Below are 55,325 nucleotides of genomic sequence, written 5' to 3'. Positions count from 1 at the left end.
CAGCGGATTCCATCAGGGCCAGCAGGGCTTATCGGCCTGCACCATAGGCCGGATATAAGACTGCTCCTACCTACACGCCAACATGATTACCGATTGAGCTCCGGGAGGCGTCCATATAAGGATTTCCCTAACGTCGGTGGCGCGCCCTACCCAAGCTTGCCTGCAAGCCTTTACCGACTGGCACCGCGGCCCCATATGCTCGGCCAGGCCTCGAACCGTTGGGTTTCGCTTCGCTCTACGCCCACCTACAGTTGTCGGCACAGTCGGAGGCGCATCCCAACAAAAAGCCCCCGCCGGATCACTCCGGCGGGGGCTTTTTCATTCACTGCGCGAGGGTCAGACCTTGCTGCGCTCGTAGCGCTTGCGGTCGTTCTCGTTGAGCAGCTTCTTGCGCAGGCGGATGGACTTCGGCGTCACTTCCACCAGCTCGTCTTCGTCGATGAATTCCAGGGCCTGTTCCAGGGTGAACTTCAGCGCCGGAGTCAGCTGGATGGTTTCGTCCTTGCCGGAGGCGCGCATGTTGTCGAGCTTCTTGGCCTTGGTGGGGTTGATCACCAGGTCGTTGTCGCGGCTGTGGATACCGGCCAGCTGGCCTTCGTAGACTTCGTCGCCCGGGGACAGGAACAGCTTGCCGCGGTCCTGCAGGGTTTCCAGGGAGTAGGTCAGCGCGGTGCCGGTGGCCATGGAGACCAGCACGCCGTTCTGGCGGTGGGCGACGTCGCCGGCCTTCACCGGACCGTAGTGGTCGAAGGTGGAGGTCAGGATGCCGGTGCCCGAGGTCATGGTCAGGAAGGCGTTACGGAAGCCGATCAGGCCGCGCGCCGGGATGATGTATTCCAGGCGGATACGGCCCTTGCCGTCGGGGATCATGTTGGTCATGTCGCCCTTGCGCAGACCCATCTGCTCCATCACCGGACCCTGGTGCTGTTCCTCGATGTCGATGGTGACGTTCTCGTAGGGCTCCTGCTTGACGCCGTCCTTCTCGATGATCACCACTTCCGGGCGGCCCACGGCCAGCTCGAAGCCTTCGCGGCGCATGGTTTCGATCAGTACCGACAGGTGCAGTTCACCACGGCCGGAGACCTTGAACTTCTCGGCGGAGTCGCCGGCTTCAACGCGCAGGGCCACGTTGTGCAGCAGTTCCTTGTCCAGGCGGTCCTTGATGTTGCGGCTGGTGACGAACTTGCCTTCGCGGCCGGCGAACGGCGAGTCGTTGACCTGGAAGGTCATGCTCACGGTCGGCTGGTCGACGGTCAGCGGCGGACGGGCTTCGACGTTCTGCGGGTCGCACAGGGTGTCGGAGATGAACAGCTCTTCCATACCGGATACGCAGACGATGTCGCCGGCCTCGGCCTCGGCCACCTCGACGCGCTGCAGGCCCGAGTGGCCCATGATCTTGAGGATGCGGCCGTTGCGGCGGGTGCCGTCGTCGCTGATGGCGACCACCGGGGTGTTGGACTTGACGCGGCCACGGGCGATACGGCCAATGCCGATCACGCCGAGGAAGCTGTTGTAGTCCAGCTGGGAGATCTGCATCTGGAACGGACCGTCGACGTCTACGTCCGGGGCCGGGACGTGGTCGATGATGGCCTGGAACAGGGCATCCATGTTGTCGTCCATCTTCTCGTGGTCGAGACCAGCGATGCCGTTCAGGGCGCTGGCGTAGACGATCGGGAAGTCCAGCTGCTCGTCGGTGGCGCCGAGGTTGTCGAACAGGTCGAAGATCTGGTCGATGACCCAGTCAGGACGCGCGCCCGGACGGTCGATCTTGTTCACCACCACGATCGGACGCAGGCCGGCCTTGAAGGCCTTCTGGGTCACGAAGCGGGTCTGCGGCATGGGGCCATCCTGGGCGTCCACCACCAGCAGTACGGAGTCCACCATGGACATCACGCGCTCTACCTCACCGCCGAAGTCGGCGTGGCCGGGGGTGTCCACGATGTTGATGTTGTAGCCGTTCCACTTGATGGCGGTGTTCTTCGCCAGGATGGTGATGCCGCGCTCTCTTTCCTGGTCGTTGGAGTCCATCACGCGCTCGTTTTCCGCTTCTTTGCGGTCGAGGGTGCCGGACAGCTTCAGGAGCTTGTCCACCAGGGTGGTCTTGCCATGGTCGACGTGGGCGATGATGGCGATATTGCGGAGTTTTTCGATCACGTTTGTATGTCTCGATAAAGAAAGCTTCAGGCTGCAGGCTTCAAGCTGCAGGCAATTTGTGCGATTCCGGTTACAACGTCGGGAGGCCGCAGTTGCTGCGGCTCCACCACATTGCGGGTAGAACGGGCTCCGATCATGGCCTGCCGCCCGTGGGGCGATAAACGCGCACATTGGCATGCCCCTCGCTGAGCAGGTGGTGGGCATGCAGGCGGCTCATCACGCCCTTGTCGCAATACAGGAGGTACTGGCGGTTGGCGTCCAGTTCCTTGAAACGGTTGTTGACCGCGTAGAACGGCAGGGCCTGCACCTCGATGCCCGGCAACTCCAAGGGGTCGTCTTCCTGGGCGTCGGGATGGCGAATGTCGAGAATGATCTGGCCCGGCAGGGCTTCGTTCACTTCTTCCACCTTGAGGTCCTGGCCCAGTTCGTCGATCACGCGGTCGATCGGCACCAGACGCGCACGTTCCAGGGCGCGTTCAAGGATGGCCATGTCGAACTGCTCTTCTTCGTGCTCGATACGGCCGATCCTGGCCTTGGTGGTCGGGTTCACCGAAATCACGCCGCAATACTCGGGCATGTGCTTGGCGAACTCGGCGGTGCCGATGCGGGTGGCGGTGTCGATGATGTCCTGCTTGTGGCTGGCGATCAGCGGGCGCAGCACCAGCATGTCGGTGGCCGAATCGATCACCGAGAGGTTAGGCAGGGTCTGGCTGGACACCTGGGAAATGGCTTCGCCGGTAACCAGCGCATCCAGGTTCAGGCGGCGTGCCATGTGGGTGGAAGCACGCAGCATCATGCGCTTGAGCACCACGCCCATCTGGCTGTTGTCCACCTTGCTGAGGATTTCGCCGACCACTTCCTCGAAGGGCACGCTGATGAACAGCACGCGCTGGGAACGACCGAATTTCTCCCACAGGTAGTGGGCCACTTCCATCACGCCCAGTTCGTGGGCACGGCCGCCGAGGTTGAAGAAGCAGAAGTGGGTCATCAGGCCGCGGCGCATCATCTGGTAGGCGGCGACGGTGGAGTCGAAGCCACCGGACATCAGCACCAGGGTCTGCTCCAGGGAGCCCAGCGGGTAACCGCCGATGCCGTCGTGCTGGTGGTGGATGACGAACAGGCGCTGGTCGCGCACTTCCATCCGCACTTCCACTTCCGGGTTCTTCAGGGAAATGCCGGCGGCGTTGCACTCCTGGCGCAGGCGGCTGCCGACGTGGCGCTCCAGCTCCATGGAGGTGAATGGATGCTTGCCGGCGCGCTTGCAGCGCACGGCGAAAATCTTGCCGGGAATCTGGTCGGCGTAGTGCAGCTTGCACTTTTCCAGCACGTCGTCGAAATCGCCCAGCGGGTACTCGTGCACTTCGAGGAAGTGGGCGATACCAGGGACGCAGGTCAGCCGCTCGATCATTTCGCGCAGAAGCTTCGGCTCGGTCTGGCGCGTCTGAACCTCGAGGTTGTCCCAGACGCCGGTCACCTCGAGTTCCGGGTCCAGGTCTTTCAGGACCGCGCGGATGTTCTTCGAGAGCTGGCGGATGAAATGCTTGCGCACCGGCCGGCTCTTGATGGTGATTTCCGGGAAGACTTTGACGATGAGTTTCATGAAAAACAGCGCGTGGGCGGCGGCCGAAAAAGAGGGGCGCGGATTATAGCGGAAATTGTTCAAGCTTTGACCAAATTCCTTCAGAAAAGCACAGATCGCACCAAAATGGATCACGCGCACCACGACAAGCACAAAAAGGGTGCGAAATTTTGTGCACAATCACGACCAAGCCCCCGCCAGGTGCGAGTTTTGAGGCTTCTGCCCAGAACGGGGCACTGGCACGCTAATTGCTCCCTTGTGAGGCAGGTCGCCCTGGCGGACTATCCCGCCCCGGCTTCACTACGAATTCTTTAAGGGGTTAACGGTTCCCGCCCCCTTTCCACCTGGAGGACAACATGTCGAAGTCGCTTCAACTGATTAAAGAACACGACGTGAAGTGGATTGATCTGCGCTTCACCGATACCAAAGGCAAGCAGCAGCACGTGACCATGCCGGCCCGTGACGCGGATGACGATTTCTTCGAACACGGCAAGATGTTCGACGGTTCCTCCATCGCCGGCTGGAAAGGCATCGAAGCCTCCGACATGATCCTGCTCCCGGACGACAGCACCGCCGTGCTGGACCCGTTCACCGAAGAGCCGACCCTGATCCTGGTCTGCGACATCATCGAGCCGAGCACCATGCAAGGCTACGACCGCGACCCGCGCGCCATTGCCCGTCGCGCCGAGGAATACCTCAAGAGCACCGGTATCGGTGACACCGTATTCGTAGGTCCGGAGCCGGAGTTCTTCATCTTCGACGAAGTGAAGTTCAAGTCCGACATCTCCGGCTCCATGTTCAAGATTTTCTCCGAGCAGGCTTCCTGGAACACCGACGCCGACATCGAAGGCGGCAACAAGGGCCACCGTCCGGGTGTGAAGGGCGGCTACTTCCCGGTACCGCCGGTCGACCACGACCACGAAATCCGTACCGCCATGTGCAACGCCCTGGAAGAAATGGGCCTGGTGGTAGAAGTTCACCACCACGAAGTGGCCACCGCCGGCCAGAACGAGATCGGTGTGAAGTTCAACACCCTCGTTGCCAAGGCTGACGAAGTCCAGACCCTGAAGTACTGCGTGCACAACGTTGCCGACGCCTACGGCAAGACCGTGACCTTCATGCCGAAGCCCCTGTACGGCGACAACGGCTCGGGCATGCACGTTCACATGTCCATCTCCAAGGATGGCAAGAACACCTTCGCTGGCGAAGGCTATGCCGGCCTGTCCGACACCGCCCTGTACTTCATCGGCGGCATCATCAAGCACGGCAAGGCGCTGAACGGCTTCACCAACCCGTCCACCAACTCCTACAAGCGTCTGGTTCCGGGCTTCGAAGCTCCGGTCATGCTGGCCTACTCCGCCCGCAACCGTTCCGCTTCCATCCGTATCCCGTACGTGAACAGCCCGAAAGCCCGCCGTATCGAAGCGCGCTTCCCGGACCCGGCTGCCAACCCCTACCTGGCCTTCGCCGCACTGCTGATGGCCGGTCTGGACGGCATCCAGAACAAGATCCACCCCGGCGATGCCGCCGACAAGAACCTGTATGACCTGCCGCCGGAAGAGGCCAAGGAAATCCCGCAGGTTTGCGGCAGCCTGAAAGAGGCTCTGGAAGAACTGGACAAGGGCCGCGCGTTCCTGACCAAGGGCGGCGTGTTCAGCGACGACTTCATCGATGCCTACATCGAGCTGAAGAGCGAAGAAGAAATCAAGGTGCGCACCTTCGTGCACCCGCTGGAATACGACCTGTACTACAGCGTCTGATCCACGAATACCTATAAATAGCGTCAACATTGAGGCCTCCTTCGGGAGGCTTTTTTATTGAATGGTTTTCCTGTGGGAGCGAAGTCATTCGCTATGGGCTGCGTAGCAGCCCCCCGCAATTTCAGGGCAGACCTGCGGTCTGCTTAGCGAATGAATTCGCCCCCACAACCAACGTTCATCGCCGTCTATATCCCCTCGTCCACCGCCATGCCCCGCCCTTCCGGCGATTTGGCCCTTGGCTGGCGCATCCGGCTGAGCTGCACGTTCAGGCGCGGCATCGCCAGTTCCAGGCCGCTCTGGTCGAGGCGCCTGCGCAGGCGCAGGTTGAACGCCCGCTGCACTTCCCACTGTTTGATCGGCGCGGTCTTGAAGCGGAAGCGCAGGATCGCCTGGCCGTTGTCGAAGCTTTCCACCCCCTGCATTTCCAGGGGCGACCACAGGCTGCGGCGCACGTCCGGATCGCTGCGCAGTTCCCTGGCCACCTCCTGCACCAAAGCCACCGCGTCGTCGATCGGCATGCTCGCCGGCACCGGCCAGCGGAACATGGCGTAGCCGAACTGCCGCGAGAAGTTCTTGATGCTCTTGATCTCGCTGAAGGGGATGGTGTGCACCACGCCATCCAGGTCGCGCAGGCGCACGGTGCGGATGGTCAGCCCCTCCACGGTACCCAGGTGGCCGCCGACATCCACGTAGTCGTCGATGGACAGCGAGTCCTCGATGATGATGAACAGTCCGGTGATCAGGTCCGCCACCAGGGACTGCGCACCAAAACCGATCGCCAGGCCGATCACCCCCGCGCCGGCCAGCAGCGGTGTGACGTTCATGCCCATGTTGGCCAGGGCGACGATCAGCGCGATCACCGCGATGGTCACGAACAGCACGTTGCGGATCAGCGGCAGCATGGTCAGCGCCCGGGTGTTCGCCCGGCTCTTGCCGCTGATGCCGAGGCTGTGCTGCACTGCCGTGTCGGTGAGGATCCAGACCAGCCAGGCCATCAGCAAGGTGGTGCCGAAGCTGACCACCTTCATGCTGATCTGCTCGCCATCGCCCTGGGCGTAGCGGATCAGCGACATGCCCCAGACCCGCAACCCCACTTCGACGAAGAACAGCACCACGAACAGGTGCACCAGGGTGAGGCCGAATTTTTGCAGCTGTTCGACGTAGGGTGCACTGCGCCGGTGCCCCTCACCGTCACGGCCGGAGCGGCGGTTAAGCAGGCCGATGACCGTCATCGCCACCACCGCCAGCACCGCGCAGAGCAAGGCACGGCGCAGGGCGACGCTGCTGTCGGCGGCGGACACGAAGGTGGCGAAGAGCGAGGTCCCCACCAGCAACAGCACCGGCACGAACCACAGGGAACCGACCAGTTCCACCAGTTCGTGCAGCGCGCGGCCCTTCAGGCGGCGCTCCAGCGGCTGGTTGCGGATCAGGTGGGCGATGGGGCGGCGGAAGCGCAGGACGAACAGCGCGGTGAACACCGCCGCAGTGGCATTGGCCAGGGTGCTCAGGCAGAGCGCCGTGTGCTCGCCCAGCCCTGCCACCAGGCGTGGGTCGTGGGCCGCCTCGCCGAGGGCGGCCAGGCTGCCGATCAGCCACAACGGACGGAACGCCTGGCGCCGCAGGATATTCAGTGCACGGATTCGGTGCGGACCGCTGAGCATCGACAGGCAGATCACGCAGAGCGCGGAAAACAGGGTGCCGCAGACCAGCACGTAGGCCATCACCATCGCCAGGGTCTTGCTCAGGGAGCTGGGCAATACGAACGAGAGGTAGAGGGTGATGAGGAAGGCGATCAGCCAGGGCCCCAGCTTGCTCAGGGCGAACAGCACCAGGTCGCGGGTCTTGGGATGCTGTGGCAGCTCCGCCGACAGGCCGAACCGTTCCCGCATGCGCCGCCCCAGCCAGAGCAGCGCGCTGGCCAGGCAGGCCCAGAGCAGGATGACCACGCCGAAGTTGAACACGATTCCCGGCCACTCGCGCCAGCCGGGCAGGCGCTCTTCCACTTCGGCGCGGGCCTGGAGGAACTGGTTGCTCCAGATCACCAGGGGGCTGTTCTCGCCCTGGAATTTCTTTTCCAGGCTGCCCAGGGTATCGCCGATCAGGCCGATCACCCCGCCTTCGCTTTCCTTCTCCTTGCCGGTGACGTCGCGCAACTGCTTCAGCTTCTTCAGCAGGTCAGCGCGCTGCTGGTCGTTTTCCAGGGTCCGGATCACCTGGTTGAGCGACTGTTCGAGCTGGGCATTGCTGACCGGTTCACCACCCGACGAGCCGGCCGCCAGCGGGTTGGGCAGCGCCGCCTGGCCCTGGTCGGGAACCAGCAGCCCGACGAACAGGCAGAACAGAAGCGGGAACAGGACGCGGATGAAGCGCAAGGATGGTATTGGCACGGGAAGAGCACCCACAAACGATTAAAGCGAAGCGCATCATACAAAAGCTGGCGCACCAGCCACTCGCGCGGATAGGCCGGCTTCGTACTCGGCAGCGGCAACAGTGACAGCGCGGGCTCCCAAGGGTTCGCCGCGACGAGATTCGAGCGGCCTCAGCCTGCACAAATGCGCCAACGTGTTGCACCGCACACCCACTGCACCAGCGCTGTCGCACAATACCTGACTTGCCAGCCCGCCATCCGGGTGCAAGGCTTGGCATGGGTTTCCGGAGACCGCCCTCATGCGACTCATCATCAGTTGCCTGCTGCTCGCCGCCGCCCTGCCGGCCGCCGCACAGATCTACAAGTACACCGACGCCAACGGCAACACGGTGTTCACCAACCAGCCCCCGGATGGCACCGCCAGCGAGAAGGTGGAGTTGCCGCCGACCAACGCGATCCAGGCGCAGCCGCCGGGCCAGCCTGCCGAGAAGGAGGCCAGTGCCGAGCAAGTGGCGTCCTACCAGGTGCTGGAGCTGACCGATATCCCCGACGAGGAAGCCCTGCGCGCCAACAACGGCACCTTCAGTGTCGGCGTCCACCTGGAACCGCGCCTGCGGCCCGGCCACAGCCTGCGCCTGCGCCTGGACGGCCAGCCCTATGGGCAACCGGCCAACGTACCGCGCCTGCAGGTGGTGAATGCCGACCGCGGTGAGCACAGCCTGGCGGTCGATGTCCTCGCCGGCACCACTGTGGTGCAGAGCAGCGCGCCCGTTACCTTCACCGTCCAGCGGGTCAACACCAGCAGCCCCGCGCTGCGCCCGCCAGCCCCCACGCCACGGCCCAACAACTGACTGATGACCCGTTTCCTGCTCCTCGCCCTGCTGCTCCTGGGCCAGCCCGCGCTGGCCGAGGTCTACACCTACATCGATGAAGAAGGTAACCGCGTCTTCACCGACCAGCCCAAGCCGGGCAACGCCAAGCGCCTGGAAATCGCCCCGGCGCCCAACACGATGAACGCGCCGAAGGATATCCAACCACCGCCGCTCTACCCCAAGCCCATTCCCCGTGAGCAGGGCTACCAGGTGCTGCGCATACTGGTGCCCGAGCCCGATGCCACCATCCGCGACGGCGAAGGCAACCTGATCGTCAGCGCGATGAGCGAACCCGGCCTGCGCGACAACCACAGCTATCGCTTGCTGCTGGACGGCCAGCCCGTGGGCGACCCTGGCCGCAGCCCGGTGTTCCCGCTGAAGAACCTGGATCGCGGCACCCATCAACTGGCGGTGGAAATCATCGACGAGCAGGGTCGCGTGGTGGAGCGCACCCCCGGCCAGCCAGTGCATATCGTGCGCATGTCGCTGTCGCAGAAGCGCCTGGCCCGCCCGTGCAAGAAGGACGACTACGGCGTGCGCCCCGAATGCCCACTGAAGGACAAGCCCAAGGACGAGGATGACGACGACATCGCCATCCTGCCGTTCATCTGACTCCCCCGGCTGCGGCGGACCGGGATGGCCTTCCCGATCCGCCCCCCGAACACCCGCCTAATACGCACCATTTCGGTGCACTCCTCTGCACCGCTTTCTATACTGTCCCCATTTTGGTTCATCCAGCGCCGAACTATCTGCTCTGAAAAGCCGCCTCGGCCAGCGAAAACCCTGTTTTTCCGCGCCTTTTCAGTGCTTTGGTTTGCTTCTTGCATTTCCACGTCATCGCCACGAGCACCAAAGCCATGACCATCAACGACGCCCTGCATCGACTGTTGCTCGACAACCTGACCACTGCGGTGATCCTGCTCAATGCCGATCTGCGGCTCGAGTACATGAACCCGGCGGCGGAAATGCTCCTGGCCGTCAGCGGCCAGCGCAGCCACGGCCAGTTCATCAGCGAGCTGTTCACCGAATCGCCCGAGGCCCTGACCTCCCTGCGCCAGGCGGTGGAGCAGGCGCACCCGTTCACCAAGCGCGAAGCCATGCTGACCTCGCTGTCCGGGCAGTCGCTGACCGTCGACTACGCAGTGACGCCCATCCCCAACCGCGGCGCAACCCTGCTGCTGCTGGAGGTGCATCCCCGCGACCGCCTGCTGCGAATCACCAAGGAAGAAGCGCAGCTGTCCAAGCAGGAAACCACCAAACTGCTGGTCCGCGGCCTGGCCCACGAGATCAAGAACCCCCTGGGCGGCATCCGTGGCGCCGCCCAGCTGCTTTCCCGCGAACTGCCGGACGAGTCCCTGAAGGACTACACCAACGTCATCATCGAAGAAGCCGACCGCCTGCGGAACCTGGTGGACCGCATGCTCGGCTCGAACAAGCTGCCGTCGCTGGCCATGACCAACATCCACGAAGTGCTGGAGCGTGTCTGCAGCCTGGTGGAAGCGGAAAGCCAGGGCGGCCTCAATCTGGTGCGCGACTACGACCCGAGCATTCCCGACCTGTTCATCGACAAGGAACAGATGATCCAGGCGGTGCTCAATATCGTGCGCAACGCCATGCAGGCCATCGCCGGGCAGAGCGACCTGCGCCTGGGCCGCATCACCCTGCGCACGCGCACCCTGCGCCAATTCACCATCGGCCATACGCGCCATCGCCTGGTGACCAAGGTGGAAATCATCGACAACGGCCCGGGCATCCCCGCCGAGCTCCAGGAAACCATCTTCTATCCCATGGTCAGCGGCCGCCCGGACGGTACCGGACTCGGGCTGGCCATTGCCCAGAACATCATCAGTCAGCACCAGGGCCTGATCGAGTGCGAGAGCCATCCCGGCCACACCGTCTTCTCTATCTTCCTGCCGCTGGAACAAGGAGCCTCTTCGTCATGAGCCGTACTGAAACCGTCTGGATTGTCGACGACGACCGGTCCATCCGCTGGGTCCTGGAAAAGGCCCTGCAACAGGAAGGCATGAACACGCAGAGTTTCGAGAGCGCCGACAGCCTGCTCGGTCGCCTCTCCCGGCAGCAGCCGGACGTGATCATCTCGGACATCCGCATGCCGGGCGTCAGTGGCCTCGACCTGCTGGCGCAGATCCGCGACCTGCACCCGCGCCTGCCGGTGATCATCATGACCGCCCACTCCGACCTGGACAGCGCGGTCGCTTCCTACCAGGGCGGCGCCTTCGAGTACCTGCCCAAGCCCTTCGACGTCGACGAGGCGGTTTCCCTGGTCAAGCGCGCCTACCAGCACGCCCAGGAACAGCAAGGCCTGGAAACCCCGGCGAGCCAGGCACGCACCCCGGAGATCATCGGCGAAGCGCCGGCCATGCAGGAGGTCTTCCGCGCCATCGGCCGCCTCAGCCACTCCAACATCACCGTGCTGATCAACGGCGAATCTGGTACCGGCAAGGAACTGGTCGCCCACGCCCTGCACCGCCACAGCCCGCGCGCGGCGTCCCCGTTCATCGCCCTGAACATGGCGGCGATCCCCAAGGACCTGATGGAGTCCGAGCTATTCGGCCATGAGAAAGGCGCCTTCACCGGCGCGGCCAACCAGCGTCGCGGCCGTTTCGAGCAGGCCGACGGCGGCACCCTGTTCCTCGACGAGATCGGCGACATGCCGGCGGACACCCAGACCCGCCTGCTGCGCGTACTGGCCGATGGCGAGTTCTACCGCGTCGGCGGCCACACGCCGGTGAAGGTGGACGTGCGCATCATCGCCGCCACCCACCAGAACCTGGAAAACCTGGTGCAGGCCGGCAAGTTCCGCGAAGACCTGTTCCACCGTCTCAACGTCATCCGCATCCACATCCCGCGCCTGGCCGACCGCCGCGAAGACATCCCGACACTGGCACGGCATTTCCTCACCCGCGCCGCCCAGGAGCTGGCAGTGGAGCCCAAGCTACTGAAAAGCGAGACCGAGGACTACCTCAAACACCTGCCCTGGCCGGGCAACGTGCGCCAGTTGGAAAACACCTGCCGCTGGATCACGGTGATGGCCTCGGGTCGCGAGGTGCATATCGACGACCTGCCGCCGGAGCTGCTCACCCAGCCCCAGGACACCGCCCCGGCGACCAACTGGGAACAGGCCCTGCGCCAGTGGGCCGACCAGTCGCTGACCCGTGGCCAGTCGGGGCTGCTCGACACCGCCGTGCCGGCCTTCGAGCGGATCATGATCGAAACCGCCCTCAAGCACACCGCCGGCCGCCGCCGGGATGCAGCGGTCCTGCTGGGCTGGGGCCGCAACACCCTGACCCGGAAGATCAAGGAACTGGGCATGAAGGTGGACGGCGGCGACGAAGACGACGGCGACGAAGCCTGACGCCGTCCGGCGGGGCGCAATGCCCCGCCCTCCCGCTTCCCAGCCCTCCACTCGCGATCAGCCCACCACTCCGGCGTCCGTGCGCCAAAGCTCCTCCCGTTCCCGCTGGCAAGTGCGGAACTGCAAGTCCAGCCAAACCTGCCGCCACTCCGAGCACCACCGAGCCCGTTCTTGCCTCCGCCCCGGCGAGGTCTTCCTGCATTCGCCAGGCAGCTGGATACGGCGACAAAAGGACCTTCGGTGGTGCCCGAACAACACTTGTGCATCAAAAAAGTGCTCCGCCACCAGGCACGCGCAAGACTGAAATCCTGCTGTCGGCGCCCAGCCCCTTTTCCCTCAAGGCCACTAGCCACGCGGCCTCCAGGCGAGCGAAGAGACTTGTACTGGTGTTCCGAAAAAACTGGCACGCCCCGTGCAATAGTCCAGATAACAGCGGTTTCGGGGGCCCTGGTACAGGCAGGCCAGGGAATCCCCGCTCTTATGACAGGCAGGCTGACCTCCAGCCGCCACGGCTCCAGAAGAGCCGCATGCAGGACGGCGTCGCCCACGGGCGACCAGGTTTCAGGGGGCCTTGGTACAGGCAGGCCGGGGAATCCCCTCTTTTATTCGGCGCGCAGGCTGACTTCCAGCCGCCAGCGCCCATCCGCCGCGGCGCCGTGCCATTCACCGTGCAAGGGTCGCGCCGCAACGAAGCGCAGCATCACGCCATGGGGCGAGCGCTGCACCTTCCAGCTCACCGGCGCCGTGCCGAGGGTCAGTTGCCCCCGGGCGGACTGCCCGTCCGCGCCGAGTATCAGCGCATAGGCGCCATCCAGCTCTTCAGCCCGCACCTCGGGCTCCTGATCGAACCAGAGCGCGAGGCCGTCCTGGCGCACCTCGATTTGCTCCAGATGCACGGGCTCGGGCGTCGTCAGGCGGCCGATCATCATGCCCACCAGCAGGCCGAACAGCGCAAGGGAGAACAAAAAGCGCGGCCACAGGCTCGGTCGGGGATCATCATCGGGAGTAGAATGCCGCCCGTCTTCGGGCTCGGGGCCACCCATGTTTCACGTCATCCTGTTTCAACCGGAAATTCCGCCGAATACCGGCAACATTATCAGGCTGTGCGCCAATTCTGGCTGCCACCTTCATCTCATCGACCCCCTTGGATTCGAACTGGACGACAAGCGCTTGCGCCGGGCCGGCCTGGACTACCACGAGTACGCCACCCTCAAGCGCTACAGCGACCTGGAAAGCTGCCTGGAGGCCCTGGGCCACCCCCGCGTTTTCGCCTTCACCACCAAGGGCAGCAAGCTGTTCCATGAAGCGGCCTTCGAGAAGGGCGATGCCTTCCTCTTCGGCCCGGAAAGCCGTGGCCTGCCCCAGGAAGTTCGCGACAGCCTGCCACCCGAGCAGCGCCTGCGCCTGCCGATGCGCCCCAACTGCCGCAGCCTGAACCTCTCCAACACCGTGGCCGTGGCGGTGTACGAGGCCTGGCGGCAGCATGATTTCAGCTTGGATTGAGCCGGGACAAGGCCGCTCCGGCACTTCTGTGGGGGCGAATTCATTCGCTAAGCAGCCCGCAGGGCTGCCCTCAACGCCACAGGGGCCGCTTCGCGGCCCTTAGCGAATGAATTCGCCCCACAAGGTTTCCCCACCCCATTTCCCGGACAAAGAAAAAGCGCCCCGAAAGGCGCTTTTTTCGTGGAGCCGGAAACTCAGGCCTGGGCTTCGCCGGCGGCCTGCAGACGCGCCAGTTCCTGGGCGTACAGGGCGTCGAAGTTGACCGGGGAGAGCATCAGCGCCGGGAAGGAACCACGGACAACCAGGCTGTCCAGGGTTTCACGGGCATAGGGGAACAGGATGTTCGGGCAGAAGGCGCCCAGGGTGTGGCTCATGGAAGCCGCGTCCAGGCCCTTGATCAGGAAGATACCGGCCTGCTGCACTTCAGCGATGAAGGCGGTTTCTTCGCCGTTCTTCACGGTCACGGACAGAGTCAGCACCACTTCGTGGAAGTCGCCGTCCAGTTGCTTCTGGCGGGTGTTCAGGTCCAGGGAAACGCTCGGGGTCCACTCCTGGCGGAAGATCTCCGGGCTCTTCGGGGCTTCGAAGGACAGGTCGCGCACGTAGATGCGCTGCAGGGAAAACTGGGGATTCTGGTTTTCGCCGTTGCTTGCTTGTTCGGTCATGGTTCTGCCTTGTTCTAGTGCGTTTCCGTTTGCGGGCTCACCTGGAGCAGCGCATCGAGCTTGCCGGCGCGTTCCAGGGCGTACAGGTCGTCACAGCCGCCCACGTGGGTCTGGCCGATCCAGATCTGCGGCACCGAGGTACGCCCGGCCTTGCGGGTCATCTCGGCGCGAATTGCGGGGTTGCCATCAACGCTGATTTCTTCATAGCGCACACCCTTGCTGTCCAGCAGGTGCTTGGCACGGATGCAGTAGGGGCACCAGGCGCTCGAATAGACGACGATTTCGGCCATCTCACTTCACCAGCGGCAGGTTGTCGCCACGCCAGGAGCCGATGCCACCGGACAGCTTGAGCGCGTTGAATCCGGCCTTCTTCAGGTCACGGCAGACAGTGCCGGCATGCTGGCCCATGGAATCGACCACGATGATGGCCTTGTCCTTGTGCTTCTCCAGTTCGGCGATGCGGCTGGCGAGCTTCTCGTAGGGAATGTTCAGGGCATCGACGATATGGCCGCCGGAGAAATCCTTGCTAGCGCGCACGTCGAGCACCACGGCCTGGCCGCCGTTGACCATGGTGGTCAGCTCGCGGGTGGAAATGGCGCGGCCGCTACGGCGCAGTTCATGGGCCAGCAGCAGGGCCAGCAGCACCACGAACGATCCACTCAGTACATAGTGGTTAGTGGCAAATTCAATCAGCTTAGCGAGCATCGTCGGCTTCCGGGACGGTAAAATGCCGGCCAGTATACACAGCCCCACAGGTCGGCCAAACCCCGTCCAGCGGTGACGCCGACGGAACCAGACCGTAGAATGCCGCGTCTTTTTTCCGGGGCCTTGCCCGCAACTTTCCTCCCATTGCCGCAGACGAGACGGACACTATGACAGCCACGCCCAAACCCCTGGTCCTGATCATCCTGGACGGTTTCGGTCACAGTGACAGCCCCGAATACAACGCCATCCACGCCGCCAGCACCCCGGTCTACGATCGCCTGCGCGCCACCCAGCCCCACGGCCTGATTTCGGGCAGCGGCATGGACGTCGGCCTGCCGGACGGCCAGATGGGCAACTCCGAAGTCGGCCACATGAACCTGGGTGCAGGTCGCGTGGTGTACCAGGACTTCACCCGCGTGACCAAGGCGATCCGCGACGGCGACTTCTTCAGCAACCCGGCAATCACCGCCGCCGTGGACAAGGCCGTGGCCGCCGGCAAGGCGGTGCACTTCATGGGCCTGCTTTCCGAAGGCGGCGTGCACAGCCACCAGGACCACCTGGTCGCCATGGCCGAACTGGCCGCCAGGCGCGGCGCGGAGCAGATCTACCTGCACGCCTTCCTCGACGGCCGCGACACCCCGCCGAAGAGCGCCGAGCCGTCCATCAAGCTGCTTGACGACACCTTCGCCCGCCTCGGCAAGGGCCGCATCGCCAGCCTGATCGGCCGCTACTTCGCCATGGACCGCGACAACCGCTGGGACCGCGTCGAAGCGGCCTACAACCTGATCACCGAAGGCCAGGCCGAATTCACCGCTGCCACCGCAGTCGAAGGCCTGGCTGCCGCCTACGAGCGCGGCGAGAGCGACGAATTCGTCAAGGCCACCCGTATCGGCGATCCGGTGAAGGTGGAAGACGGCGACGCCGTGATCTTCATGAACTTCCGCGCCGACCGCGCCCGCGAACTGTCGCGCGCCTTCGTCGAACCGGGCTTCAAGGAATTCCCCCGCCAGCGCGAGCTGAGCCTCGCCGGCTACGTGATGCTGACCCAGTACGCGGCCAGCATCCCCGCGCCCTGTGCCTTCAAGCCAGAGTCCCTGGACAACGTGCTGGGCGAATACCTGGCCAAGAACGGCAAGACCCAGCTGCGCATCGCCGAGACCGAGAAGTACGCCCACGTGACCTTCTTCTTCTCCGGCGGCCGCGAAGAGCCCTTCGAAGGCGAAGAGCGCATCCTGATCCCGTCGCCCAAGGTCGCCACCTATGACCTGCAGCCGGAAATGAGCGCCCCCGAGGTGACCGACAAGATCGTCGACGCCATCCTCAACCAGCGCTACGACGTGATCGTGGTCAACTACGCCAACGGCGACATGGTCGGCCACACCGGCGTGTTCGAAGCCGCGGTCAAGGCGGTCGAGTGCCTGGACAGCTGCGTCGGCCGCATCGTCGAAGCCCTGGACAAGGTGGGCGGTGAAGCGCTGATCACCGCCGACCACGGCAACGTCGAACAGATGGAAGACGAAGTGACCGGCCAGGCGCACACCGCCCACACCTGTGAGCCGGTGCCCTTCATCTATGTAGGCAAGCGCCCGGCGAAGATCCGCGAAGGCGGCGTGCTGGCCGACGTGGCGCCGACCCTGCTGACCCTGATGGGCCTGCCGGTACCGGCCGAGATGACCGGCAAGACCATCGTCGAACTGCAATGATCGCCCCGGGCCGCCACCTATGGGCGGCCCGCGCGCGGAAATTCTGCGCGCCTCATCCGGAAACGCCCCGACCCCCTGGTTCCGGGCGTTTTTTTTGCACCGCGCCACGGGCATACTAGGCCGGTCCTTCCCCCTGGTGCCCCACGTCTCATGTTTCGCACCCTTGCCTTCGTTATCCTCGCCAGCCTGATCACCCCGGTCATGGCCGACCAGCGCGCCGAAACCCGGCAACAGCTGGATCAGGCCGCCAAGGACGTCGCCGAGCTGAAGAAACTCCTGCTGCAGCTGCAGGAGGAAAAGTCCGGCGTCCAGGCCGATCTGAAGAAGACCGAAACCGAGATGGGCGACCTGGAGCAGCAGGTCAAAGACCTGCAGCAAGAGCTCAAGAAGAGCGAAGAGGAGATCCAGCGCCTGGATGGGGAGAAAAAAAAACTCCAGGCCGCACGCGCTGAGCAGCAACGGCTGATCGGCATCCAGGCTCGCGCCGCCTACCAGAGCGGCCAGCAGGAATACCTCAAGCTGCTGCTCAACCAGCAGCATCCCGAGAAGTTCGCCCGCACCCTCACCTACTACGATTACCTGAGCAAGGCGCGCCTGGAGCAGCTCTCGGCGTTCAACGAGACCCTGCGCCAGCTGGCCAACGTCGAGCACGACATCACCGCCCAGCAGGACCATCTGAACGAACAGAAGGCCGCCCTGGAGGGCCGCCGCGAGCAACTGGCGGCCGCGCGCAAGGAACGCCAGCAGGCCCTGGCCAAGCTCAACCGGGACTTCAGCGACCGCGACAAGAAGCTCAAGGCCCGCCAGCAGGACCAGGCCCAACTGAGCAAGGTGCTGAAGACCATCGAAGAAACCCTGGCGCGCCAGGAGCGCGAGGCCCGGGAAGCCGAGGAAGCCCGCAAGCGCGCCCTCGCCGAGCAGCAGCGGCAACTGCGCGAACGCCCGGCCGGCAGCCCCGCGCAGGCCACCAGTGGCCCGATGGTTTCCAGCGCCGGCGGCAATTTCGGCGGCCCCTTCGCCAAGGCCCGTGGCCGGCTGCCCTGGCCGGTGGACGGCCGTCTGGTGGCGCGCTTCGGCTCGGCCCGCGGCGGCGACTCCCGCGCCAAATGGGACGGCGTGCTGATCGGCGCCCCCGAAGGCAGCTCCGTCCGCGCCGTGCATGGCGGCCGCGTGGTTTTCGCTGACTGGTTGCGCGGCGCCGGGCTTCTGGTCATTCTCGACCATGGCAACGGCTATCTGAGCCTTTACGGGCACAATCAGCGCCTATTGAAAAGTGCCGGCGATATCGTGCAAGCAGGCGAATCCATCGCCACCGTCGGCAATAGCGGCGGGCAAGACACGCCCGCACTGTACTTCGCCATTCGCCAGCAGGGCCGCCCCACCGACCCGGCACAATGGTGCCGCGCCCAAGGATAGGCGCCATCTCATCTAGCAGGAGTTTCGCATGCCGCATCTGTCCCGCCTCACTTCCCTGGCCATGACGCTGGCGCTGCTCGGCGGCGCCCCGCAGCTTCTGGCCGCCGAGGAGCCGGCAACCCTCCCTGCCACGGCGGTGAGCGGCAAGGCGCCGCTGCCACTGGATGAGCTGCGCACCTTCGCCGAGGTGCTGGACCGCATCAAGTCCGCCTACGTCGAGCCGGTCGACGACAAGACCCTGCTGGAAAATGCCATCAAGGGCATGCTCAGCAACCTTGACCCGCACTCCGCCTACCTGGAACCGGAAGACTTCCAGGAGCTGCAGGAAAGCACCAGCGGCGAGTTCGGCGGCCTGGGCATCGAGGTCGGTGCCGAAGACGGCTTCATCAAGGTGGTTTCCCCCATCGACGACACTCCGGCCTCCAGGGCCGGCATCCAGCCCGGCGACCTGATCGTCAAGATCGACGGCCAGCCCACCAAGGGCATCTCGCTGATGGATGCGGTGGACAAGATGCGCGGCAAGGCCGGCAGCAAGATCACCCTGACCCTGGTGCGCGACGGCGGCCGGCCGTTCGACGTCGAGCTGGTTCGCGCGGCGATCAAGGTCAAGAGCGTGAAGAGCCAGCTCCTGGAGAAGGGCTATGGCTACCTGCGCATCACCCAGTTCCAGGTCAACACCGGCGAAGAAGTCGGCAAGGCCCTGGCCAAGCTGCGCAAGGACAACAATGCTCGCCTCTCCGGCCTGGTGCTTGACCTGCGCAACAACCCCGGCGGCGTACTGCAATCGGCGGTGGAGGTTTCCGACCACTTCCTGAAGAAAGGCCTGATCGTCTACACCAAGGGCCGCATCGCCAATTCCGAGCTGCGCTTCTCCGCCGACCCGGCCGATGCCAGCGAGGGCGTGCCGCTGGTGGTACTGATCAACGGCGGCAGCGCTTCGGCGGCCGAGATCGTCGCCGGCGCCCTGCAGGACCACAAGCGCGGCGTGGTGATGGGCACCGACAGCTTCGGTAAGGGTTCGGTGCAGACCGTGCTGCCGCTGAACAACGACCGCGCCCTGAAGCTGACCACCGCGCTCTACTACACCCCCAACGGCCGCTCGATCCAGGCCCAAGGCATAGTCCCGGACATCGAAGTGGCGCGCGCCAAGGTCACCCGCGAGCAGGACAGCGAAAGCTTCAAGGAAGCGGATCTCGCCGGCCACCTCGGCAACGGCAACGGCGGCGCCGACCGTCCGAGTTCGAGCAAGAAGTCCGCAGAGCCGCGCCCGCAGGACGATGACTTCCAGCTGAGCCAGGCCCTCAACCTGCTGAAAGGCCTGAACATCACCCGCGAGAACTGAGGATGCGCTGGAAGGCCTGGCTGCTGGCGCTCTGCCTGGGCGCGACGGCAGCCAGCACCTGGGCCGCCGCGCCGGCCCGCCTGGGCCTGGTGATCGACGACCTGGGCCAGAATCCCGCCCGTGATCGCCGCGTCCTCGCCCTCCCCGGCCCGGTGGCGCTGTCCATCCTTCCGGATACACCGCACGCCCGCGAACTGGCCGAAGCCGCCCATAGCGCAGGCAAGACGGTGATGCTGCACCTGCCCATGGACCCGGCTGGAGGCCCCTACGCCTGGCATCCTGGACTTGCCACCGCCGAACTGGAAAAGCGTCTCGACGCCGCCCTGCAGCGGGTGCCTCACGCACGCGGCCTGAACAATCACATGGGCAGCCGCATGACCCAGCAGCGTCCGGCCATGGCCTGGCTGATGCAACGCTTGCTGCGGGAGCACCGCTTCTTCATCGACAGTCGCACCAGCGCCGCCACCGTGGCCGCCGCCGAAGCGCAGAAGGCCGGGCTGGCCAGCCTCTCGCGGGACATCTTCCTCGACGACGACCAGAGCCCGGCCGCCGTGGCCGCCCAGTTCGACGCCGCCCTCAGGCTCGCCCGCAAGCAGGGCTCGGCACTGATGATCGGCCACCCGCACCCGGCGACCCTGGAACTGCTCGAACGCGAGCTCCCGCGCCTGAAGCAGCAGGGCTTTGAACTGATCAACGTGGAAATGCTGATCGCCCTGCGCGGCAACCGGGCCATGGCGGCCCATGGCAAGGCGGGGGTTTATCGCTAGCTCCCCAAGATGCCCTTGTGGGGGGCGAATTCATTCGCTGTGGGCCGCGAAGCGGCCCCGTAACCTCGACCGTCAGGCCTGCGGCCTGATTAGCGAATAAATTCGCCCCCACAGAGAAAGGCAAACCTGCACCATTGTCACAGGTAGTTCTGGGTGATCTCGTCGACGTAGCCGTCGTTGCGCATCTCGTCCAGAGCCTTCTGCAGGCGCTCGATGACCTCGTCCGGGGTGTCCTTGTTGAAGGCCAGGTAGAGTTCGGCGCTGTTGAAACGCAGCACGGTCTGCAGGCCGGTCACGCCTTCCTGCTTGGCCAGGTAGCGGCCCACCGGATCGGTGGTGGCCCAGAGGTCGATCTGGCCCTTGATCAGCTTCTTCACGTTCTCCTGGTCACGCAGGGCATTCTGCGGCGCCATGCCCTGGCTTTCCAGGTGCTGGCTCACGGCGTCGTTCTTGTAGGCGCCGATGCGGTACTGGGCCGCGCTCTTCAGGTCCTTGACGCTCAGGTTGTTGCCCGGCGCGGCGAGCAGCACCCACTCGGTCTTGGCGATGGGGCCGACCCACTTGAACAGCGGCTGGCGCTCCGCGGTGAAGGTGGTGGAAAACAGGCCGTAGCTGGGCTTGTCGAGGGTGAGGCGGTAGAGGCGGTCCCAGGGGAAGCGCAGGGTCAGGCTGTAGTTGATGTCGGCACGCTTGAACATCTCGCGGACGATATCGGCGCTGATGCCGTCGATGCCGTCGTCCCGGGCGAAGTTCTTGTCGTCCACCGCCATGTTGAACGGCGGGAAGTTCTCGGTGAGCAACACCACCTTGTAGTCAGCCGGCAATTCGGCGCGTGCCGTGAAGGCGAGGAACATCAGGCCCAGGGTCAGGGCGCGTTGGATCAACTTCTGCATTGTCTTACCCGCTCGCTTGAGTTGTGGTTGTGGCCAAGCGGCTTCCTTGCGTGGGCTCCCCACCCACGGACGTACGACTCGACTCGTCCCGCCTTCCATGGCGATAGCAAACGACAGGCTCGTGGCCGGTCGTTCGTGTCTTTCTACAGATAGCTGTTGAGGATCTCGTCGACGAAGCCCTCGGCGCGCATCTGGTCCAGCGCGACCTGGAGTTTCTTCACCACCTCGTCGGGGACCTCCTTGTTCAGCGCCAGGAACAGCTCCGCCTGGTTGAAGCGCAGGACGGTCTTCAGGCCGCTCACGCCTTCCTGTCTGGCCAGGTAACGACCGGCGGGGTCGCCGGTGGCCCAGAGGTCGATCTGGCCCTTCTCCAGCTTCCTGGCGTTCTCCTGATCGCGCAGGGCCGTGATCGGGTCGAGCTTCTGCTGAGTCAGGTATTCGGCGATGGCGTCGCCCTTGTAGGCGCCCACCTTGTATTGGCGGGCGTCGTCCAGGCTGCCGAGGGCAATCTGGCTGTCGGCGCGGGCCAGCATGATCCAGTCATCCGGACCGATCGGGCCAACCCACTTGAAGGACTGCTCGCGCTCCGGCAGGCGCGCGGTGACGAAGACGCCATAGCCCGGTTTTTCCAGCGCCAGCTTGTAGATGCGGTCCCAGGGGAAGCGCAGGGTCAGGCTGTACTTGACCCCGGCTCGCTTGAACATCTCGCGCACGATATCGACCGCGATGCCGTCGATGTTGTCTTCCTGGGCAAAGTTCTTCCCGTTGATCGACATGTTGTAGGGCGGGAAGTTTTCAGTCAGGAGAACGACGCTGTAGTTCTCGTCCACTTCGGCGCGGGCGGCACCGGCAAACACCATCAGGGTACCGGCCAGCGCCAGCAGCAGGCGTTTCGACATAGGCGAACCTTCCAGGGAAGATGGGAAATGCGCTGAGCTTAACCTCGCGGGAGCGAGGCTCGGGCATCAGCAGCCCAGGCTGCGAAGTCCGTCACGTGTGCAGCCTGGACGAATGCTAGGCAAGTTTTGTGCTCAGCGCACGAGGATTCCGCGACTGGCCAGATACGCCTTGGCCTCGGGCACGGTGTACTCGCCGAAGTGGAAGATGCTCGCCGCCAGGACAGCGTCAGCCTTGCCTTCGAGAATGCCGGCCGCCAGGTGCTGCAGATTGCCGACGCCACCGGAGGCGATCACCGGAATCCCGACGGTTTCGCTGATGGCGCGGGTGACGCCGAGGTCGTAGCCGCTCTTCACGCCGTCCTGGTCCATGCTGGTGAGCAGGATCTCGCCGGCCCCCAGGTCTTCCATCTTCTTCGCCCAGGCCACGGCGTCCAGGCCGGTGGGTTTACGCCCGCCGTGGGTGAAAATTTCCCAACGCGGTGTTTCCCCGGGAGCAGACACCTTCTTGGCGTCGATGGCGACCACGATGCACTGGGAGCCGAAGCGCGCCGCGGCTTCGCCGACGAACTCCGGGGTGAACACCGCGGCGGTGTTGATCGACACCTTGTCGGCGCCGGCATTGAGCAGGTTGCGAATGTCCTGCACGGTGCGCACGCCGCCACCCACGGTCAGCGGGATGAACACCTGGCTGGCCATGCGCTCCACGGTGTGCAGGGTGGTGTCGCGGCCGTCGACGCTGGCGGTGATGTCGAGGAAGGTGATCTCGTCGGCGCCCTGCTCATCGTAGCGACGGGCGATCTCCACCGGATCACCGGCGTCGCGGATGTTCTCGAACTTGACGCCCTTGACCACGCGGCCGTTGTCCACGTCGAGGCAGGGGATGATGCGTTTTGCGAGGGCCATAACAGTGTTCCCGTAGGGTGCGCCGTGCGCACCGTTAACCGTCGATCAACCCTTGTAGCTGTCGCAGAAGGCCTGGGCCTCGGCGACGTCCAGGGTGCCTTCGTAGATGGCGCGGCCAGTGATGGCGCCAATGATGCCGGGGGCCTTGGCGGCCAGCAGCTTCTCGATGTCGCCGAGGTTGTGGATACCACCGGAAGCGATCACCGGGATGCGGCTGGCGGCAGCCAGGGCAGCGGTGGCTTCGACGTTGCAGCCCTGCATCATCCCGTCCTTGGCGATGTCGGTGTAGACGATGGCGGACACGCCGTCGGCCTCGAAGCGGCGGGCCAGGTCGACCGCCTGCACGCTGCTCACTTCGGCCCAGCCGTCGGTGGCGACGAATCCGTCCTTGGCGTCCAGACCGACGATGACCTTGCCCGGGAAGGCCTTGCAGGCCTCGGTGACGAACTCGGGTTCCTTCACCGCCTTGGTGCCGATGATCACGTAGCTGACGCCGGCCTTGACGTAGTGCTCGATGGTTTCCAGCGAGCGGATGCCGCCGCCGATCTGGATCGGCAGGGTCGGGTAGCGCCTGGCGATGGCGGTAACCACCTCGCCGTTCACCGGTTTGCCTTCGAAGGCGCCGTTGAGGTCCACCAGGTGCAGGCGGCGGCAGCCACCTTCCACCCACTTGGCGGCCATGCTCACCGGGTCGTCGGAAAACACGGTGGAGTCTTCCATGCGGCCCTGGCGCAGGCGCACGCAGGCGCCGTCCTTCAGATCGATAGCGGGGATAATCAGCATCGGTTCAACCTGTTCGAAGTCAGTGGATTCGGCTCGGCGCTCAGTCTTTCTCGAGCGCCCACAAGTCGCTCTCGATGCTTTCGAACCTGTCCTTCAGGTGCGCCTGCACATCGAAGATCGCCTTGTTGTAGAAATGCGGCGCGAATTCCCGGGCGAAGAAGTCGAGCACTTCCTCTGCCTCGAAGGAACCCAGCTCCAGCTCGAAGCGATCCGCCATGAAACGCTTGATCGCCAGCACCGCGTCCTGGGTCTGGGCGGCATCGAGCTGCAAGCCCGGAGCCTTCTTCGCGCGGCTCATGGGCTTACCAGCGGCCATCCCAGGCGGCGAAGTTCTGCAGCAGCTGCAGGCCGTGGGTGTGGCTCTTTTCCGGGTGGAACTGCACGGCGAAGCGCGAACCTTCGGCCAGCGCGGCGGCGAAGTCCTTGCCGTAGTGACCGCGACCGACCACCTGCTTCGGATTGCCGGCCTCGATGTAGTAGCTGTGCACGAAGTAGAAGCGCGCGCGGTCGGGAATGTTGTGCCAGAGCGGGTGGGCGACGCTCTGCTGCACCTCGTTCCAGCCCATGTGCGGCACCTTCAGGTGCTCGCCGTCTTCCACCAGGTCCTTGCCGAAGAAGCGCACCTGGCCGGGGAACAGGCCGATGCAATCGACGCCGTCGTTCTCCTCGCTGTGCTCCAGCAGGGCCTGCATGCCGACGCAGATGCCGAGGAAGGGGCGGTCCTGGCTGACTTCGCGCACCAGGCTGTCGAAGCCCAGGCGGCAGATCTCGGCCATGCAATCGCGAATCGCGCCGACACCGGGGAACACCACGCGGTCGGCTTCACGGATCACGTTGGCATCGCTGCTGACCAGCACGCGGCCGGCGCCGACATGCTCAAGGGCCTTGGCAACCGAATGCAGGTTGCCCATGCCGTAGTCGATGACTGCAACCGTCTGCATCAGAGCACGCCCTTGGTGGAGGGCATCTGCCCGGCCATGCGCGGATCGCGCTCGACGGCCATGCGCAGGGCGCGGCCAAACGCCTTGAACACGGTTTCGATCTGGTGGTGGGTGTTGTGGCCACGCAGGTTGTCGATGTGCAGGGTCACCAGGGCGTGGTTGACGAAGCCCTGGAAGAACTCCTGGAACAGGTCGACATCGAAGCCGCCGACCACGGCGCGGGTGAACGGCACGTGCATCTGCAGTCCCGGACGGCCGGAGAAGTCGATCACCACGCGGGACAGCGCTTCATCCAGCGGCACGTAGGAATGGCCGTAGCGGACGATGCCCTTCTTGTCGCCGATGGCCTGGGTGAAGGCCTGGCCGAGGGTGATGCCGACGTCTTCCACGGTGTGGTGATCGTCGATATGCAGATCGCCCTTGCACTCGATGTCCAGGTCGATCAGGCCATGGCGGGCGATCTGGTCGAGCATGTGCTCGAGGAAAGGCACGCCGATATCGAAGCGTGCCTTGCCAGTACCATCCAGGTTGATCGAGACCTTGATCTGGGTTTCCAGGGTATTGCGTTCGACGGATGCCGTGCGTTCGGCCATCACCAGCTCCACAAAAGGCTCACGAAAAAGAGCGCCATTATAGGCCGCGGGCTCCTGGCGCCGCTACCGACAGCGGTCGGCGGGGATTACACTGCCGGCCCCTAGCCGCAATGCCCCCAGGAGCTGCCATGCCCGTGATCGTCGAGACCCTGAACAGCCCTTCCGCGCAGGATCGCGTCGACCTGGCGAAGGTCTACGCCGACGCCCCGGACTGGCTGCTGCCGCCCTACGCCGACGCGGCGGAACTGGTGGAACGCGGCCTGGCCGACGGCCTGCTGGTGGCGGGACGCTTCAACGACCGCCTGCTGGGCGCCGCCCTGCTGGTGCGCGGCGAGCAGCACTGGCAGCTGTCGCACCTCTGCGTGCGCAAGGTGACCCGTCATCGCGGCGTCGGCCGCCGCCTGGTGGAAGAGATAGCCCGCCAGGCAAGGGATGCGGGAAAGCCGCTGCACCTGGCCGCGCCGAAGGATCACCTGGAAAGCCAGGCCTTTGCCGCGCGCCTGCACCTGCCGCTGGAAAGCCTCTGAGGCGGGCGCACCTTCCCCGCTGAACCGACGGCGCAAATCGCCATCCAACGTACCCGGGCCCGGGAGTCGGGCCTTTGCCGCCGAACGCCATCACGATGGCCCGGCGCTATACTCGGCACCTTCAATTCACACGATCCATCACAAGGACTGGCCAATGAAAGCCTTCGGCAAAATCCTGGGCCTCATCTTCCTCGGGCTGTTGCTGATCATCGTGGCGGCAGGCTTCGCCCTGACCCACCTGTTCGACCCGAATGATTACAAGGACGAGATTCAGCAACTGGCTCGCGAGAAGGCCAACCTCGAACTGACCCTCAACGGCGATATCGGCTGGAGCCTGTTCCCCTGGCTCGGCCTCGAACTGCACCAGGCAACCCTGGCCAGCGCCACAACCCCGGAAAAGCCCTTCGCCAACCTCGACATGATCGGCCTGTCGGTCCGCGTCATGCCGCTGCTGCGCCGTGAAGTGCAGATGAGCGACATCCGCGTCGAAGGCCTCAACCTCGACCTGCAGCGCGACGACAAGGGCCACGGCAACTGGGAAGACATCGGCCACCCGGCCAGGGCCCCGAAAACCGCCCAGACCGGCACGCCGGCCACGTCCGCACCGGCCGAAGAGGCCAGGCAGGCCCCCGCCGCCGAGCCGGCCCGTCCGATCAAGCTCGATATCGACAGCCTGACTGTGCGCAACGCCCGCATCGACTACACCGATGCCAAGAGCGGCAAACAGTTTTCCGCCGAGGGCATCGAGTTGACCACTGGCGCCATCCGCGAAGGCGCCAGCATTCCTCTCAAGCTCAGCGCCTTCTTCGGCACCAATCAGCCGGTACTGCGCGCCAAGACCGACCTCACTGCCAACCTGCGCTTCGAACGCGCCATCAAGCGCTACCAGCTGGAAGACCTCAAGCTGAACGGCGAGGCCTCGGGCGAGCCGCTGAAAGGCAAGACCCTCACCTTCAACGCCCAAGGCCAGCTGCTCGCCGACCTGGCCGCCAACATCGCCGAATGGAACAGCCTCAAGCTCTCCGGCAACCAGCTGCGCGCCCTCGGTGAACTGAAAGTGCGCAACCTCGACAAGGACCCGCGCCTGGAAGGCGGCCTGTCCATCGCCCCGCTCAACCTGCGCGAGTTCCTCACCGGCGTCGGCGTCGAACTGCCGCCCATGAGCGACGCCACCGCCCTGCAGAAATTCGAGCTGGTCACCAAGCTCAATGGCAGTGCCAACAGCCTTGCCTTCGAAGGCCTGAACCTCAAGCTGGACGACAGCACCTTCAGCGGCCGCCTGGCCGTGGCCGACTTCTCCCGGAAAGCCGTGCGGGTGCAGCTCAAGGGCGACAAGCTCGACCTCGACCGCTACCTGCCGCCCAAATCCGAGGCCAAGCAGCAAGCCCAGACCGCCCGCCAGGCCGAAGTGAAGCCTGCCGTGGCCGCTGCGACCCAGGGCACCACGCCGCTGCCCAACGCTCCAACCCAGGCGGCCTGGAGCGAAGCCCCGGTGCTGCCGGTGGACCAGCTGCGCAAGGTCGACCTGGAAGCCACCCTGAACCTCGGCCAGTTCACCGTCGACAAGCTGCCCATGGATGACGTCAGCCTCAAGGCCAACGGCAAAGCCGGCCTGCTGACCCTGGAAGACCTGCGCGGCGGGCTGTTCGGCGGCAGCTTCCAGGCCAATGCACAGATCGACGCACGCCAGGCGGTGCCGCTGCTCAAGGCGCACAAGCGCATCAACAATGTGCCGGTGGAAAAACTCCTCCAGGCCCAGGAACAGAAGCCGCCGGTGCGCGGCCTACTGGACCTGACCGCCGACGTCACCAGCAGCGGCAACAGCCAAAAGGCCTGGGTCGACGGCCTCAACGGCACAGCCAGCTTCGCCCTCAACGATGGCGCGCTGCTCGACGCCAACCTCGAACAGCAGCTCTGCCAGGGCATCGCCACCCTCAACCGCAAGTCGCTCTCCACCACCCGTGGCGGCAGTGAAACGCCGTTCCGGGAGCTCAAGGGTTCGCTCACCTTCAATAACGGCGTGGCCAACAACCCCGACATGCGCGCCAGCATTCCCGGCCTCAGCGTCAAGGGCAATGGCGCCGTCGACCTGCGCGTGCTCGGCCTGGACTACCGCCTCGGCGTGGTCATCGAAGGCGACAAGAGCGCGATGCCGGACCCGGCCTGCCAGGTCAACGAGCGCTATGTCGGCATCGAGTGGCCGCTGCGCTGCCGCGGCCCGCTGGAACTGGGGGCCAAGGCCTGCCGCCTGGACAAGGACGGCATGGGCAAGGTGGCCGCCAAGCTGGCCGGCAGCAAGCTCACCGAGAAGCTCGAAGAGAAACTCGGCGACAAGGTCAGCCCGGAACTCAAGGACGCGCTCAAGGGGCTGTTCAAACGATGACCCCCGAGCAGTTCTCCGGCGCCGTACTCGACTGGTACGACAGCCACGGCCGCAAGGACCTGCCCTGGCAACAGGGCATCACCCCCTATCGCGTCTGGGTATCCGAAATCATGCTGCAGCAGACCCAGGTCAGCACCGTCCTGGGTTACTTCGACCGCTTCATGGACGCCCTGCCCACGGTGCAGGCCCTGGCTGCCGCGCCGGAAGACGAGGTGCTGCATCTCTGGACAGGCCTCGGCTACTACACCCGCGCCCGCAACCTGCAGAAGACCGCGAAGAAGGTGGTTGCCGAGTTCGGCGGCGAATTCCCCCGCGATGTGGAAAAGCTGGCGGAGCTGCCAGGCATCGGGCGTTCCACCGCCGGCGCCATCGCCAGCCTGTCCATGGGCCTGCGCGCGCCCATCCTTGATGGCAACGTCAAACGCGTCCTGGCCCGCTACGTCGCCCAAGAGGGTTACCCGGGCGAACCGAAAGTGGCGAAGCAGCTCTGGGACGTGGCCGAGCGCTTCACCCCGCAGGTCCGGGTGAACCATTACACCCAGGCGATGATGGATCTCGGCGCCACCCTCTGCACCCGCAGCAAGCCCAGCTGCCTGCTGTGCCCGCTGCAGAGCGGATGCCGCGCACACGCGCTGGGCCGGGAAACCGCCTACCCCGCGCCGAAGCCGCGAAAGACGCTGCCGCAGAAGCGCACCCTGATGCCGCTGCTGGCCAGCCGCGACGGCGCCATCCTGCTCTACCGCCGCCCTTCGAGCGGCCTCTGGGGCGGTCTCTGGAGCCTGCCGGAGCTGGACGACCTGGATGCCCTCGCCCCGCTGGCCAGCCAGCATTCACTGCACCTGGGCGAGCGCCGCGAACTGCCCGGGCTGACCCACACCTTCAGCCACTTCCAGCTGGCCATCGAGCCCTGGCTGGTGGCCGTCGAAGGCAGCGCCCCCGCCGTGGCCGAGGGCGACTGGCTCTGGTATAACCTCGCCACCCCGCCGCGCTTAGGGTTAGCCGCCCCGGTGAAGAAGCTGCTCAAGCGCGCGGCCGACGTATTGAATGCAGGAGAACCGCGATGACCCGCACCGTGATGTGCCGCAAGTACAAAGAGGAACTGCCGGGCCTGGAGCGTCCGCCGTATCCGGGCGCCAAGGGCGAGGACATCTTCAACAACGTCTCGAAGAAGGCCTGGGATGAGTGGCAGGCCCACCAGACCATGCTGATCAACGAGCGTCGCCTGAACATGATGAATGCCGAGGACCGCAAGTTCCTCCAGTCCGAAATGGACAAGTTCCTTTCGGGCGAGGAATACGCCCAGGCCGAGGGTTATGTCCCCCCAAGCGCGTAAGCGCCCGAAAAAACTAAAAATTTTTTCGATAGGGTGTTGACGAGGTGCCGGCAAATCCGTTTAATAGCGCCCCGTTGCCCAGGTAGCTCAGTCGGTAGAGCAGGGGATTGAAAATCCCCGTGTCGGCGGTTCGATTCCGTCCCTGGGCACCACTAATACCGAACCCCTGACTCCTAACGGTTTCAGGGGTTTTTGCTTTCTGAAGCATTGCCAACCCGCACCACACTGGTACACGAAGCCAGCTTGCTGGCGAATGGGCGATATCCCGGAAAGCTTCGCGAAGGGCCGCGCAGCGGCCCCGTAGGTTGATCCGAGCGCAGCGAGGCCCAACGCGCCCGGCATCAACCGCGAAACGTTGGGTTTCGTTGCTCTACCCAACCTACAAGTGCCGCCGTTTTCTGTGGAGGCCAATGCAAACGGTCCCTCGCCACCAAAGACGCCAGCGAAGCCAAGCGAGCCTTGGCCGCTGCATGGATCGAGTCGGAGGCACCTGCGCGCGAAGTAACCGATTGATTCCAAAGAAGAAAACCACAAGAATGGCGCGAAGCCGCGACATTCGTGCGTTTCAGCCCGGCCCTGGGGCTTTTTTAGCTACCGCGACAAGCAACTGCAGCGATGCGACAACCGCGCCCGTAGAGCCATTTCAGGGCTCTCCGCCAGCTTTCACCTGGCAAGTGGCTATGCTAGGTTGGCCCTCGCCAGGAAGGCCGCCCCACCGCCAGAGTGCCCCCGAACAATAAGAGGACCCCCCATGGCCCAAGCCACGCCAGCGCTTGAAATCCGTAATCTGCACAAACGCTACGGCGCTCTAGAAGTGCTCAAGGGCATCTCCCTCACCGCCAATGACGGTGACGTGATCTCCATCCTGGGATCCTCCGGCTCCGGCAAGTCCACCTTCCTGCGCTGCATCAACCTGCTGGAGAACCCGCACGAAGGCCAGATCCTGGTTGCCGGCGAGGAGCTCAAGCTCAAGCAGAGCCGCACCGGTGAACTGGTTGCCGCCGACAACAAGCAGATCAATCGCATGCGCAGCGAGATCGGCTTCGTATTCCAGAACTTCAACCTCTGGCCGCACATGACGGTGCTCGACAACATCATCGAAGCGCCGCGCCGCGTGCTCGGCCAGAGCAAGGCCGAAGCCATCGAAATCGCCGAGGCCCTGCTGGCCAAGGTCGGCATCGCCGACAAGCGCCACGTCTACCCGACCCAGCTTTCCGGCGGCCAGCAGCAGCGTGCGGCCATCGCCCGTACCCTGGCCATGCAGCCGAAGGTGATCCTGTTCGACGAGCCCACCTCGGCGCTGGACCCGGAGATGGTACAAGAAGTGCTTAACGTGATCCGCGCGCTGGCCGAGGAAGGCCGCACCATGCTGCTGGTCACCCATGAAATGAACTTCGCCCGGAACGTATCCAGCGAAGTGGTTTTCCTTCACCAGGGCCTGGTGGAAGAACAGGGACCGCCAGAGCAGGTATTTGACAACCCGCAGTCGGCGCGCTGTAAACAATTCATGTCCAGCAATCGCTAAAACACGGAGCAAGAGCACAATGAAGAACTACAAGAAGATTCTGCTGGCTGCGGCCGCCACACTCGCTTTCGGCACCAGCGCCGTGGCCGCCGACAAGCTGAAGATCGGCACCGAAGGCGCCTACCCGCCCTTCAACCTGATCGACGCCAGCGGCCAGGCCGGCGGCTTCGACGTGGAGATCGGTCAGGCCCTCTGCGCCAAGATGAAGGTCGAGTGCGAAGTGGTGACCTCCGACTGGGACGGCATCATCCCCGCCCTGAACGCCAAGAAGTTCGACTTCCTCGTCGCCTCCATGTCCATCACTGAAGAGCGCCAGCAGGCCGTCGACTTCACCGACCCCTACTACACCAACAAGCTGCAGTACATCGCGCCGAAAAGCAGCGACTTCAAAACCGACAAGGAGAGCCTGAAGGGCAAGGTGATCGGCGCCCAGCGCGCGACCATCGCCGGCACCTGGCTGGAAGACAACATGAAGGACGTTGTCGACATCAAGCTCTACGACACTCAGGAAAACGCCTACCTCGACCTGGCCTCCGGCCGCCTCGACGGCGTGCTGGCTGACAAGTTCGTGAACTGGGAATGGCTGAAGAGCGACGCCGGCAAGGACTTCGAGTTCAAGGGCGACCCGGTGTTCGACAACGACAAGATCGCCATTGCCGTGCGCAAGGGTGACCCGCTGCGCGAGAAGCTGAACACCGCGCTGAAGGAAATCGTTGCTGACGGCACCTACAAGAAGATCAACGACAAGTACTTCCCCTTCAGCATCTATTGACCTGCCCGTCCGGTGCCGCCCCTGCGCGGCACCGGCGCCTGAACGCCCATGACCCTAGACCTTCACGGATTCGGCCCGGCCCTGGCCGCGGGCACGCTCATGACCATCAAGCTGGCGCTGTCCGCGCTGGCGTTGGGTCTGGTGCTCGGCCTGCTCGGCGCCCTGGCCAGGACTTCATCCATCAAGCCGCTGCAGTGGCTGGGTGGCACCTATTCCACCATCGTGCGCGGCATTCCCGAACTGCTCTGGGTTCTGCTGATCTACTTCGGCACGGTCAACCTGATGCGCAGCCTGGGCGAGGCGCTCGGCTACCCCTCCCTGGAGCTGAATGCCTTTGCCGCCGGCACCATCGCCCTCGGCCTGTGCTTCGGCTCCTACGCCACCGAGGTCTTCCGCGGCGCCATCCTGGCGATCCCCAAGGGACACCGCGAAGCGGGCCTGGCCCTTGGCCTGTCCGGCGGGCGCATCCTCTGGCGGGTGATCCTGCCGCAGATGTGGCGCATCGCCCTGCCGGGCCTTGGCAACCTGTTCATGATCCTGATGAAGGACACGGCACTGGTTTCCGTAATCGGCCTTGAGGAAATCATGCGCCGTTCGCAGATCGCCGTGACCGCCAGCAAGGAGCCCTTCACCTTCTATATGGTGGCCGCCTTCATCTACCTGGGCCTGACCATCCTCGCGATGATCGGCATGCATTGGCTTGAGAAGCGCGCCAGCCGCGGCTTCAAGCGGAGCGCAGCATGAACTGGGAAGTCATCGTCAAATACCTGCCGCAACTGGCCCAGGGCGCCATCCTCACCCTGGAGCTGGTGGCCATCGCAGTGATCGCCGGCCTGATCCTGGCAATCCCCATGGGCATCGCCCGCGCATCGCGCCACTGGTACGTACGCGCCCTGCCCTACGGCTACATCTTCTTCTTCCGTGGTACGCCACTGCTGGTGCAGCTGTTCCTGGTCTACTACGGCCTCGCGCAGTTCGATGCGGTGCGCAAAGGTCCGCTCTGGCCCTACCTGCGCGACCCGTTCTGGTGCGCGGTGATCACCATGACCATGCACACCGCGGCCTATATCGCCGAGATCCTGCGCGGGGCCATCCAGGCCGTTCCGCCGGGGGAAATCGAAGCGGCGCGGGCCTTGGGCATGTCGCGCACCCAGGCGCTGATCCACATCGTCCTGCCGCGCGCGGCGCGCATCGGCCTGCCGGCCTACAGCAACGAAGTGATCCTGATGATCAAGGCCAGCGCCCTGGCCAGTACCGTCACCCTGCTGGAACTTACCGGCATGGCACGTACGATCATCGCCCGCACCTACCTGCCGGTGGAGATCTTCTTCGCTGCCGGCCTGTTCTACCTGCTGATCGCCTACGTACTGGTTCGGGCCTTCCGCCTGCTGGAGCACAAGCTGCGGGTAGACGCCCTGCAGGGTCGCTGAGCCCGCTACCGCTCCTCGTCCCCGGATGAGGAGCGCAGGGGGCGGCGCTATAATCGCCGCCCCCTGATATCCACCGCCTCACCCCATGACCAGCCCCGCGCCCCTCCAAGGCCCGCTCCTGCGGGAACGCTTCGCCGCCCTGGACGACTACCTGCGCACGCACCAGCACATCTGGCGCCCAACACCCTTCACCGAACTGGAACTCCCCTGGGAGCGCGAGCACCCCGAGCTGGCCGCATGGCTGCGCGGCCGCAGCCTGGCGGAGGCGGACGCCATCCACAACCAGCCGGAGCAGCTGCAGGCCCCGGCACCTTATCCACAGCTTGCGGCGCAATCGTCCGGACTCAGCCAGATCGGAGAACTGCCTGCCACGCGCACCGAGGCAATTCCCCATGCGTTCACCGTGGACGTTCCCGGACGCAAGTGGCAGCAGATCGACGCCTTCGCCAGCTGTCTCGGCTTTCGCCAGGCCCCCGCTCACTGGCTGGACTGGTGCTCCGGCAAGGGACATCTGGGACGTCGCCTGGCCCACGACGGCACGCTGCTGACCTGCATCGAACTCGACCCGCAACTGGTCGCCAGCGGCCAGAAACTCAGCCAGCGCCTGGGGCTGGCAGCTCGGCACCACGAACAGGACGCTCTGGCGGATGACGCCGGCCGCCACCTCACTGCCGAACACACCGCGGTGGCCCTGCATGCCTGTGGCGATCTCCACGTGCGCCTGATGCAACTGGCCAGCGCCGCCGGCTGCCGGCAACTGGCGATAGCGCCCTGCTGCTACAACCGCATCCAGACGCCGGACTACCAACCGCTCTCCGCAACGGCGAGGAACTCCGCGCTGCACCTCAGCCAGGCCGACCTGCGCCTGCCTCTCAGCGAGACCGTCACGGCCGGAGCCCGCGTTCGCCGCCAGCGCGACCAGTCCATGGCGCGCCGACTGGCCTTCGACCTCCTGCAAAGGGAACTGACCGGCAACGACCGCTACCTGCCCATCCCCTCGCTGGCCACCAGCTGGCTGGACAAGCCATTCCCGGAGTACTGCCGCGATCTCTGTGCCCTCAAGGGCTTGCCCACCCCGGCGGATCGCGACTGGCAGGCGCTGGAAACAGCGGGTTGGCAACGCCTCGCCGTGGTGCGCAACCTGGAACTCCCCCGCAGCCTGTTCCGCCGCCCCCTGGAACTCTGGCTGCTACTGGACCGCGCGCTGTTCCTCGAAGAACAGGGCTACCAGGTGCAGCTCGGCAGCTTCTGCCCGCCCCGGCTCACACCACGCAACGTCCTGCTCCTGGCCGAACGCTGAACTTACCCACAAAACCTGTGGATAACTTTGTTGATGAAATCTGGGCAAACACCCGCAAAGCCTTGCCGTGCTCAACCCGGAAAGGCTGCTCATTTTTTGTTCATCACATGAAAAGCCAGGAAATACAGGAGGTTGCGAAATTCCGAGACACAGCGCACAAAATTTCAGAACGAACGTACCAATACGCATCACCTTTGTGCATAAGCCCCGTCACGCTGATGCCGAAAGCTGCGCCGACAAGCGTCGAAGAGGTTTACTCGCTGCACTCAATCGCTATAATGGCGGCCCTTCCGCCGGTATAGCTCAGCTGGTAGAGCAACTGACTTGTAATCAGTAGGTCCCGGGTTCGACTCCTGGTGCCGGCACCATGAATACGAAGGCCCCGCAGCGATGCGGGGCCTTTTTCGTTTTCAGGGGTTCTGCTCCCTGTTGAGAGATGCCGGGTAGCGCACCGCGCCTATGAATCGCCAGCTGCAACCTCAACAGGCGGGCGCAAAGCGCAGATCATTCGATCTGCGCACCGGAGGCTTTGGCCACCTCGCCCCAGCGCCGGCGATCATCGCGAATGATCTGGGCGAATGCCTCGGGGCTGGTGTATTCGACGGTGATGCCGTTCCGGCTGAACTGCGTGGCCGTCTGCTGCGACTTGGCGATCGTCTCGATTTCCTGGTTGAGGCGCTCGACGATGGCCTGCGGGGTGTCGGCCGGCAGGACGATGCCGAACCAGCCGGCGGTTTCCATGCCTGGCAGACCGGCTTCCGCGGCGGTCGGCACGTCCGGCAGCAGCGGCGAGCGCTGAGCACTGGCCAGAGCCAGGCCGCGCACCTTGCCGGCCTGAATTTGCGGGGCAAGGATGGTCAGGGTATCCACTGCCACGTCTACTTCACCCCCCAGCAGCGCGGTCACGGCCGGCGCACTGCCCTTGTAAGGCACGTGCAGCAGGTCGACGCCAGCCAGGCTCTTGAACAGCTCGCCGGACAGATGGCACAGCGTGCCGTTACCGCAGGAGGAATAGCTGATCGTGCCCGGCCTGGCCTTGGCGGCGGCAATCAGCTGCTGAAGGTCCTTGGCCTCGACATTGCCGTTGACGGCGATGACGTTGGGGATCGAGCCCACCACGGAAACCGGGGCAAAGGATTTCTCCGGGTCGAAGCGCAGGTTATCCACAAGGTTCGGCAGCACGGCCAACTGCCCGGAAGTGGCCAGCGACAGCGTGTAGCCGTCCGGCTTGGCCTTGGCGGCAGCTTCGGCGGCGATGGCGGTGCCGGCACCCGGCTTGTTGTCCACCACCACCGGCTGGCCGAGGGCGCTGGAAAGCTGCTCGGCGTAATAGCGGCCGATGGTGTCGGCACCGCCGCCCGGCGGGAACGGCACGATCAGGGTAAGCGGTTTGCTTGGCCATTCGGCCGCCCAGGAGGCGCTGCAGGCCAGCATCAGGGTGCCGAAGGTCAGACGGCGGAGGAAAGCAGGCAGAGTCATGTTGATCGTTCCTCGCGGTCAGTCGAAGGTGATATGGGATTTGGCGACGACTTCGGCGTACTTGGCCGAGTCGCTGCGTACCTGTTCGGCAAAGGCCTGCGCCGTGGACGGCCAGGCCACCAGGCCCTGGGTTGCCAGCTTCTCCTGCACCCGCGGCGAGGCGGCGGCCTTGGCGACTTCGGCATTGAGGCGTTCGACCACGGCTTCCGGCGTAGCAGCCGGTGCGCTGAGGCCAAACCAGGAGGTGACCTCGAAGCCTGGATAACCCAGTTCGGCGACGGTGGGCACGTCCGGCAGCAACGGCGAGCGCTGTGCCGAGGCGATGGCGAGTCCCTTGAGTTTGCCGGCCTGGATTTGCGGCGCGAGGATGGTCAGGGTGTCCACCGCCACGTCGACGTTGCCGCCGAGCACCGCAGTCACCGCCGGCGCACTGCCCTTGAACGGCACGTGCAGCAGGTCGGTGCCGGTGGTCAGGCGCAGGTACTCGCCGGCCAGGTGGACGATGGTGCCGCTGCCGCTGGAGGAGTAGGACAGCTCGCCCGGCTTGCCCTTGGCCAGCTCGACCAGTTGCGGCAGCGTCTGCGCCTCGACCTTTTCGCCGGCGGCGACCACCAGCCCGGTGTAGGCCAGAAGCGATACCGGGGCGAAGGATTTCTGCGGATCGAACTTGAGGTTGTCGACGATGTGCGGCAGCACGGTCAGCTGGCCGGTTGGCACCAGCGACAGGGTGTAGCCGTCGAGCTTGCTGGCGGCGACGAACTCGGCGGCGATGGCAGTGCCGGCGCCCGGGCGGTTGTCCACCAGCACACTCTGACCGAGCGACTCGCTCAGGGCATCAGCGTAGATGCGCGCCACGGTGTCGGCGGCGCCGCCCGGAGGATACGGCACGACGATCTTCAGCGCCTGGCTTGGCCATTCAGCGGCACCGACCACCAGGGAGGCGGACAGCGTGGTCAGCGCCAGCAGGCGCCTGAGGAAGAGTTTTGCAGACATGGTGTGGGTTTCCTTGTGGTTCACGAGGGCAGAAAAACCCTGACTGCCGTGAGCGGAACCGTTGGCGGCACCGTGATCCGGGTAGGTCCGGGGAGATACGAAAGTGGTCAGTTCTCTTCGCTGAAGGCCACCTTGCGTGTGGCGCGCAGGCGCGGCAGACACATGATCAGGATCAGCCCCGCGGCGAGCAGCAGCAGGGTCAGGCTCAGCGGCCGAGTGAAGAACACGCTGGGATCGCCACGCGACAGCAGCATGGCGCGACGCAGGTTCTCCTCCATCATCGGGCCGAGGATGAAACCCAGCAGCAGCGGCGCCGGCTCGCAACGCAGCTTCACCAGCAGGTAGCCGAGCAGTCCGAACAGGACGGTGAGCAGCACGTCGAACAGGCGGTTGTTGACGCTGTATACGCCGATGCAGCAGAACAGCAGGATCGCCGGGTACAGCAGGCGATACGGCACCGACAGCAGCTTCACCCAGATGCCTACCAGCGGCAGGTTGAGCAACAGCAGCAGCAGGTTGCCCACCCACATGCTGACGATCAGCCCCCAGAACAGCTCGGGACGCTCGGTGATCACCTGTGGGCCGGGGACGATGCCGTGGATCATCATCGCGCCGACCATCAGCGCCATCACCGCATTGGACGGCAGGCCCATCACCAGCAGCGGAATGAAGGAGGTCTGCGCGCCGGCATTGTTGGCCGCCTCCGGGCCGGCGACGCCTTCGATGGCGCCCTTGCCGAAGCGTTCCGGCTCCCTGGCCAGGCGCTTCTCCATCATGTAGGCAGCGAACGAACTGAGCATCGCTCCGCCACCAGGCAGGATGCCCAGCACCGAGCCGATCCCGGCCCCGCGCAGCACCGGCTTCCAGGAGCGGCGGTAATCGTCGCGCGTCGGCAGGATGCGCCCCAGGCGCCCCCGCAACGGCGGACGCGATTCATCGCGCTCCAGGTTGGCGATGATCTCGCCGATACCGAAGATGCCCATGGAGATCACCACGAAGTCGATGCCGTCGGCCAGTTGCGGCAGGCCGAAGGTGAAGCGCTCCTCTCCCGAATTGACATCCACGCCGACCATACCCAGCAGCAGGCCGAGCAACGTCATGGCCAGGGCCTTGAACAGGTCGCCATGGGCCAGCACCACGGCGGCGACCATGCCCAGCAACATCAGCGAGAAATACTCGGCCGGGCCAAAGCGCAGGGCGAATTCCGACAACGGCGCCGAAGCCGCTGCCACCAGCAGGATGGCCAGGCTACCTGCCACGAACGAGCCGATGGCGGCCATACCCAGCGCGGCCCCCGCCCTGCCCTGGCGCGCCATGGCGTGGCCGTCGAGGCAGGTCACCACCGAGGATGATTCGCCCGGCAGGTTGACCAGGATCGCCGTGGTCGAGCCGCCGTACTGGGCGCCGTAGTAGATTCCCGAAAGCATGATCAGCGCGGCCGAAGGCGGCAGGCCATAGGTGATCGGCAACAGCATGGCGATGGTCGCCACTGGCCCCAGGCCCGGCAGCACGCCGACCAGAGTGCCGAGGGTCACGCCGATCAGGCAGTAGAGCAGGTTGTGCCAGGTCAGCGCGGCGTCGATGCCGATGGCGAGACTGGCCAGCAGATCCATTCAATGCACCTCAGACCGGCAGCACGGGAAGCTGCAGGCCAAGCCCCCAGGCGAACACCAGCACGCCGAAACCGGACAGCGCCACACCGAGACTGGCGAGCTCTGCAATACGCGCCTGCCGACGGGCATAACCGCTGAGCAGGGTCAGCACCAGCGTCGCCAGCAGCAGTCCGAACACCGGCACCAGAAAGGCAAAGGCCAGTACACCCGCGGTGACGAAAAGCGCCGGGCGCAAGGCGAACATCTGACCCAGCGAATCACGCTCGGTGACCTTGAACGACAGGCTGCGCAGCAGTACCACAGCGCCGAGCAGCACCAGCACGACACTGACCAACAGCGGGAAATAGCCCGCGCCCATACGCATGGCGGTGCCCAGCGGATAGCTCACGGCAATTGCGCCGCCAGCCGCGCCGAAGACGATGAACAGCGCGCCGGCAATGGCATCGCGCGGGTCGCGGATCTGCAGGCCGCCAGGTACGACCTGGGAAGTTGTTGCGGATGACATCAGGGCCTCCGAGGCCCCGATTGCGGGGCCGGTTGTCACATTCGTGAAACCTGCTCCGCTGGTGCGGTTGCAGAGAAAATCTGTCGAGCTGCGCGGTGAAGCAGCGGTCGGCGGCCGGATCACGCTTCATTGATCCACCATCTGGTGGATGCAAAGAGCGGCATCCACCCTACGCGCTTACCCCTTCACCAGCCCGAACGCCGTCCGGCCCGCCAGTACCAGCGCACTGTCACGCTGCGGCGTATGCACCCGCCCACACAACACATTGCGGTAATACCGCTGCAGAGGGTGGTGCAGCGACAAGCCATGGTTGCCGGTCAGCTCCAACGCTCTTTCCACCACGGCGACCGCGTTCTCGGTCACCGCCACCTTGGTCAGACCCGCCTCCTGACTGGTCAGCGGCAGGCTGCTCAAGGCATCCAGTTGCAGACGATTGGCAAGCAGCAGCCCCTCGATCTGGCCGACCGTTTCCTGCACACGCGGCAGGCTCGACAGCGGCGCGCCGAGGCTGGCCGGCGTGCGCTCGGCCAGCCAGTGCACCAGCCAGTCGCGGGCGGCGCGGGCAGCACCGTCGTAGATGGCGCCGAGCAAGGTCGCCATGCCACGGTTGAAATCGGCCAGGGCCGGCGCATTGATCGCCGGCGGCTGGTCGACCGGATAGACGTCCACCGCATGCTCCAGTGGCAGGCGCACGTTCTCGAAGATCACCTCATGGCTGCCGGTGGCACGCATGCCCAGGTGATCCCAGCTCTCGACGATGCGGATGCCAGGCGTGTCGCGGTGCACCAGCCAGGTACCCACCAGCGGCACCGGATCATCGCTGCGCGCCCACACCGCCAACCAGGTCAGCCCCGGAATGCCGGTGGTGTAGAGCTTGTGGCCGTCGAGAATCCAGCCATCGGCCTGGCGTTTGGCGACGGTTTGCGGCAAGCCGCCACGTGCCGGCGAACCCAGCTCGGGCTCCACGCGCAGGCTGTTGATCAGCGCGCCCTCTTCCACGGCTTCGCGGATCACCCGGCGCTTGAGCGCTTCCGGCCAGTTGGCGTTATCCGCCAGGCGCCGGTGAAACAGATACTGCATGCACAGCACCAGCGCCGTGGACGGCTCGCCCTTGGCCACTGCGCCAACCACCCGGCGCAACTGCGCCAGATCGGCACCGCCGCCACCGGCACGCGCCTCGCAGGCCAGGCCGAGCAGGCCGTACTGACGCAGCCGGGCCAGATTGTCGTGCGGGAAAGCTCCGTCGCGGTCGAGCTGTTCGGCGCCCTCGCCCATCTCAAGGCTCAGACGCTGTAGAAAGGCGTCGTCGAGCAGCGGCTGGCGCGGGCGCTCGGCCAGGTGGTGCAGGTTCATGCGGCGGCCTGCTTCTGACGCTCGGCCACCTTGGCACGGGTCAGCGGCAGCAGCTCGCGGCCATACTCGATGGCGTCCTCGAGCGGATCGAAACCACGAATCAGGAAGGTGGTGACACCCAGGTCGTAGTAGTCGAGGAAGGCCTCGGCCACCTGCTCCGGAGTGCCCACCAGCGCCGTCGAGTTGTGCGCACCGCCGACCACCTTGGCGATGCCGGTCCACAGCCGTTTGTCCACCCGCTCGCCCTTGGCCACGGTTTCGCGCAGGCGCTGGGCGCCGACGCTCTCGGGCTTGTTCGGCAGCACTGCGCCGGATCGCTCCAGGCGCTCACGGGCGCGCTGCAGGATATCGTCGGCCTTGGCCCAGGCGGCCTCTTCGGTAGCCGCGACGATGGGACGGAACGACACGCTGAACTTTACCTCTCGGCCATGCCGGGCGGCCTCGGCGCGCACTTTCTCGATGGTCTCGCGGGTCTGCTCCAGCGACTCGCCCCACAGCGCGTAGACATCGGCATGCTCCCCGGCAACCTTCACGGCTGCCGGCGACGAGCCACCGAAATAGATCGGCAGCTGCGCCTGCTGCGGCTTGATCGCGGAGAACGCCTGCTCGGCGCGGTAGTGCTCGCCCTGATGATCGAACGGCTCGGCGCTGTTCCACACCTGCTTGATCACCCGCAGGAATTCATCGGTGCGTGCATAGCGTTGGTCGTGGTCGAGCCAATCGCCATCCTTGCGTTGCTCGGCGTCGCTGCCGCCACTGATCACATGCAGGGCCAGGCGCCCGTCGAGCAGATGATCGAGGCTGGCGAGCTTGCGTGCCGCCAGGGTCGGTGCGACGAAACCGGGGCGATGAGCCAGCAGGAAGTTGATGCGCGAGGTGGACAGCCCGGCCAGCGCGGTGACCATGAAGCCGTCCGGCTGATCCGACCAGTGCCCGACCAGCAGGCGGTCGAAACCGGCTTCCTCGTGCACCTGGGCGCTGCGCACGATGTAGTTCTTGTCGAACACCGGACCTTGCGGGGCGATGATCTCCGAGGACAGGCGGTGGCCGATCATGCCGATGAATTGAATGCTCATTGAAGGCTCCCGATGGTTATTCGAATGACTGGCTGAAGGAGGTGTCGACGACGGCGCTGGTGTCGAACTTCTTCGCCAGCGCGCCGGTTTCGACGAGGAAGTCGGCGGTTTCCTGGTAGTCGCGCGCTGCCTGTTCGTCCACCGGGCCGACGGTCATGTTGGCCTGGCCGATCCAGTGGCGAGAGACGTTCTGGTCGAGGTTGGCCTTCTTCGCCCAGAGGTCGGCGTAGGTTTCCTTGTTCGCCTCGACCCAGGCACGCGCCTTCTTCAGGCGACCGAGGAAGTCGGCGATGGCGGCGCGCTTGGGCTCGATGGACTCGGCGTTGGCAGCGATGCTGGAAAGGCCGGGCATCAGGCCGCGGGCGGTGATGATCGGTTTGGCCTGGGAGAACACCACCTGCTGGGAAATGTAGGGCTCCCACACCGGGAAGGCGTCCACGCTGCCACGCGGGAAAGCCGCGGCGGCATCGATGGGCATCAGTTTCACGAACTCGACATAGTCATGCGGCAGGCCGGCCTTCTCCAGTGCGCGCAGGGTCAGCTGCTGGCTCCAGGCACCCGGCCAGTAGGCGACCTTCTTGCCCTTGAGGTCTTCGATGCTCTTGGCGGCAGAGTCCTTGTGCACCAGCAGCGCGATGGTGTCCGGGTTCTGCCGCGACACGCCGATCAGCTTGACCGGCGCGCCCTTTGCGGCGAGGAACAGGAAGCCCGAATCACCGAGGAAACCCAGGTCGAGCGCGCCGACCTCCAGGCCTTCGGCCACCGGCGCAGCGGACTGGAAGTGTTTCCAGTCGACGGTGTACGGGGCACCTTCGAGCACACCGGACGCCTCGATGGAGGCGCGCACGTTGTAGTAGTTCTGGTCGCCGATGCGCAGCACCGTGGGGTCGGCGGCATGTGCCAGAGGCGCGGCGATAGCGACGGCAGCAAGGCTGCGGCGGAACAGGCGAAGCAGTTTCATGGGGCAATCTCCAGAGGTCAGCCGGCCCGGCGCTGTTGCAGGGAGGCGATATGTTCACGAATCGCCGGGATCAGGCCTCGGCCATAGAGTTCGGCATCGTCCAGCGGATCGAAGCCACGAATCAGGAAGGTCGAGGCGCCGTGCTGCCAGTAGCGGCCAAGCGACACCGCAACCTGCTCGGCAGTGCCGACCAGCGCGGTGCAGTTCCACTGCGCACCCGTCAGGCTCGCGACCCCGGTCCACAGGCGCTCGTCCAGCACTTCGCCACGCTGGGCAGCAGCCAGCAGGCGCTGCGAGCCGGCGTTGGCCGGCGCGTGGCCGTTGATCGGCAGACCGAGGCGCGTGCGGTTGTCACGAATGCGTTCGAGGATCTCGGCGGCGCGTTTCCAGGCAGCTTCTTCGGTCTCCGCCACGATCGGACGAAACGACACCGATACCCGGGGGCTGCGGCCCTGCGCCTGGGCCGCGGCACGCACGCGCTGCACGTGCTCGGAAAAGTCGGCGAGCGGCTCGCCCCACAGCATGTAGGTGTCGGCATGGCGCGCGGCCACGTCGATGGCGGCAGGCGAGGAGCCACTGAAGTAGATCGGGATATGCGGTTTCTGCCGGGTCCGTACGGTCGGCAGCGCACCCTTGAAGCGGTAGTAGGTACCTTCGTGGTCGACTGGCGCGCTGGCAGTCCAGATCGCCTTGAGGGCATTGAGGTATTCGTCGGTACGGGCGTAGCGCTGGTCATGATCGAGCCAGTCGCCATCGCGCTGTTGATCGGCATCGCTGCCGCCGCTGATCACGTTGAGCGCCAGTCGGCCATTGCTGAACTGATCCAGCGTCGCCAGCTGCCGTGCGGCCAGCGGCGGCGCGATCACACCCGGCCGATAGGCCAGCAGGATGCCAAGGCGTTCGGTGGCGGCTGCAATGAACGAGCTGACCACCGCGCCTTCGGCACCATTGGAGAAGTAGCCGACCAGGGCCCGGTCGAAGCCAGCCCGTTCGTGTACCTGGGCGAAACGCCGGACGAAATCCGCGTCCACGGCCTCGCCCAACGGCTGGTCCACCTCCGCACTGGGGGTGGCGGTGATCATGCCGATGATTTCCACGCTCATGTGGCGCTCCTGCGTCGGTTATGCCAATCGCCAGCACATGAGCTTCTTTTGGTTATAAAAAGATGCTATTGGCTAACGAACTCTTATAAGGCTATCGACAAGTTTTGCAGGAGGGAAATTCAATTTAGTCATAACCTAATATGCATAATGCGCACTTATTTATTTTTTAAAATTGCGTGCTACGCATATTGAGCCAGAAGGTCTTGCGCGCGGCATGCCCGCAAAGCGGACGCTGCCTTGCGTTCACGTACGCAGGGTTGAGGAAGACGCTTGGCGTGGATGTCGCCTTTCGCATCCACCAGACGGTGGATGTATGACGCGTGATCCACCCTTGGGGAATGGCGCACCGAGAGAGCGTCAAACGATGCAGCGGACGCTCACCCCAGACGTTCGGCGATCACTTCACCGACCAGATCGACCGCGCCCTGCAGGTTGCCGACGAATGCCGCGCGCACCAGCCAGAGGTCGATCACCGGTTTGAAATCGCTGACGCTGAGCACCTCCAGGCGCTCGCGGTGGCGGCTGCCCTCCAGCAGCGGCAGCGGCACAAGGCCGAGGCCCATGCCGTTGGCCACCAGCCCCAGTTGCAGGTCAGTGCCAAAAATTTCCAGGTTGACCGACAGATTCAGCCCCTGCTCCGCCAGCGCCCGCTGCAGACCGGCACGGAAGCCACAGCCATCGGGGTTGAGCACCCAGCCCTGCGCCTGACAGTCGGCCAGCCGGCAGTTGCGCTTTGAGGAATAGCCCTTCGGCGCCACCACCACCAGATTCATGCGCGCCAGCGACTGCCCCACCAACCCGCCGGGAAACACCTTGCCAGCCGGGAACAGCGCCGCCACCGCATCCAGCTCGCCATTCTCCAGGCGCTTGAGCAGTTCGCTGCCCCAGCCGTTGGACACCTTCACCTGCAGTTCCGGGTAGGCCTCCTGCAACCGTTGCAGGGCCTCCAGCAGCAGCGTGTCACCCACCGTCTGCGGCACACCGAGGCGCAACGAACCGGAAGGCACCGCATCGCTGGCCACCAGCTCGCGCAGGGCATCGATCTCGCGCAGCACGGAGCGGCACTGTTCGTAGACCCGCAGGCCGATGGGGGTCGGCTTGAGCGGCTTGGTATTGCGATCCAGCAACTCCACGCCCAGCGCCTCCTCGAAGTTCTGCAGGCGCCGGGTGATCGCCGACTGGGTGAGCTGCAGCGATTCGGCCGCCTGGTTCAACGACTGCAGGCGAATCACCGCAACGAAGGCATCAATGTCGTCTATCTTCATTCTTAATTCGCATATTAGCTTATGAATAAATTGCATTTTTCTGATTATAGCGAGCTTGCTACCTTAGCGCCGTCTTTCACTGGAAACCATCATGAGCGCCCAACCCAACCTGCACCGATTACGCACCTTCATCGACGAACTGGCCACCCTCCTCGACCAGCAGCCCGAGGAACCCGTGGTGCTGGAGCGGGGTGCCGACCTGCTTCGGCAACTGGTCAGCCACGACGACTGGCTACCCGAAGCCTTCACCCAGCCCGATCCGCAGCGCTACCAGCAGTACCTGCTGCATGCCGATTCGCGCCAGCGTTTTTCCATCGTCAGCTTCGTCTGGGGCCCGGGCCAGCAGACCCCGGTTCATGACCACCGCGTCTGGGGCCTGATCGGCATGCTGCGCGGCGCGGAGCTGTCGCAGAACTTCACCCGCGATGCCGGCGGACTGTATCCCGAAGGCGAGGCCATCCGCCTGGAGCCCGGTCAGGTCGAAGCCGTTTCGCCGCGCATCGGCGATATACACCGGGTCAGCAACGCCTTCTCCGACCGCACCTCGATCAGCATCCACGTCTACGGCGCCAATATCGGTGCGGTACGGCGCGCCGTTTACCTGGAAGACGGCAGCGAAAAGACCTTCATTTCCGGCTACTCCAACCACCTGCTTCCCAACCTCTGGGACCTGTCCAAAGAGAACCCCGCATGAGCCAGACCGCTACCCGCTCCTTCCGCGCCATTCGCCAGTCCCTGCTCGACAGGCAGGAAGTGGCACTGATCGATGTTCGCGAAGAAGCTCCCTTCGCCGAAGAACATCCCCTGTTCGCGGCCAACATCCCGCTGTCCAAGCTGGAGCTGGAAATCTATGCGCGCGTTCCGCGCCGCGATACCGCGATCACCGTCTACGACGACGGCGAAGGACTGGCGCAAGAGGCCGTCCGGCGTCTGCTCACGCTTGGTTATGTCGACGTGGCGCTGCTCGAAGGTGGCCTGGCCGGCTGGCGCGATGCGGGCGGCGAGCTGTTTCGCGACGTCAACGTGCCAAGCAAGGCCTTTGGCGAGCTGGTCGAGAGCGTCCGTCACACCCCATCGCTGGCCGCCGAAGAGGTCAAGGCCCTGCTCGACGCGAAGGCCGATGTGGTGGTGCTCGACGCCCGTCGTTTCGACGAGTACCAGACCATGAGCATTCCCACCGGCATCAGCGTGCCGGGCGCCGAACTGGTGCTGCGTGCCCGCGAGCTGGCGCCGAACCCGGCTACCCGCATCATCGTCAATTGCGCCGGCCGTACCCGCAGCATCATCGGCACCCAGTCGCTGGTGAATGCCGGCATCCCCAACCCGGTCTCGGCGCTGCGCAACGGCACCATTGGCTGGACCCTGGCCGGCCAGCAACTGGAACACGGCCAGGCGCGTCGCTTCGGCGACGTCAGCCCGGGCAATCGGCAACTGGCCGCGCAGTCGGCTCGCGCCGTGGCGGACAAGGCCGGCGTCGGCCGCGCCACTCTCGAAGATCTGACCCGCTGGCAGGCCGAAGCCGGCCGCACCACCTACCTGTTCGATGTGCGCACCCCGGAAGAATATGAGGCCGGTCACCTGCCGGGCGCCCGTTCCACACCGGGCGGCCAGCTGGTCCAGGAAACCGATCACTTCGCCAGCGTGCGCGGCGCCCGTGTGGTGCTCAGCGACGATGACGGGGTGCGCGCCAACATGAGCGCGTCCTGGCTGGCGCAGATGGGCTGGGAGGTTCATGTGCTCGACCTGCTCGATACCGGCGCCTTCAGCGAACGCGGCGCCTGGCAGGCATCGCTGCCGCCGCTGCCGCAACCACAAGCCATCGACGCCGCCACGCTGGACAGCTGGCTGAAGGCCGGCGACACCCTGGTACTGGACTTCACCGCCAGCGCCAACCATGTCGCCCGCCACATTCCCGGAGCCTGGTGGGCACTGCGCTCGCAACTGCCGCAAGCCCTGGAGAAGCTGCCGCTGGCCGAGCGCTATGTGCTCACCTGTAGCAGCAGCCTGCTGGCGCGCTTCGTAGTCAGCGAACTGCAGGAACTGAGCGGAAAGCCGGTGTTCCTGCTCGAAGGCGGCACCGCAGCCTGGATCGCTGCCGGCCTGCCGGTGGAGTCGGGCGAGCAGCACCTGGCCGTGCCACGCAGCGACCGCTACCGCCGTCCGTACGAAGGCACCGACAATCCGCGCGAAGCCATGCAAGGGTACCTGGACTGGGAGTTCGGCCTGGTCGACCAGCTGGCACGCGACGGCACTCACCATTTCCAGGTGATCTGAACCTGTGTCCAGTCCTGAAACAGGTTTACACTTATCAGGCTAAGCGCCAGATCTCGAAACGCCCGATGCAGCGCATCGGGCGTTTTGCATTTCAGGGCCTGGTACAGGCTGAAAATCGGACTTGCTGCATATGACAACCGATCGCCAGAATCCCCGGCTATTTTGGCCATGACATCCTTCAAAGGCTTGCATCGGGCGGGCACTGCCAACAATCTGTGCGCCAGCCAAAACGTCAGGATCGACTTATGAAACTGTTTGTCACCGGCGGAGCCGGCTTCATTGGCTCAGCCCTCATTCGCCACCTGCTGACTGAAACCCGGCACGAGGTGCTGAACCTCGACAAGCTGACCTATGCCGGCAACCTCGAGTCGCTGGCCTCCGTTTCCGACAATCCGCGCTACCAGTTTCTCCAGGCGGATATCGCCGATAGCCAGGCCGTTGGCGAGGCGCTGGCCCGATTCCAGCCCGATGCGGTGATGCACCTGGCCGCCGAATCCCATGTGGACCGTTCCATCGACGGCCCGGCGGCCTTCATCCAGACCAATATCGTCGGTACCTACAGCCTGCTGGAAAGCACCCGCGCCTACTGGCTGGGCCTGGACGAGGCACGCAAGGCGGCCTTCCGTTTCCACCATATTTCCACCGACGAGGTATATGGTGACTTGCACGGTGTGGATGACCTGTTCACCGAAACCACCCCCTACGCCCCCAGTTCGCCCTATTCGGCCAGCAAGGCCGCGTCCGACCATCTGGTCCGCGCCTGGCACCGCACCTATGGCCTGCCGGTGCTGCTGACCAACTGCTCGAACAACTACGGTCCCTATCATTTCCCCGAGAAGCTGATCCCGCTGATGATCCTCAATGCCCTGGAAGGCAAGCCGCTGCCGGTCTATGGAAATGGCCAGCAGATCCGCGACTGGCTGTTCGTCGAGGACCACGCCCGCGCCCTGGTTGAAGTGGTGACGCGCGGCGAAGTCGGCGAGACCTACAACATCGGCGGGCACAACGAGCAGAAGAACCTCGACGTGGTCCGCTCGATCTGCACCCTCCTGGAAGAGCTGGCACCGCAGAAACCGGCTGGCATCGCCCGCTTCGAGGACCTGATCACCTTCGTCAAGGACCGCCCGGGACACGACCTGCGCTATGCGATCGACGCCGGCAAGATCGAGCGTGAACTAGGCTGGACACCACGGGAAACCTTCGAAACGGGTCTGCGCAAGACCGTGCAGTGGTACCTCGATAACAGGGAGTGGTGCCGCCGCGTCCAGGATGGCAGCTACCAACGCGAACGACTGGGAGCATCCGCATGAAGGGAATAGTCCTCGCCGGTGGTTCCGGCACCCGCCTCCACCCCATCACCCTGGGGGTTTCCAAGCAGCTGCTGCCGATCTACGACAAGCCGATGATCTATTACCCGATCTCGGTGCTGATGCTGGCGGGCATTCGCGAGATCCTGATCATTTCCACCCCCCAGGACCTGCCGCAGTACCGCAACCTGCTGGGTGATGGCAGCCAGTTCGGCGTTCAATTCGGCTATGCCGTGCAGCCCTCTCCGGATGGGCTGGCCCAGGCGTTCCTGATAGGCGAAGACTTCATCGGCAGCGACTCCGTTTGCCTGATCCTCGGCGACAACATCTTCCATGGCCAGCACTTCACCGAGAAGCTCAAGCGCGCCGCCCAGACGCCAACTGGCGCCACCGTTTTCGGCTATTGGGTGAAGGACCCCGAACGCTTCGGCGTGGTGGAATTCGATGACCAGGGTCGAGCGGTTTCCATCGAGGAAAAACCGGCCAGGCCCAAGTCCAGCTACGCGGTCACCGGTCTTTACTTCTATGACAACGACGTGATTGGCATCGCCAAGGCGGTGAAGCCATCCGCCCGGGGCGAGCTGGAAATCACCGACGTCAACAATGCCTACCTGCAGCGCGGCGACCTGCAGGTCGAGCGTTTCGGCCGCGGTTTCGCCTGGCTGGACACCGGCACCCACGACAGCCTGCTGGAAGCCTCCCAGTACGTGCAGACCATCGAGCATCGCCAGGGCCTGAAGGTCGCCTGCCTGGAAGAGATCGCTTTCCAGAATGGCTGGATCAGCAAAGACAAGCTGCTTGAGCAGGCGAAGGCCTTCGGCAAGACTGGCTACGGACAGTACCTGCTCAAGCTGGCTGGAGAGCATGAGTGAAAATCGTTGAGACTCGCTTGACCGATGTTCTGGTGCTGGAGCCCAAGGTCTTCGGCGATGAGCGTGGTTTTTTCTTCGAAAGCTTCAACGCCCGGACCTTTGCCGAGGCAACCGGCGAACGCCGCGACTTCGTGCAGGATAACCACTCGCGCTCACAGCGCGGTGTCCTGCGTGGCTTGCACTATCAGATCCAGCACCCGCAAGGGAAGCTGGTACGGGTCATCCAGGGTGAAGTGTTCGATGTCGCGGTGGATGTCCGCCGCAATTCACCCACTTTCGGCCGCTGGGCCGGCATCATTCTCTCCGCCGAAAACAAGCGCCAGCTCTGGGTGCCGGAAGGCTTCGCCCACGGCTTCCTGGTGCTGAGCGAAACCGCCGAGGTGCTCTACAAGACCACCGACTACTACACCCCCGAGCACGAGCGCTGCATTCGCTGGGACGATCCCGATCTCGCCATCGACTGGCCGCTGGCCGGGGCGCCGCAGCTGTCGGCCAAGGACAAGGCCGGCGTCAACTTCAAGGACGCTGACCTGTTCGCATGAAGATTCTCATCACCGGCAACAGCGGCCAGGTGGCGCAGGAACTCCAACTCGCCCTCGCTGGCAAGGCTGATGTGATTGCCCTGGGCCGTGACCGGCTCGATCTGGCCGACCCGCAGCGGATTCGCCAGCAAGTGCGCGCCTTGTCGCCCGACCTGCTGATCAACGCCGCCGCCTACACGGCGGTGGACCAGGCCGAGAACGACCGGGACGCCGCTTTCGCCGTCAACGCGACGGCGCCTGGCGTGCTCGCCGAGGAGGCGGCGGCCCTCGGCATTCCGCTGATCCACTATTCCACCGACTACGTCTTCGATGGCGCCAAGGCCGGTGCCTACAACGAGGCAGACCCGACCAACCCGCTGGGCGTCTACGGCAGCAGCAAGCTCGCCGGCGAACAGGCGATCCAGGCCGTCGGCGGGCAGTACCTGATCCTCCGCACCAGCTGGGTCTATTCGCTGCACGGGCGCAATTTCCTGCTCACCATGCAGCGCCTGCTGCAGGAGCGCGAGGAGCTGCGCGTGGTGGATGACCAGATCGGCGCGCCGACCTGGGCGGGCAGCATCGCCCGGGCCACGGTGGAACTCATCGGGCAGTGGCAGGCGGGCAATCGCCACTGGGGGGTCTATCACCTGACCAATCAGGGCGAGACGTCCTGGTTCGGTTTCGCCAGCGCCATCGGCGAGCAGCTGAAAACCGCCGGCAAGCCGTGCGGGCGCCTGGTGCCCATCCCGTCCAGCGAATACCCGACGCCGGCCAGGCGTCCGCTGAACTCCCGGCTGGACGGCCGCAAGCTGGCGCAGGACTGGCAGGTCAGCCTGCCGGACTGGCGCAGCGCCCTGGCGGAGTGCCTGCGTTGTGGGAGCGATTTCAATCGCGATTCCGGGGACGGCTACACCGTCCTTGGCGAATGAATTCGCCCCCACAGGTCGCACAGCCCACCATCCGGCAGTCGGCAGCCCGATGCAATCCGGGGACAGAGGTACCGCGAGTCCCGGTTTGCCCGTTCGTGGATGGGGCTGGCGGACTGCTTGTGGGGGCGATTTCAATCGCGATTCCGGGGACGGCTACGCCGTCCTTGGCGAATGAATTCGCCCCCACAAGTTGTTGCAAAGCCCACCATCCTGCAGGGGCGTCATGTGGTGGTTAGTCGCCCGGATGGCGCCGGTGCCATAATTCGCCTCATCGACCGGCGCACAGTGACCGCATGACAACCATTCCCACTCCCCACCGCCCACGCTGGCGCAGCCTGGTGCTGCTGGCGCTGTTGCTGGTTCCGCTGCTCTGGCCGCTGCAGCACTTCAGCGAGCGCTACTACAGCGGGTCGCTGGCCGAGCAGAACCGCCAGACCCTCGACCTCTACGTCGCCAACTTGCTGGGCACCCTGCACCGTTACGAGGTGCTGCCGCCCATCCTCGCCGACCTGCCGCCACTGCGTGAGTTGCTTGCCTCACCCGACAGTGCGGCCCTGCAGGCCGAGGCCAACCGCGTACTGGCACAGGTCCGTAAGGACACCGGGGCCGACGTGATCTACCTGATGAGCCCCGCCGGCCTCACCCTGACCTCGTCGAACTGGGACCAGCCCGACAGTTTCGTCGGCCGCAACTTCATCTTCCGCCCGTACTTCCGCGAAGCCCTGGCCGGCAAGCAGGGGCGCTTCTTCGGCCTGGGCACCACCTCGCGCAAGCGCGGTTACTTCTTCGCAAGTCCCGTGAGGGACGCGGGACGGATCGTCGGCATCCTGGTGGTGAAGGTGGACCTGGACGACGCCGAGACGCTTTGGGGCAAAACCCCGGAACAGCTGATGGTGACCGACGCCAATGGCGTGGTGATCATCTCCTCGCGCAGCGACTGGCGCTTCCGCGCCACCCGGCCCCTGGACAACGCCGAACGCGCTGCCATCGTCGCCAACCAGCCCTATCCGACGCAATCGCCAACGCCGCTCACCCTCGACCAGAACGACTGGCTGATCCAGAGCCGCGAGCTCCAGGAAACCGGCCTGACCGCCAGCATCCTCGCGCCCCGCCAGCTGGTGGACCGCCAGGTGAACACCGCCGTCGCCATCGGCGGCGCCGCCCTGCTGGCCCTCTTGCTGCTGCTCGGCCTGCTGATGCAACGCCGTCGTCACTATCTCGACCGCATTGCCCTCGACGCCCGCGCCCGCCGCGAGCTGGAGATGCGCGTGCAGGAACGCACCCAGGACCTCGAGGCCCTGAACAGCCGGCTGAAGGACGAAGTGCTGGAGCGTGAGCAGGCCCAGCAGGAACTGGTACGTGCCCAGGACGAGCTGGTGCAGGCCAGCAAACTCTCTGCCCTGGGCACCATGTCCGCGAGCATCAGCCACGAGCTGAACCAGCCTCTGGCGGCGATCCGCAGCTATGCCGACAACGCCGGTGTGCTGCTCGACCACGAGCGCTTCGACGACGCCCGCGGCAATCTGCGCCAGATCAGCGAGCTGACCGGCCGCATGGCCTCGATCATCGCCCACCTGCGCGCCTTCGCCCGCCGCGACCGCCATGCGCCGGAAAGCGTCGCTCTGCAGCCGGCCCTGGAGGACGCCCTGGCCCTGGTGGCCAAGCGCCGACGCGCGATGGAGGTCGAACTGATCCGCGACCTGCCGGACGCGCCGCTCTGGGTCCAGGCCGGTGAAACCCGCCTGCGCCAGGTACTCGGCAACCTGCTCGCCAACGCCCTCGATGCCCTGAAGGAAAAACCCCAGCCACGCCGCATCTGGCTGAGCGCAGAAACCACCGCGGACGGCGTCGACCTGCGCCTGCGCGACAATGGCCCCGGCTTCTCCGAGGAAGCCCTGCGCCATGCCCGCGAACCCTTCTTCACCACCAAGACCAGCGCCCAGGGCCTGGGCCTAGGCCTGGCCATCTGCGATAGCCTGATGCGCGCCCTGGGTGGCGAACTGCAGCTCGCCAACCACCCCGAGGGCGGCGCCCTGCTCACCCTGCGCCTGCGCAACGCCGCCCCCGGCGTCATCCCACAGCCCCCCGAGGACCTCTCTGCATGACCAACGCCCTTGATGCCCGCACCCAGGTGCTGCTGATCGACGACGATCCACACCTGCGCCAGGCCCTCAGCCAGACCCTCGACCTGGCCGGCCTCAAGGTGCTGGCCCTGGGCGACGCCCAGGGCGTGGCGGAGAAGATCGAAAAGGACTGGCCGGGCGTGGTGGTCAGTGATATCCGCATGCCCGGCATCGACGGCCTGGAGCTGCTGCGCCAGCTGCGCGAACGCGACCCTGACCTGCCGGTGCTGTTGATCACCGGCCACGGCGACGTGCCGCTGGCCGTGCAGGCCATGCGCGCCGGCGCTTACGATTTCCTGGAAAAGCCCTTCCCCAGCGACCAGTTGCTGGACAGTGTGCGCCGCGCCCTCGGCCTGCGCCGCCTGGTGCTGGAGAACCGCAGCCTGCGCCTGGCCCTGTCCGATCGCCAGCAACTCAGCGCCCGCCTGGTGGGCCAGTCGCCGGCCATGCAGCGCCTGCGCGAACAGATCGGCGCCCTGGCCGCCACCAATGCCGACGTGCTCATCCTCGGCGAAACCGGTGCCGGCAAGGAGGTGGTGGCGCGCGCCCTGCACGACCTATCGGCGCGCCGCGATGGCCCCTTCGTCGCCATCAACGCCGGAGCCCTGGCCGAATCGGTGGTAGAAAGCGAGCTGTTCGGCCACGAGCAGGGTGCCTTCACCGGCGCGCAGAAGCGCCGCATCGGCAAGTTCGAGTTCGCCAATGGCGGCACCGTGTTCCTCGACGAGATCGAGAGCATGAGCCTGGACGTCCAGGTCAAGCTGCTGCGCCTGCTGCAGGAACGGGTGGTGGAGCGCCTCGGCGCCAACCAGCTGATCCCCCTGGATATCCGCGTGATCGCCGCCACCAAGGAAGACCTGCGCCAGGCAGCCGACCAGGGCCGCTTCCGCGCCGACCTCTACTACCGCCTGAACGTCGCCAGCCTGCGCATTCCGCCGCTGCGCGAGCGGGGGGAGGATGCGCTGACTCTGTTCCAGCATTTCACCGACGCGGCCTGCAGCCGGCACGGCATGGCCCCGCGCAGCCTCGACAGCAGCCAGCGGGCCCTGCTGCTGACCCATGGCTGGCCGGGCAACGTCCGCGAACTGCAGAACGCGGCGGAACGCTTCGCCCTCGGCCTGGACCTGGCCCTGGACAACACGCCGGCGAACCTGCCGAAGGTGGAAGGCGGCCTCAGCGAGCAGGTGGAAGCCTTCGAGCGTGCGCTGATCGCCGCCGAGCTGACCCGCCCCCACGGCTCGCTGCGCAGCGTGGCCGAAGCACTGGGCCTGCCGCGCAAGACGCTCTCGGACAAGCTGCGCAAGCACAACCTCAGCTTCAGTGGCGGAAATCCCGCCGACGAGCAGGAATAATCGGCAAGAACCCGCTCAGCAAGCTCCGGGGAAAACACGGAAACGCCCCTGCCAGAGGGCTTCCAGCACAGTGGCACAAGGCTTGCTCTGTCAGCGTCAATCCCTGCTTCGTGCAGGGTCAGGGGGCAAGGCTCGCAAGCGCCACGCCTCTCCCCAGGCAGGCCACAAGCCGGCCAAGGGGCCTTCCCATGATCGCCATCGGGCCCAGCCCCGGAGGCACCACCCGGCCACCCGCCAGGTGACCGAAGCCCGGCCCGGCGCCGGGCTTTTTATTGCGCGCGCGAAAGGCCTGCGTAGCCCGTATATGGACTCCTCCTCTGGCGCAAGTAGCAAGATGGGGATCAACGCGACCGTATATTCGACTTCGTACAGGGAGCCGTCGCTCCCGAGCCTAGATGGGACGTTCGCTTTCTTAAGATTCTCGCACTTAAAAACGCCTCGTTTATCGCCAAAAGCAGCGACATACATCTGTAGTTTCCTACCGAGAATATGGTGAAAAGCCTTAGGAAGTGCGGCGACGAAGTTGCAACTTGAAGGCCCGAAAAAAGCAACTAGCTTGTATTAGACGCAGCCTGGGATGGCTCGACGATTCCCTCTATCTTGCTCGCTTCGGGCGGCGATCTGCAGTAATCCCTCCCTCTCCGGCAGTAAGGAATTTGTCCGAGTAACTCATTAGCCAGCGATTGATCTGGATCAGAACGCAGTCACAGGACCACGAGCTCAATTAGCACAGTTCCTACTACGGATGGAGGTGCGCAGTGTCAGAATCTTCCGACAAACTTCGACTTGGTGCGTTAGTTGCACTTGTAGTCGGCTCGATGGTGGGCGGCGGGATCTTCTCGCTTCCCCAGAACGTTGCAGCCAGCGCCAGTGCGGGCGCGACCCTGATCGGCTGGTTGATCACCGGGGTCGGCATGCTGATGCTGGCCTTCGTCTTCCAGACCCTGGCCAACCGCAAGCCCAAGCTCGATGGCGGCGTGTATGCCTACGCCAAGGCCGGGTTCGGTGACTACATGGGCTTTTCTTCGGCCTGGGGCTACTGGATCAGCGCCTGGATCGGCAACGTCAGCTACATGGTGCTGCTGTTCAGCACCCTGGGCTTCTTCT

The 55,325-nt window shown here is 65.0% G+C and carries 51 protein-coding genes and 2 tRNA genes; 30 read left to right on the top strand and 23 right to left on the bottom strand.

Annotated features, from left to right (window positions below; translation table 11 throughout):
- Positions 1-336 precede the first annotated feature (336 nt).
- Both typA and thiI read right to left on the bottom strand, forming a co-directional pair.
- Complete coding sequence (typA, locus tag ACFW0B_RS22160; protein ID WP_449151131.1) at positions 337-2,154, bottom strand: translational GTPase TypA; 1,818 nt, start codon at positions 2,152-2,154, stop codon at positions 337-339.
- A gap of 133 nt (positions 2,155-2,287) precedes the next feature.
- Positions 2,288-3,754 (bottom strand): tRNA uracil 4-sulfurtransferase ThiI, encoded by a 1,467-nt coding sequence (thiI, locus tag ACFW0B_RS22155; RefSeq protein ID WP_449151130.1) that lies wholly within the window; start codon positions 3,752-3,754, stop codon positions 2,288-2,290.
- Between the two features lie 335 nt (positions 3,755-4,089).
- Between thiI and glnA the strand changes: the two genes are divergently transcribed.
- Positions 4,090-5,493, top strand: coding sequence for a glutamate--ammonia ligase (glnA, locus tag ACFW0B_RS22150; protein ID WP_449151129.1), 1,404 nt, complete (start codon positions 4,090-4,092; stop codon positions 5,491-5,493).
- A 185-nt stretch (positions 5,494-5,678) separates the two neighbouring features.
- Here the strand turns inward: glnA and ACFW0B_RS22145 are convergent, their stop codons facing one another.
- A complete protein-coding gene (locus ACFW0B_RS22145; RefSeq protein ID WP_449151128.1) occupies positions 5,679-7,880 on the bottom strand; it encodes a mechanosensitive ion channel family protein in 2,202 nt (733 codons plus the stop codon).
- Between the two features lie 280 nt (positions 7,881-8,160).
- Here ACFW0B_RS22145 and ACFW0B_RS22140 point away from each other — a divergent pair, with 280 nt between their 5' ends.
- From ACFW0B_RS22140 to ntrC, 4 genes are all read left to right on the top strand, one after another.
- Positions 8,161-8,712 carry a DUF4124 domain-containing protein gene (locus ACFW0B_RS22140; RefSeq protein ID WP_449151127.1) on the top strand — a complete coding sequence of 184 codons (552 nt, stop codon included), beginning with the start codon at positions 8,161-8,163 and terminating at the stop codon, positions 8,710-8,712.
- Between the two features lie 3 nt (positions 8,713-8,715).
- Positions 8,716-9,345: a DUF4124 domain-containing protein gene (locus ACFW0B_RS22135; protein WP_449151126.1), complete on the top strand. Its 630-nt coding sequence runs from the start codon at positions 8,716-8,718 to the stop codon at positions 9,343-9,345.
- A 245-nt stretch (positions 9,346-9,590) separates the two neighbouring features.
- Positions 9,591-10,676 carry a nitrogen regulation protein NR(II) gene (glnL, locus tag ACFW0B_RS22130; RefSeq protein WP_449151125.1) on the top strand — a complete coding sequence of 362 codons (1,086 nt, stop codon included), beginning with the start codon at positions 9,591-9,593 and terminating at the stop codon, positions 10,674-10,676.
- Positions 10,673-12,109 (top strand): nitrogen regulation protein NR(I), encoded by a 1,437-nt coding sequence (gene ntrC, locus ACFW0B_RS22125; RefSeq protein ID WP_449151124.1) that lies wholly within the window; start codon positions 10,673-10,675, stop codon positions 12,107-12,109. Before glnL ends, ntrC begins: the two co-directional genes overlap by 4 nt.
- Positions 12,110-12,711: 602 nt before the next feature.
- Here the strand turns inward: ntrC and ACFW0B_RS22120 are convergent.
- Positions 12,712-13,152, bottom strand: a complete 441-nt coding sequence (locus ACFW0B_RS22120) for a hypothetical protein (RefSeq protein ID WP_449151123.1) — start codon at positions 13,150-13,152, stop codon at positions 12,712-12,714.
- Here ACFW0B_RS22120 and trmL point away from each other — a divergent pair.
- Positions 13,151-13,612: a tRNA (uridine(34)/cytosine(34)/5-carboxymethylaminomethyluridine(34)-2'-O)-methyltransferase TrmL gene (gene trmL, locus ACFW0B_RS22115; RefSeq protein ID WP_449151122.1), complete on the top strand. Its 462-nt coding sequence runs from the start codon at positions 13,151-13,153 to the stop codon at positions 13,610-13,612. The genes ACFW0B_RS22120 and trmL overlap by 2 nt on opposite strands.
- A 194-nt stretch (positions 13,613-13,806) precedes the next feature.
- On the opposite strand, the gene secB is transcribed toward trmL, so the two are convergent.
- The 3 genes from secB to ACFW0B_RS22100 are packed head-to-tail and all read right to left on the bottom strand — an operon-like array spanning position 13,807 to position 14,982.
- On the bottom strand, positions 13,807-14,277 hold the full coding sequence (gene secB, locus ACFW0B_RS22110) for a protein-export chaperone SecB (protein ID WP_190829512.1): 471 nt from the start codon (positions 14,275-14,277) through the stop codon (positions 13,807-13,809).
- A gap of 14 nt (positions 14,278-14,291) precedes the next feature.
- On the bottom strand, positions 14,292-14,567 hold the full coding sequence (gene grxC, locus ACFW0B_RS22105) for a glutaredoxin 3 (RefSeq protein WP_449151121.1): 276 nt from the start codon (positions 14,565-14,567) through the stop codon (positions 14,292-14,294).
- A 1-nt stretch (position 14,568) separates the two neighbouring features.
- The gene (locus ACFW0B_RS22100) at positions 14,569-14,982 is read right to left on the bottom strand and encodes a rhodanese-like domain-containing protein (protein WP_449151120.1); all 414 of its coding nucleotides are present in this window, start codon (positions 14,980-14,982) and stop codon (positions 14,569-14,571) included.
- A 167-nt stretch (positions 14,983-15,149) separates the two neighbouring features.
- Here ACFW0B_RS22100 and gpmI point away from each other — a divergent pair, with 167 nt between their 5' ends.
- The 4 genes from gpmI (at position 15,150) to ACFW0B_RS22080 (ending at position 20,210) form a co-directional block, all read left to right on the top strand.
- Positions 15,150-16,685 (top strand): 2,3-bisphosphoglycerate-independent phosphoglycerate mutase, encoded by a 1,536-nt coding sequence (gene gpmI / locus ACFW0B_RS22095; protein WP_449151119.1) that lies wholly within the window; start codon positions 15,150-15,152, stop codon positions 16,683-16,685.
- Between the two features lie 150 nt (positions 16,686-16,835).
- Complete coding sequence (locus tag ACFW0B_RS22090) at positions 16,836-18,101, top strand: murein hydrolase activator EnvC family protein (protein ID WP_449151118.1); 1,266 nt, start codon at positions 16,836-16,838, stop codon at positions 18,099-18,101.
- A gap of 28 nt (positions 18,102-18,129) precedes the next feature.
- Positions 18,130-19,443: a S41 family peptidase gene (locus tag ACFW0B_RS22085; protein WP_449151117.1), complete on the top strand. Its 1,314-nt coding sequence runs from the start codon at positions 18,130-18,132 to the stop codon at positions 19,441-19,443.
- 2 nt (positions 19,444-19,445) lie between these two features.
- Entirely contained in the window at positions 19,446-20,210 is a 765-nt protein-coding gene (locus ACFW0B_RS22080) for a divergent polysaccharide deacetylase family protein (RefSeq protein WP_449151116.1), read from the top strand.
- Between the two features lie 137 nt (positions 20,211-20,347).
- On the opposite strand, the gene ACFW0B_RS22075 is transcribed toward ACFW0B_RS22080, so the two are convergent.
- The 7 genes from ACFW0B_RS22075 to hisB all read right to left on the bottom strand — a co-directional run bounded on the left by ACFW0B_RS22075 (position 20,348) and on the right by hisB (position 25,222).
- Positions 20,348-21,103 (bottom strand): substrate-binding periplasmic protein, encoded by a 756-nt coding sequence (locus ACFW0B_RS22075; protein WP_449151115.1) that lies wholly within the window; start codon positions 21,101-21,103, stop codon positions 20,348-20,350.
- 143 nt (positions 21,104-21,246) lie between these two features.
- Positions 21,247-22,002: a substrate-binding periplasmic protein gene (locus ACFW0B_RS22070; RefSeq protein ID WP_449151114.1), complete on the bottom strand. Its 756-nt coding sequence runs from the start codon at positions 22,000-22,002 to the stop codon at positions 21,247-21,249.
- Positions 22,003-22,134: 132 nt separating this feature from the next.
- Positions 22,135-22,905 (bottom strand): imidazole glycerol phosphate synthase subunit HisF, encoded by a 771-nt coding sequence (gene hisF / locus ACFW0B_RS22065; protein ID WP_449151113.1) that lies wholly within the window; start codon positions 22,903-22,905, stop codon positions 22,135-22,137.
- A gap of 45 nt (positions 22,906-22,950) precedes the next feature.
- The gene (gene hisA / locus ACFW0B_RS22060) at positions 22,951-23,688 is read right to left on the bottom strand and encodes a 1-(5-phosphoribosyl)-5-[(5-phosphoribosylamino)methylideneamino]imidazole-4-carboxamide isomerase (protein ID WP_449151112.1); all 738 of its coding nucleotides are present in this window, start codon (positions 23,686-23,688) and stop codon (positions 22,951-22,953) included.
- A 40-nt stretch (positions 23,689-23,728) separates the two neighbouring features.
- Complete coding sequence (locus ACFW0B_RS22055) at positions 23,729-23,986, bottom strand: DUF2164 domain-containing protein (protein WP_449151111.1); 258 nt, start codon at positions 23,984-23,986, stop codon at positions 23,729-23,731.
- A 4-nt stretch (positions 23,987-23,990) separates the two neighbouring features.
- Positions 23,991-24,629: an imidazole glycerol phosphate synthase subunit HisH gene (gene hisH, locus ACFW0B_RS22050; RefSeq protein ID WP_449151110.1), complete on the bottom strand. Its 639-nt coding sequence runs from the start codon at positions 24,627-24,629 to the stop codon at positions 23,991-23,993.
- Positions 24,629-25,222, bottom strand: coding sequence for an imidazoleglycerol-phosphate dehydratase HisB (gene hisB, locus ACFW0B_RS22045; RefSeq protein WP_044873053.1), 594 nt, complete (start codon positions 25,220-25,222; stop codon positions 24,629-24,631). Before hisB ends, hisH begins: the two co-directional genes overlap by 1 nt.
- A 128-nt stretch (positions 25,223-25,350) precedes the next feature.
- Here hisB and panM point away from each other — a divergent pair, with 128 nt between their 5' ends.
- The 11 genes from panM (at position 25,351) to ACFW0B_RS21990 (ending at position 34,860) form a co-directional block, all read left to right on the top strand.
- A complete protein-coding gene (gene panM, locus ACFW0B_RS22040; RefSeq protein WP_449151109.1) occupies positions 25,351-25,749 on the top strand; it encodes an aspartate 1-decarboxylase autocleavage activator PanM in 399 nt (132 codons plus the stop codon).
- 154 nt (positions 25,750-25,903) lie between these two features.
- Positions 25,904-28,132: an AsmA family protein gene (locus ACFW0B_RS22035; protein WP_449151108.1), complete on the top strand. Its 2,229-nt coding sequence runs from the start codon at positions 25,904-25,906 to the stop codon at positions 28,130-28,132.
- Positions 28,129-29,196: an A/G-specific adenine glycosylase gene (mutY, locus tag ACFW0B_RS22030; protein ID WP_449151107.1), complete on the top strand. Its 1,068-nt coding sequence runs from the start codon at positions 28,129-28,131 to the stop codon at positions 29,194-29,196. The genes ACFW0B_RS22035 and mutY overlap by 4 nt, the downstream gene beginning before the upstream one ends.
- The gene (locus ACFW0B_RS22025) at positions 29,193-29,465 is read left to right on the top strand and encodes an oxidative damage protection protein (RefSeq protein WP_449151106.1); all 273 of its coding nucleotides are present in this window, start codon (positions 29,193-29,195) and stop codon (positions 29,463-29,465) included. The genes mutY and ACFW0B_RS22025 overlap by 4 nt, the downstream gene beginning before the upstream one ends.
- A 76-nt stretch (positions 29,466-29,541) precedes the next feature.
- Positions 29,542-29,617, top strand: a tRNA-Phe gene (locus ACFW0B_RS22020).
- 599 nt (positions 29,618-30,216) lie between these two features.
- Positions 30,217-30,990, top strand: a complete 774-nt coding sequence (locus tag ACFW0B_RS22015) for an ABC transporter ATP-binding protein (RefSeq protein ID WP_449151105.1) — start codon at positions 30,217-30,219, stop codon at positions 30,988-30,990.
- 19 nt (positions 30,991-31,009) lie between these two features.
- Positions 31,010-31,762 (top strand): ABC transporter substrate-binding protein, encoded by a 753-nt coding sequence (locus ACFW0B_RS22010; RefSeq protein ID WP_449151104.1) that lies wholly within the window; start codon positions 31,010-31,012, stop codon positions 31,760-31,762.
- A 48-nt stretch (positions 31,763-31,810) separates the two neighbouring features.
- The gene (locus ACFW0B_RS22005) at positions 31,811-32,506 is read left to right on the top strand and encodes an ABC transporter permease (protein WP_449151103.1); all 696 of its coding nucleotides are present in this window, start codon (positions 31,811-31,813) and stop codon (positions 32,504-32,506) included.
- The gene (locus tag ACFW0B_RS22000; protein WP_449151102.1) at positions 32,503-33,192 is read left to right on the top strand and encodes an ABC transporter permease; all 690 of its coding nucleotides are present in this window, start codon (positions 32,503-32,505) and stop codon (positions 33,190-33,192) included. Before ACFW0B_RS22005 ends, ACFW0B_RS22000 begins: the two co-directional genes overlap by 4 nt.
- An 85-nt stretch (positions 33,193-33,277) precedes the next feature.
- The gene (locus ACFW0B_RS21995) at positions 33,278-34,492 is read left to right on the top strand and encodes a methyltransferase (RefSeq protein WP_449151101.1); all 1,215 of its coding nucleotides are present in this window, start codon (positions 33,278-33,280) and stop codon (positions 34,490-34,492) included.
- A gap of 292 nt (positions 34,493-34,784) precedes the next feature.
- A tRNA-Thr gene (locus ACFW0B_RS21990) sits at positions 34,785-34,860 on the top strand.
- Between the two features lie 136 nt (positions 34,861-34,996).
- Here ACFW0B_RS21990 and ACFW0B_RS21985 read toward each other — a convergent pair.
- From ACFW0B_RS21985 to ACFW0B_RS21945, 9 genes are all read right to left on the bottom strand, one after another.
- Positions 34,997-35,971, bottom strand: coding sequence for a Bug family tripartite tricarboxylate transporter substrate binding protein (locus ACFW0B_RS21985; RefSeq protein WP_449151100.1), 975 nt, complete (start codon positions 35,969-35,971; stop codon positions 34,997-34,999).
- An 18-nt stretch (positions 35,972-35,989) separates the two neighbouring features.
- Complete coding sequence (locus ACFW0B_RS21980) at positions 35,990-36,964, bottom strand: Bug family tripartite tricarboxylate transporter substrate binding protein (protein ID WP_449151099.1); 975 nt, start codon at positions 36,962-36,964, stop codon at positions 35,990-35,992.
- A gap of 107 nt (positions 36,965-37,071) precedes the next feature.
- The gene (locus tag ACFW0B_RS21975) at positions 37,072-38,577 is read right to left on the bottom strand and encodes a tripartite tricarboxylate transporter permease (protein WP_449151098.1); all 1,506 of its coding nucleotides are present in this window, start codon (positions 38,575-38,577) and stop codon (positions 37,072-37,074) included.
- Positions 38,578-38,587: 10 nt separating this feature from the next.
- Positions 38,588-39,082, bottom strand: a complete 495-nt coding sequence (locus tag ACFW0B_RS21970; RefSeq protein ID WP_449151096.1) for a tripartite tricarboxylate transporter TctB family protein — start codon at positions 39,080-39,082, stop codon at positions 38,588-38,590.
- Between the two features lie 177 nt (positions 39,083-39,259).
- Positions 39,260-40,435 carry an acyl-CoA dehydrogenase family protein gene (locus ACFW0B_RS21965; RefSeq protein WP_449151095.1) on the bottom strand — a complete coding sequence of 392 codons (1,176 nt, stop codon included), beginning with the start codon at positions 40,433-40,435 and terminating at the stop codon, positions 39,260-39,262.
- Positions 40,432-41,511, bottom strand: a complete 1,080-nt coding sequence (locus tag ACFW0B_RS21960) for an LLM class flavin-dependent oxidoreductase (RefSeq protein ID WP_449151094.1) — start codon at positions 41,509-41,511, stop codon at positions 40,432-40,434. The genes ACFW0B_RS21965 and ACFW0B_RS21960 overlap by 4 nt, the downstream gene beginning before the upstream one ends.
- A gap of 16 nt (positions 41,512-41,527) precedes the next feature.
- Positions 41,528-42,472, bottom strand: a complete 945-nt coding sequence (locus tag ACFW0B_RS21955) for an ABC transporter substrate-binding protein (protein ID WP_449151093.1) — start codon at positions 42,470-42,472, stop codon at positions 41,528-41,530.
- Between the two features lie 17 nt (positions 42,473-42,489).
- Complete coding sequence (locus ACFW0B_RS21950; protein WP_449151133.1) at positions 42,490-43,554, bottom strand: LLM class flavin-dependent oxidoreductase; 1,065 nt, start codon at positions 43,552-43,554, stop codon at positions 42,490-42,492.
- 398 nt (positions 43,555-43,952) lie between these two features.
- Positions 43,953-44,840 carry a LysR family transcriptional regulator gene (locus ACFW0B_RS21945; protein ID WP_449151092.1) on the bottom strand — a complete coding sequence of 296 codons (888 nt, stop codon included), beginning with the start codon at positions 44,838-44,840 and terminating at the stop codon, positions 43,953-43,955.
- A 91-nt stretch (positions 44,841-44,931) separates the two neighbouring features.
- Here ACFW0B_RS21945 and ACFW0B_RS21940 point away from each other — a divergent pair, with 91 nt between their 5' ends.
- The 9 genes from ACFW0B_RS21940 to ACFW0B_RS21900 all read left to right on the top strand — a co-directional run.
- A complete protein-coding gene (locus ACFW0B_RS21940; protein ID WP_449151091.1) occupies positions 44,932-45,534 on the top strand; it encodes a cysteine dioxygenase family protein in 603 nt (200 codons plus the stop codon).
- Entirely contained in the window at positions 45,531-47,114 is a 1,584-nt protein-coding gene (locus ACFW0B_RS21935; protein ID WP_449151089.1) for a rhodanese-related sulfurtransferase, read from the top strand. The genes ACFW0B_RS21940 and ACFW0B_RS21935 overlap by 4 nt, the downstream gene beginning before the upstream one ends.
- A 245-nt stretch (positions 47,115-47,359) precedes the next feature.
- Entirely contained in the window at positions 47,360-48,424 is a 1,065-nt protein-coding gene (rfbB, locus tag ACFW0B_RS21930; RefSeq protein WP_449151088.1) for a dTDP-glucose 4,6-dehydratase, read from the top strand.
- Positions 48,421-49,293, top strand: coding sequence for a glucose-1-phosphate thymidylyltransferase RfbA (gene rfbA, locus ACFW0B_RS21925; RefSeq protein WP_449151087.1), 873 nt, complete (start codon positions 48,421-48,423; stop codon positions 49,291-49,293). Before rfbB ends, rfbA begins: the two co-directional genes overlap by 4 nt.
- Positions 49,290-49,835 (top strand): dTDP-4-dehydrorhamnose 3,5-epimerase, encoded by a 546-nt coding sequence (gene rfbC / locus ACFW0B_RS21920; protein WP_449151086.1) that lies wholly within the window; start codon positions 49,290-49,292, stop codon positions 49,833-49,835. Before rfbA ends, rfbC begins: the two co-directional genes overlap by 4 nt.
- Positions 49,832-50,743, top strand: coding sequence for a dTDP-4-dehydrorhamnose reductase (rfbD, locus tag ACFW0B_RS21915; protein WP_449151085.1), 912 nt, complete (start codon positions 49,832-49,834; stop codon positions 50,741-50,743). Before rfbC ends, rfbD begins: the two co-directional genes overlap by 4 nt.
- A gap of 293 nt (positions 50,744-51,036) precedes the next feature.
- Positions 51,037-52,848: a sensor histidine kinase gene (locus ACFW0B_RS21910; protein WP_449151084.1), complete on the top strand. Its 1,812-nt coding sequence runs from the start codon at positions 51,037-51,039 to the stop codon at positions 52,846-52,848.
- Positions 52,845-54,218, top strand: a complete 1,374-nt coding sequence (locus ACFW0B_RS21905; protein ID WP_449151083.1) for a sigma-54-dependent transcriptional regulator — start codon at positions 52,845-52,847, stop codon at positions 54,216-54,218. The genes ACFW0B_RS21910 and ACFW0B_RS21905 overlap by 4 nt, the downstream gene beginning before the upstream one ends.
- Positions 54,219-54,976: 758 nt before the next feature.
- A partial coding sequence (locus tag ACFW0B_RS21900) for an amino acid permease (RefSeq protein WP_459251728.1) occupies positions 54,977-55,325 on the top strand: 349 nt, incomplete at its 3' end.

It is taken from the genome of Metapseudomonas phytobenefica (assembly GCF_043392685.1).
Lineage (GTDB): Bacteria > Pseudomonadota > Gammaproteobacteria > Pseudomonadales > Pseudomonadaceae > Metapseudomonas.
Note: the sequence above shows the minus strand (reverse complement) of the source record. Positions and strands in the feature narration are given on the sequence as shown.

What these genes read in the sequence shown, in the direction of transcription:
- thiI (WP_449151130.1), bottom strand. Translation starts at nt 3,754, where the DNA reads ATGAAACTCATCGTCAAAGTCTTCCCGGAAATCACCATCAAGAGCCGG.
- glnA (WP_449151129.1), top strand. Translation starts at nt 4,090, where the DNA reads ATGTCGAAGTCGCTTCAACTGATTAAAGAACACGACGTGAAGTGGATT.
- ACFW0B_RS22140 (WP_449151127.1), top strand. Translation starts at nt 8,161, where the DNA reads ATGCGACTCATCATCAGTTGCCTGCTGCTCGCCGCCGCCCTGCCGGCC.
- ACFW0B_RS22135 (WP_449151126.1), top strand. Translation starts at nt 8,716, where the DNA reads ATGACCCGTTTCCTGCTCCTCGCCCTGCTGCTCCTGGGCCAGCCCGCG.
- glnL (WP_449151125.1), top strand. Translation starts at nt 9,591, where the DNA reads ATGACCATCAACGACGCCCTGCATCGACTGTTGCTCGACAACCTGACC.
- ntrC (WP_449151124.1), top strand. Translation starts at nt 10,673, where the DNA reads ATGAGCCGTACTGAAACCGTCTGGATTGTCGACGACGACCGGTCCATC.
- trmL (WP_449151122.1), top strand. Translation starts at nt 13,151, where the DNA reads ATGTTTCACGTCATCCTGTTTCAACCGGAAATTCCGCCGAATACCGGC.
- ACFW0B_RS22120 (WP_449151123.1), bottom strand. Translation starts at nt 13,152, where the DNA reads ATGGGTGGCCCCGAGCCCGAAGACGGGCGGCATTCTACTCCCGATGAT.
- secB (WP_190829512.1), bottom strand. Translation starts at nt 14,277, where the DNA reads ATGACCGAACAAGCAAGCAACGGCGAAAACCAGAATCCCCAGTTTTCC.
- grxC (WP_449151121.1), bottom strand. Translation starts at nt 14,567, where the DNA reads ATGGCCGAAATCGTCGTCTATTCGAGCGCCTGGTGCCCCTACTGCATC.
- ACFW0B_RS22100 (WP_449151120.1), bottom strand. Translation starts at nt 14,982, where the DNA reads ATGCTCGCTAAGCTGATTGAATTTGCCACTAACCACTATGTACTGAGT.
- gpmI (WP_449151119.1), top strand. Translation starts at nt 15,150, where the DNA reads ATGACAGCCACGCCCAAACCCCTGGTCCTGATCATCCTGGACGGTTTC.
- ACFW0B_RS22090 (WP_449151118.1), top strand. Translation starts at nt 16,836, where the DNA reads ATGTTTCGCACCCTTGCCTTCGTTATCCTCGCCAGCCTGATCACCCCG.
- ACFW0B_RS22085 (WP_449151117.1), top strand. Translation starts at nt 18,130, where the DNA reads ATGCCGCATCTGTCCCGCCTCACTTCCCTGGCCATGACGCTGGCGCTG.
- ACFW0B_RS22080 (WP_449151116.1), top strand. Translation starts at nt 19,446, where the DNA reads ATGCGCTGGAAGGCCTGGCTGCTGGCGCTCTGCCTGGGCGCGACGGCA.
- ACFW0B_RS22075 (WP_449151115.1), bottom strand. Translation starts at nt 21,103, where the DNA reads ATGCAGAAGTTGATCCAACGCGCCCTGACCCTGGGCCTGATGTTCCTC.
- ACFW0B_RS22070 (WP_449151114.1), bottom strand. Translation starts at nt 22,002, where the DNA reads ATGTCGAAACGCCTGCTGCTGGCGCTGGCCGGTACCCTGATGGTGTTT.
- hisF (WP_449151113.1), bottom strand. Translation starts at nt 22,905, where the DNA reads ATGGCCCTCGCAAAACGCATCATCCCCTGCCTCGACGTGGACAACGGC.
- hisA (WP_449151112.1), bottom strand. Translation starts at nt 23,688, where the DNA reads ATGCTGATTATCCCCGCTATCGATCTGAAGGACGGCGCCTGCGTGCGC.
- ACFW0B_RS22055 (WP_449151111.1), bottom strand. Translation starts at nt 23,986, where the DNA reads ATGAGCCGCGCGAAGAAGGCTCCGGGCTTGCAGCTCGATGCCGCCCAG.
- hisH (WP_449151110.1), bottom strand. Translation starts at nt 24,629, where the DNA reads ATGCAGACGGTTGCAGTCATCGACTACGGCATGGGCAACCTGCATTCG.
- hisB (WP_044873053.1), bottom strand. Translation starts at nt 25,222, where the DNA reads ATGGCCGAACGCACGGCATCCGTCGAACGCAATACCCTGGAAACCCAG.
- panM (WP_449151109.1), top strand. Translation starts at nt 25,351, where the DNA reads ATGCCCGTGATCGTCGAGACCCTGAACAGCCCTTCCGCGCAGGATCGC.
- ACFW0B_RS22035 (WP_449151108.1), top strand. Translation starts at nt 25,904, where the DNA reads ATGAAAGCCTTCGGCAAAATCCTGGGCCTCATCTTCCTCGGGCTGTTG.
- mutY (WP_449151107.1), top strand. Translation starts at nt 28,129, where the DNA reads ATGACCCCCGAGCAGTTCTCCGGCGCCGTACTCGACTGGTACGACAGC.
- ACFW0B_RS22025 (WP_449151106.1), top strand. Translation starts at nt 29,193, where the DNA reads ATGACCCGCACCGTGATGTGCCGCAAGTACAAAGAGGAACTGCCGGGC.
- ACFW0B_RS22015 (WP_449151105.1), top strand. Translation starts at nt 30,217, where the DNA reads ATGGCCCAAGCCACGCCAGCGCTTGAAATCCGTAATCTGCACAAACGC.
- ACFW0B_RS22010 (WP_449151104.1), top strand. Translation starts at nt 31,010, where the DNA reads ATGAAGAACTACAAGAAGATTCTGCTGGCTGCGGCCGCCACACTCGCT.
- ACFW0B_RS22005 (WP_449151103.1), top strand. Translation starts at nt 31,811, where the DNA reads ATGACCCTAGACCTTCACGGATTCGGCCCGGCCCTGGCCGCGGGCACG.
- ACFW0B_RS22000 (WP_449151102.1), top strand. Translation starts at nt 32,503, where the DNA reads ATGAACTGGGAAGTCATCGTCAAATACCTGCCGCAACTGGCCCAGGGC.
- ACFW0B_RS21995 (WP_449151101.1), top strand. Translation starts at nt 33,278, where the DNA reads ATGACCAGCCCCGCGCCCCTCCAAGGCCCGCTCCTGCGGGAACGCTTC.
- ACFW0B_RS21985 (WP_449151100.1), bottom strand. Translation starts at nt 35,971, where the DNA reads ATGACTCTGCCTGCTTTCCTCCGCCGTCTGACCTTCGGCACCCTGATG.
- ACFW0B_RS21980 (WP_449151099.1), bottom strand. Translation starts at nt 36,964, where the DNA reads ATGTCTGCAAAACTCTTCCTCAGGCGCCTGCTGGCGCTGACCACGCTG.
- ACFW0B_RS21975 (WP_449151098.1), bottom strand. Translation starts at nt 38,577, where the DNA reads ATGGATCTGCTGGCCAGTCTCGCCATCGGCATCGACGCCGCGCTGACC.
- ACFW0B_RS21970 (WP_449151096.1), bottom strand. Translation starts at nt 39,082, where the DNA reads ATGTCATCCGCAACAACTTCCCAGGTCGTACCTGGCGGCCTGCAGATC.
- ACFW0B_RS21965 (WP_449151095.1), bottom strand. Translation starts at nt 40,435, where the DNA reads ATGAACCTGCACCACCTGGCCGAGCGCCCGCGCCAGCCGCTGCTCGAC.
- ACFW0B_RS21960 (WP_449151094.1), bottom strand. Translation starts at nt 41,511, where the DNA reads ATGAGCATTCAATTCATCGGCATGATCGGCCACCGCCTGTCCTCGGAG.
- ACFW0B_RS21955 (WP_449151093.1), bottom strand. Translation starts at nt 42,472, where the DNA reads ATGAAACTGCTTCGCCTGTTCCGCCGCAGCCTTGCTGCCGTCGCTATC.
- ACFW0B_RS21950 (WP_449151133.1), bottom strand. Translation starts at nt 43,554, where the DNA reads ATGATCACCGCCACCCCCAGTGCGGAGGTGGACCAGCCGTTGGGCGAG.
- ACFW0B_RS21945 (WP_449151092.1), bottom strand. Translation starts at nt 44,840, where the DNA reads ATGAAGATAGACGACATTGATGCCTTCGTTGCGGTGATTCGCCTGCAG.
- ACFW0B_RS21940 (WP_449151091.1), top strand. Translation starts at nt 44,932, where the DNA reads ATGAGCGCCCAACCCAACCTGCACCGATTACGCACCTTCATCGACGAA.
- ACFW0B_RS21935 (WP_449151089.1), top strand. Translation starts at nt 45,531, where the DNA reads ATGAGCCAGACCGCTACCCGCTCCTTCCGCGCCATTCGCCAGTCCCTG.
- rfbB (WP_449151088.1), top strand. Translation starts at nt 47,360, where the DNA reads ATGAAACTGTTTGTCACCGGCGGAGCCGGCTTCATTGGCTCAGCCCTC.
- rfbA (WP_449151087.1), top strand. Translation starts at nt 48,421, where the DNA reads ATGAAGGGAATAGTCCTCGCCGGTGGTTCCGGCACCCGCCTCCACCCC.
- rfbD (WP_449151085.1), top strand. Translation starts at nt 49,832, where the DNA reads ATGAAGATTCTCATCACCGGCAACAGCGGCCAGGTGGCGCAGGAACTC.
- ACFW0B_RS21910 (WP_449151084.1), top strand. Translation starts at nt 51,037, where the DNA reads ATGACAACCATTCCCACTCCCCACCGCCCACGCTGGCGCAGCCTGGTG.
- ACFW0B_RS21905 (WP_449151083.1), top strand. Translation starts at nt 52,845, where the DNA reads ATGACCAACGCCCTTGATGCCCGCACCCAGGTGCTGCTGATCGACGAC.